At 64.3% G+C, this 55875-nt stretch carries 56 protein-coding genes and 1 tRNA gene (2 of these 57 running past the window's edge); 22 read left to right on the forward strand and 35 right to left on the reverse strand.

The features are described from left to right. Window positions 1–21, forward strand: the end of a protein-coding gene (locus tag ISM_RS04715) for a heme biosynthesis protein HemY (RefSeq protein WP_009812977.1). 1557 nt of this gene lie to the left of the window's left edge; only the last 21 of its 1578 coding nucleotides appear in the window; the start codon falls outside the window, past its left edge; the stop codon is at window positions 19–21. Window positions 22–60: 39 nt separating this feature from the next. Here ISM_RS04715 and ISM_RS04720 read toward each other — a convergent pair whose 3' ends face one another. The 6 genes from ISM_RS04720 to ISM_RS04745 all read right to left on the reverse strand — a co-directional run bounded on the left by ISM_RS04720 (window position 61) and on the right by ISM_RS04745 (window position 8077). After that, entirely contained in the window at window positions 61–498 is a 438-nt protein-coding gene (locus tag ISM_RS04720; RefSeq protein ID WP_254655647.1) for a response regulator, read from the reverse strand. Between the two features lie 127 nt (window positions 499–625). Continuing rightward, the gene (locus tag ISM_RS17680; RefSeq protein WP_217622864.1) at window positions 626–2212 is read right to left on the reverse strand and encodes a PAS domain-containing sensor histidine kinase; all 1587 of its coding nucleotides are present in this window, start codon (window positions 2210–2212) and stop codon (window positions 626–628) included. Between the two features lie 235 nt (window positions 2213–2447). Next, window positions 2448–5738 (reverse strand): PAS-domain containing protein, encoded by a 3291-nt coding sequence (locus ISM_RS04730; protein ID WP_156783314.1) that lies wholly within the window; start codon window positions 5736–5738, stop codon window positions 2448–2450. A 134-nt stretch (window positions 5739–5872) separates the two neighbouring features. Continuing rightward, the gene (locus ISM_RS18375; protein WP_009812981.1) at window positions 5873–6232 is read right to left on the reverse strand and encodes an Hpt domain-containing protein; all 360 of its coding nucleotides are present in this window, start codon (window positions 6230–6232) and stop codon (window positions 5873–5875) included. Continuing rightward, window positions 6222–7196 (reverse strand): response regulator, encoded by a 975-nt coding sequence (locus ISM_RS04740; protein ID WP_009812982.1) that lies wholly within the window; start codon window positions 7194–7196, stop codon window positions 6222–6224. The genes ISM_RS18375 and ISM_RS04740 overlap by 11 nt, the downstream gene beginning before the upstream one ends. A 242-nt stretch (window positions 7197–7438) precedes the next feature. Next, complete coding sequence (locus ISM_RS04745) at window positions 7439–8077, reverse strand: TetR family transcriptional regulator C-terminal domain-containing protein (RefSeq protein WP_040618325.1); 639 nt, start codon at window positions 8075–8077, stop codon at window positions 7439–7441. A gap of 147 nt (window positions 8078–8224) precedes the next feature. Between ISM_RS04745 and ISM_RS04750 the strand changes: the two genes are divergently transcribed. The 6 genes from ISM_RS04750 (at window position 8225) to ISM_RS04775 (ending at window position 15445) form a co-directional block, all read left to right on the forward strand. Continuing rightward, on the forward strand, window positions 8225–9085 hold the full coding sequence (locus ISM_RS04750; protein ID WP_009812984.1) for an ABC transporter permease: 861 nt from the start codon (window positions 8225–8227) through the stop codon (window positions 9083–9085). Beyond that, entirely contained in the window at window positions 9082–9867 is a 786-nt protein-coding gene (locus ISM_RS04755; RefSeq protein ID WP_009812985.1) for an ABC transporter permease, read from the forward strand. Before ISM_RS04750 ends, ISM_RS04755 begins: the two co-directional genes overlap by 4 nt. A gap of 7 nt (window positions 9868–9874) precedes the next feature. Then, window positions 9875–10972, forward strand: coding sequence for an ABC transporter ATP-binding protein (locus tag ISM_RS04760; RefSeq protein WP_009812986.1), 1098 nt, complete (start codon window positions 9875–9877; stop codon window positions 10970–10972). 40 nt (window positions 10973–11012) lie between these two features. Beyond that, a complete protein-coding gene (locus ISM_RS04765; protein ID WP_009812987.1) occupies window positions 11013–12071 on the forward strand; it encodes an ABC transporter substrate-binding protein in 1059 nt (352 codons plus the stop codon). Between the two features lie 78 nt (window positions 12072–12149). Next, window positions 12150–14225: an FAD-dependent oxidoreductase gene (locus tag ISM_RS04770; RefSeq protein WP_083780903.1), complete on the forward strand. Its 2076-nt coding sequence runs from the start codon at window positions 12150–12152 to the stop codon at window positions 14223–14225. Next, window positions 14222–15445 carry an aromatic ring-hydroxylating oxygenase subunit alpha gene (locus ISM_RS04775; protein WP_009812989.1) on the forward strand — a complete coding sequence of 408 codons (1224 nt, stop codon included), beginning with the start codon at window positions 14222–14224 and terminating at the stop codon, window positions 15443–15445. Before ISM_RS04770 ends, ISM_RS04775 begins: the two co-directional genes overlap by 4 nt. Here ISM_RS04775 and ISM_RS04780 read toward each other — a convergent pair whose 3' ends face one another. Together ISM_RS04780 and ISM_RS04785 are read right to left on the reverse strand one after the other, a co-directional pair. Further along, entirely contained in the window at window positions 15446–16516 is a 1071-nt protein-coding gene (locus ISM_RS04780) for an agmatine deiminase family protein (protein WP_009812990.1), read from the reverse strand. It lies immediately after the preceding gene. A gap of 126 nt (window positions 16517–16642) precedes the next feature. Further along, a tRNA-Leu gene (locus ISM_RS04785) sits at window positions 16643–16729 on the reverse strand. 134 nt (window positions 16730–16863) lie between these two features. Between ISM_RS04785 and lipB the strand changes: the two genes are divergently transcribed. Together lipB and ISM_RS04795 are read left to right on the forward strand one after the other, a co-directional pair. Next, window positions 16864–17592 carry a lipoyl(octanoyl) transferase LipB gene (gene lipB / locus ISM_RS04790; RefSeq protein ID WP_009812991.1) on the forward strand — a complete coding sequence of 243 codons (729 nt, stop codon included), beginning with the start codon at window positions 16864–16866 and terminating at the stop codon, window positions 17590–17592. Between the two features lie 57 nt (window positions 17593–17649). Continuing rightward, window positions 17650–18087, forward strand: a complete 438-nt coding sequence (locus tag ISM_RS04795; RefSeq protein ID WP_009812992.1) for a c-type cytochrome — start codon at window positions 17650–17652, stop codon at window positions 18085–18087. On the opposite strand, the gene ISM_RS04800 is transcribed toward ISM_RS04795, so the two are convergent. From ISM_RS04800 to ISM_RS04845, 11 genes are all read right to left on the reverse strand, one after another. Further along, on the reverse strand, window positions 18082–20049 hold the full coding sequence (locus ISM_RS04800) for a sensor histidine kinase (protein WP_009812993.1): 1968 nt from the start codon (window positions 20047–20049) through the stop codon (window positions 18082–18084). The genes ISM_RS04795 and ISM_RS04800 overlap by 6 nt on opposite strands. 67 nt (window positions 20050–20116) lie before the next feature. Then, window positions 20117–21475, reverse strand: coding sequence for a sigma-54-dependent transcriptional regulator (locus ISM_RS04805; protein ID WP_009812994.1), 1359 nt, complete (start codon window positions 21473–21475; stop codon window positions 20117–20119). Between the two features lie 9 nt (window positions 21476–21484). Then, entirely contained in the window at window positions 21485–21610 is a 126-nt protein-coding gene (locus ISM_RS18585) for a hypothetical protein (RefSeq protein WP_009812995.1), read from the reverse strand. Beyond that, complete coding sequence (locus ISM_RS04810; RefSeq protein ID WP_009812996.1) at window positions 21607–22893, reverse strand: c-type cytochrome; 1287 nt, start codon at window positions 22891–22893, stop codon at window positions 21607–21609. The genes ISM_RS18585 and ISM_RS04810 overlap by 4 nt, the downstream gene beginning before the upstream one ends. A gap of 4 nt (window positions 22894–22897) precedes the next feature. Further along, the gene (locus ISM_RS04815) at window positions 22898–24103 is read right to left on the reverse strand and encodes a formate dehydrogenase subunit gamma (RefSeq protein ID WP_009812997.1); all 1206 of its coding nucleotides are present in this window, start codon (window positions 24101–24103) and stop codon (window positions 22898–22900) included. A gap of 108 nt (window positions 24104–24211) precedes the next feature. Next, the gene (gene fdh3B, locus ISM_RS04820; protein ID WP_040617855.1) at window positions 24212–24805 is read right to left on the reverse strand and encodes a formate dehydrogenase FDH3 subunit beta; all 594 of its coding nucleotides are present in this window, start codon (window positions 24803–24805) and stop codon (window positions 24212–24214) included. Between the two features lie 12 nt (window positions 24806–24817). Next, window positions 24818–27871 carry a formate dehydrogenase subunit alpha gene (locus tag ISM_RS04825; protein ID WP_040617856.1) on the reverse strand — a complete coding sequence of 1018 codons (3054 nt, stop codon included), beginning with the start codon at window positions 27869–27871 and terminating at the stop codon, window positions 24818–24820. Between the two features lie 140 nt (window positions 27872–28011). Beyond that, window positions 28012–28197, reverse strand: coding sequence for a twin-arginine translocation signal domain-containing protein (locus ISM_RS04830; RefSeq protein WP_009813000.1), 186 nt, complete (start codon window positions 28195–28197; stop codon window positions 28012–28014). A gap of 69 nt (window positions 28198–28266) precedes the next feature. Further along, entirely contained in the window at window positions 28267–28890 is a 624-nt protein-coding gene (locus ISM_RS04835) for a TorD/DmsD family molecular chaperone (RefSeq protein WP_009813001.1), read from the reverse strand. Continuing rightward, window positions 28887–29555, reverse strand: a complete 669-nt coding sequence (locus ISM_RS04840; RefSeq protein WP_009813002.1) for a DUF3306 domain-containing protein — start codon at window positions 29553–29555, stop codon at window positions 28887–28889. The genes ISM_RS04835 and ISM_RS04840 overlap by 4 nt, the downstream gene beginning before the upstream one ends. Beyond that, window positions 29552–30085, reverse strand: coding sequence for a DUF3305 domain-containing protein (locus ISM_RS04845; RefSeq protein WP_040617857.1), 534 nt, complete (start codon window positions 30083–30085; stop codon window positions 29552–29554). Before ISM_RS04845 ends, ISM_RS04840 begins: the two co-directional genes overlap by 4 nt. Window positions 30086–30471: 386 nt before the next feature. On the opposite strand from ISM_RS04845, the gene ISM_RS04850 reads away from it, so the two are divergent. Next, on the forward strand, window positions 30472–32421 hold the full coding sequence (locus ISM_RS04850) for a 4Fe-4S binding protein (protein ID WP_040618328.1): 1950 nt from the start codon (window positions 30472–30474) through the stop codon (window positions 32419–32421). Here ISM_RS04850 and ISM_RS04855 read toward each other — a convergent pair. Then, the gene (locus ISM_RS04855) at window positions 32415–33146 is read right to left on the reverse strand and encodes a cytochrome c (RefSeq protein ID WP_254655648.1); all 732 of its coding nucleotides are present in this window, start codon (window positions 33144–33146) and stop codon (window positions 32415–32417) included. The genes ISM_RS04850 and ISM_RS04855 overlap by 7 nt on opposite strands. 69 nt (window positions 33147–33215) lie before the next feature. On the opposite strand from ISM_RS04855, the gene ISM_RS04860 reads away from it, so the two are divergent. Genes ISM_RS04860 through ISM_RS04875 form a run of 4 tightly spaced genes read left to right on the forward strand, consistent with a single transcriptional unit; the run spans window position 33216 to window position 35689 of the window. Beyond that, on the forward strand, window positions 33216–33407 hold the full coding sequence (locus ISM_RS04860) for a DUF6494 family protein (RefSeq protein WP_009813006.1): 192 nt from the start codon (window positions 33216–33218) through the stop codon (window positions 33405–33407). Continuing rightward, the gene (locus ISM_RS04865; protein ID WP_050754113.1) at window positions 33373–34491 is read left to right on the forward strand and encodes an Mrp/NBP35 family ATP-binding protein; all 1119 of its coding nucleotides are present in this window, start codon (window positions 33373–33375) and stop codon (window positions 34489–34491) included. Before ISM_RS04860 ends, ISM_RS04865 begins: the two co-directional genes overlap by 35 nt. Further along, a complete protein-coding gene (locus ISM_RS04870; RefSeq protein ID WP_009813008.1) occupies window positions 34488–35213 on the forward strand; it encodes a biotin/lipoate--protein ligase family protein in 726 nt (241 codons plus the stop codon). The genes ISM_RS04865 and ISM_RS04870 overlap by 4 nt, the downstream gene beginning before the upstream one ends. Further along, window positions 35210–35689, forward strand: coding sequence for a DUF6505 family protein (locus tag ISM_RS04875; RefSeq protein WP_009813009.1), 480 nt, complete (start codon window positions 35210–35212; stop codon window positions 35687–35689). The genes ISM_RS04870 and ISM_RS04875 overlap by 4 nt, the downstream gene beginning before the upstream one ends. A 704-nt stretch (window positions 35690–36393) precedes the next feature. Here the strand turns inward: ISM_RS04875 and ISM_RS04880 are convergent. From ISM_RS04880 to ISM_RS04890, 3 genes are read right to left on the reverse strand one after another with little or no spacing between them, the layout of a single operon-like run. After that, window positions 36394–37209, reverse strand: a complete 816-nt coding sequence (locus ISM_RS04880) for an ABC transporter substrate-binding protein (protein WP_009813010.1) — start codon at window positions 37207–37209, stop codon at window positions 36394–36396. Further along, window positions 37206–37919 carry an ATP-binding cassette domain-containing protein gene (locus ISM_RS04885; protein ID WP_040617858.1) on the reverse strand — a complete coding sequence of 238 codons (714 nt, stop codon included), beginning with the start codon at window positions 37917–37919 and terminating at the stop codon, window positions 37206–37208. Before ISM_RS04885 ends, ISM_RS04880 begins: the two co-directional genes overlap by 4 nt. Beyond that, window positions 37916–38620, reverse strand: a complete 705-nt coding sequence (locus tag ISM_RS04890; RefSeq protein ID WP_009813012.1) for an ABC transporter permease — start codon at window positions 38618–38620, stop codon at window positions 37916–37918. The genes ISM_RS04885 and ISM_RS04890 overlap by 4 nt, the downstream gene beginning before the upstream one ends. 391 nt (window positions 38621–39011) lie before the next feature. Between ISM_RS04890 and ISM_RS04895 the strand changes: the two genes are divergently transcribed. After that, window positions 39012–40685, forward strand: coding sequence for a cytochrome c oxidase subunit I (locus ISM_RS04895; protein WP_040618329.1), 1674 nt, complete (start codon window positions 39012–39014; stop codon window positions 40683–40685). Window positions 40686–40919: 234 nt separating this feature from the next. On the opposite strand, the gene ISM_RS17915 is transcribed toward ISM_RS04895, so the two are convergent. Together ISM_RS17915 and ISM_RS04900 are read right to left on the reverse strand one after the other, a co-directional pair. Then, window positions 40920–41339, reverse strand: a complete 420-nt coding sequence (locus tag ISM_RS17915; protein ID WP_083780904.1) for a type II toxin-antitoxin system PemK/MazF family toxin — start codon at window positions 41337–41339, stop codon at window positions 40920–40922. A 306-nt stretch (window positions 41340–41645) separates the two neighbouring features. Continuing rightward, window positions 41646–42491, reverse strand: coding sequence for an urea carboxylase-associated family protein (locus ISM_RS04900; protein WP_009813014.1), 846 nt, complete (start codon window positions 42489–42491; stop codon window positions 41646–41648). A 420-nt stretch (window positions 42492–42911) separates the two neighbouring features. On the opposite strand from ISM_RS04900, the gene ISM_RS04910 reads away from it, so the two are divergent. The 3 genes from ISM_RS04910 to ISM_RS04920 all read left to right on the forward strand — a co-directional run bounded on the left by ISM_RS04910 (window position 42912) and on the right by ISM_RS04920 (window position 45551). Continuing rightward, complete coding sequence (locus tag ISM_RS04910) at window positions 42912–43370, forward strand: thiol-disulfide oxidoreductase DCC family protein (RefSeq protein WP_009813016.1); 459 nt, start codon at window positions 42912–42914, stop codon at window positions 43368–43370. 115 nt (window positions 43371–43485) lie between these two features. Then, window positions 43486–44598: an alcohol dehydrogenase family protein gene (locus ISM_RS04915; RefSeq protein WP_009813017.1), complete on the forward strand. Its 1113-nt coding sequence runs from the start codon at window positions 43486–43488 to the stop codon at window positions 44596–44598. Window positions 44599–44666: 68 nt separating this feature from the next. After that, the gene (locus tag ISM_RS04920) at window positions 44667–45551 is read left to right on the forward strand and encodes a DMT family transporter (RefSeq protein WP_009813018.1); all 885 of its coding nucleotides are present in this window, start codon (window positions 44667–44669) and stop codon (window positions 45549–45551) included. 68 nt (window positions 45552–45619) lie between these two features. Here ISM_RS04920 and ISM_RS04925 read toward each other — a convergent pair whose 3' ends face one another. From ISM_RS04925 to ISM_RS04955, 7 genes are all read right to left on the reverse strand, one after another. Further along, on the reverse strand, window positions 45620–46399 hold the full coding sequence (locus ISM_RS04925) for a succinate dehydrogenase iron-sulfur subunit (protein ID WP_009813019.1): 780 nt from the start codon (window positions 46397–46399) through the stop codon (window positions 45620–45622). Window positions 46400–46414: 15 nt separating this feature from the next. After that, a complete protein-coding gene (locus tag ISM_RS04930) occupies window positions 46415–46735 on the reverse strand; it encodes a hypothetical protein (RefSeq protein WP_009813020.1) in 321 nt (106 codons plus the stop codon). After that, on the reverse strand, window positions 46732–46959 hold the full coding sequence (locus tag ISM_RS04935) for a hypothetical protein (protein WP_009813021.1): 228 nt from the start codon (window positions 46957–46959) through the stop codon (window positions 46732–46734). The genes ISM_RS04930 and ISM_RS04935 overlap by 4 nt, the downstream gene beginning before the upstream one ends. A gap of 62 nt (window positions 46960–47021) precedes the next feature. Beyond that, window positions 47022–48827: a succinate dehydrogenase flavoprotein subunit gene (gene sdhA / locus ISM_RS04940; protein WP_009813022.1), complete on the reverse strand. Its 1806-nt coding sequence runs from the start codon at window positions 48825–48827 to the stop codon at window positions 47022–47024. A gap of 17 nt (window positions 48828–48844) precedes the next feature. Further along, window positions 48845–49216 carry a succinate dehydrogenase, hydrophobic membrane anchor protein gene (sdhD, locus tag ISM_RS04945; protein WP_040617859.1) on the reverse strand — a complete coding sequence of 124 codons (372 nt, stop codon included), beginning with the start codon at window positions 49214–49216 and terminating at the stop codon, window positions 48845–48847. A gap of 10 nt (window positions 49217–49226) precedes the next feature. After that, window positions 49227–49610: a succinate dehydrogenase, cytochrome b556 subunit gene (gene sdhC / locus ISM_RS04950; protein ID WP_040617860.1), complete on the reverse strand. Its 384-nt coding sequence runs from the start codon at window positions 49608–49610 to the stop codon at window positions 49227–49229. 196 nt (window positions 49611–49806) lie between these two features. Further along, window positions 49807–50829: a LacI family DNA-binding transcriptional regulator gene (locus ISM_RS04955; RefSeq protein ID WP_009813025.1), complete on the reverse strand. Its 1023-nt coding sequence runs from the start codon at window positions 50827–50829 to the stop codon at window positions 49807–49809. 168 nt (window positions 50830–50997) lie between these two features. Between ISM_RS04955 and hisD the strand changes: the two genes are divergently transcribed. The 4 genes from hisD to ISM_RS04975 are packed head-to-tail and all read left to right on the forward strand — an operon-like array spanning window position 50998 to window position 54485. After that, window positions 50998–52305: a histidinol dehydrogenase gene (hisD, locus tag ISM_RS04960; protein WP_009813026.1), complete on the forward strand. Its 1308-nt coding sequence runs from the start codon at window positions 50998–51000 to the stop codon at window positions 52303–52305. Next, a complete protein-coding gene (locus ISM_RS04965; RefSeq protein WP_040617861.1) occupies window positions 52298–53071 on the forward strand; it encodes an SDR family NAD(P)-dependent oxidoreductase in 774 nt (257 codons plus the stop codon). The genes hisD and ISM_RS04965 overlap by 8 nt, the downstream gene beginning before the upstream one ends. Further along, complete coding sequence (locus ISM_RS04970; RefSeq protein WP_009813028.1) at window positions 53068–54048, forward strand: zinc-dependent alcohol dehydrogenase; 981 nt, start codon at window positions 53068–53070, stop codon at window positions 54046–54048. The genes ISM_RS04965 and ISM_RS04970 overlap by 4 nt, the downstream gene beginning before the upstream one ends. Before the next feature lie 32 nt (window positions 54049–54080). Then, complete coding sequence (locus ISM_RS04975; RefSeq protein ID WP_040617862.1) at window positions 54081–54485, forward strand: universal stress protein; 405 nt, start codon at window positions 54081–54083, stop codon at window positions 54483–54485. A 91-nt stretch (window positions 54486–54576) separates the two neighbouring features. Here the strand turns inward: ISM_RS04975 and ISM_RS04980 are convergent, their stop codons facing one another. The 3 genes in view from ISM_RS04980 to ISM_RS04990 are tightly spaced (at most 12 nt apart) and all read right to left on the reverse strand, a layout consistent with a single transcriptional unit that may run on beyond the window. Next, window positions 54577–55614: a MaoC family dehydratase gene (locus ISM_RS04980; RefSeq protein ID WP_040617863.1), complete on the reverse strand. Its 1038-nt coding sequence runs from the start codon at window positions 55612–55614 to the stop codon at window positions 54577–54579. Between the two features lie 2 nt (window positions 55615–55616). Continuing rightward, on the reverse strand, window positions 55617–55820 hold the full coding sequence (locus tag ISM_RS04985) for a DUF1737 domain-containing protein (protein WP_009813031.1): 204 nt from the start codon (window positions 55818–55820) through the stop codon (window positions 55617–55619). A gap of 12 nt (window positions 55821–55832) precedes the next feature. After that, a protein-coding gene (locus ISM_RS04990) for an HpcH/HpaI aldolase/citrate lyase family protein (protein WP_009813032.1) crosses the window boundary here: on the reverse strand, window positions 55833–55875 show its 3' end. 818 nt of this gene lie beyond the right edge of the window; 43 of the gene's 861 nt are visible here — the last part of the coding sequence; its start codon lies off the right edge, out of view — the gene reads right to left on this strand; it ends in the stop codon at window positions 55833–55835.

Consider the following 55875-nt stretch of genomic DNA (forward strand, 5'->3'; position numbering starts at 1 on the left):
CAAAAAGAAACCCGCGCCTGATCGGGCGCGGGGTCTATCAATCTCACCTGTCAGCCTAGATCAGCTGCCAGCAGGTTCCGGCGTCATCCGGCTCCAGATTTCCTTGAGCTGGTCGGGCAAGGTGATCGGATCGAAGGGCTTGGTGATCACCGCCGCTTCAAACTCTTCCTTGAGCTGATCCACATCCACATTCGACGCTTTGGCGGTAACGAACACCACCGGCGTCTCTGCGAAATTCGCACTCTGCCGCAGCTGGCGTACAGATTCCCGCCCGTCCATCCCCGGCATCATCACATCCATGAGAAACATATCCGGCGCGAAATCATTCGCCGCTTTCAACACCTCTTCGCCCGAAGCGCATTGAAGAATTTCAAACCCACCGATCATCTCGAGAGACATCCGCGCAATCTCGCGAATATCCGGATCATCTTCGGCGTGAAGAATTTTTTTAAACCGCTGTGCCGTCATGTGAACCTTAAAGTCTACGACTTCGCCCATAGTAGCATATCCTTAGATAACTCAAAGAATATTCATGACCCCTATACAGGGAAATCACGTCGAAATTCAGGCCGAGCTGCCACTGCGGGCCCATATTCCAGTCAAATTGTGGTTCACACTTACAGGATTACGCCGCGTGGTCCAGCGCGCTTTGACGGGTTTTCGTGGATTGCGCGCATTGGGGAAGGTCGAAGTAAAACGTCGTCCCCTTGCCAAGCTCGCTGACGAAATCCACCCGCCCATCGTGATGTTCGACAATCGCCTTCACGATGGTGAGCCCCAGACCCGTGCCCTTGATGCGGCCCTTGTCCTGGGCACCCGCCTGTTTGAACGGCTCAAAGAGACCCGCGCGCGCCGCCTCTGGAATGCCCGGACCACGGTCGCTGATCGCCACCCGGATCATGTCGCCATTCGGGCGGGCACTGATCTCGACCTGGCTGCCGGTCTCGGAAAACTTGGCGGCGTTGGACATGAGATTGGTCAGAACCTGCAACAGCCGTCCCTTGTCGCCCGTCACCCAAAGCGGCGTCTCGGGCGATTTGCAGCGCAGCGTGACCCCCAGCCCCGTGGCATAGCCCGCATCCGATTCGATGGCCTCATCGATCAGCGCCCGCAGATCCATCCGGCCCATGGTAAATTCCATCTTGCCCGCCTCGAGCTTGCTCAGGTCGAGAATGTCATTCACCAGCCCCAGCAGACGCTCGCCATTGTTCTCGGCAATCCGCAACAGCGACATCACCCCCGGCTCGAGCGGCCCCGCCGTCCCCGCGGTCAGCAATTGCACCGCGCCCTTGATCGAGGTGAGCGGCGTGCGCAGCTCATGGGTCATCATCGACATGAAGTTCCGGCGCGTGGCCTCGGCCTCCATCCTCTGTGAAATATCGCGCAGCACCGCCACAAAACGCTTTTGCCCATCGACGGTCTCGATGATCTGGACATTGGCCTCCATCGCCACGCCATGGCATTCGGTCAGGAATTGCAGCGTCTCGGAGGCATCCGTCGGCGCCTCCTGCGCACAAAGATCGCGAATTGCGGCCCCAAACGGGTCTGGCAGCCGGTCGGCCCCATAGGTCCGGTACTCGCCCTCCGGCCAGCGCATCCGACGCAGCGCCGCATCGTTCATGAACAAGATTTTGCCCGAGTCCATATCGACGAGATAGACATCCTCGGGCAGCAGCTGCAGGCAGCGGGTCAATTGCCGCTCTTGCTCGCCGCTCCGCTGCTTGGTCACGTCATTGCAGAAATACATGGTCTTGAGATGGCCCATCCCGGTGCTGAACAGCGGCACCGCCGTGGTCCGCAGGATGCGCAGCTTGCCGCTCGCGCTCAGCACCTCGAGATCGCCGCTCCAGACATCGCCGCCATTGGTCTGACGGGCAATCGCCTCATAGGGGGCGCTGTCCGCCGCGCCCAGAAAGTGGCGCAGCTCCGAGCCCCGCAACCCATTCGCGCGAAAGCCGAGGGCATTGGTGAAATTCTCATTCACGCTGAGGATCTTACCCTCGGAATCGGTGGTCAGGATCATCGCATGTTCATTGATGGCTTTTTCGCGAAACGCCAGCTCTGCCTGCTGGCTTTTCAACAGGTGCTCCCGCAGGCGCATCGTCTCGCTGCCGCGCCGAAACGCCACCACCAGAAGCCCGATGATCAGCGCCCAATGGGCCGCGTAGATCATCCAGAGCGAGCCGGAATGATCCGCCGGAACCAGATTCAAGAAGGTGAAGATGGACATGGCGGCGGTGACGAACAAGGCACCACTCAAGACCCAGAATACTCGTAAAGAACTTTTCATTTGCCAACCTGTGCTTCCAAGCACTCGCACCCCAACAGTCGAGTGGTCGGTTCAATCTCTTTTGATTAAAATGCCGGGGGAAGACGGTCCCAGTTTGATCAAAGAACGGCGAAAATAAGGCAGTTTCTCACGAAACCGGCGCGCGCGCCCCGCCGGCTCAGGCGACCTTGGTCGGCACCGCGCCGCTGTCGCCGCTGGGCTTTCGCTCTTCCATCGGCAGGGTAAAGGTAAAGACGCTGCCCTTGCCCTCTTCGCTCGTCACCGAAATCCGCCCGCCCTGAAGCTCGACCAACCGTCGCGAAATCGTCAGGCCGAGCCCGGTGCCGCCCTTGGCCCGGCTCGCCGAGGAATCGATCTGATTGAACTGGTCAAAGATCAGCGCCTGCTCCTTGGCCGGGATGCCACAGCCGCTGTCGCGCACATGGATCGCCACATCCGCGCCCTTCACTTCGGCCTCGATCCGGATCTGCCCCTTGTCGGTGAACTTGAGCGCATTGCCCACAAGGTTGATCAGGATCTGACGCAGGCGCATTTCATCGGCAAACACGCTCAGCTCGCCGATCGCCCCGACGAGATCGACCGATTTCTCATGCGCCGCATTGCTGAACTGATCGAGCACCGACCGCACCACCCGCTCGAGCTCAAGATCGACCGGATCGATCTTGAGCTTGCCGGCATCGATCTTGGCCAGATCCAGCATTTCATTGATCAGCTTGAGCAGATGCTTGCCGGAATCTTCCATCTTGCCCGCGTATTTCCCGACCTCGCGCTGCACCGCCTCCAGATGTTCGATGGCGCCGGTGGCAGTCAAATCCCCGGCACTGGCCGCCTCGCGCAGCTCCTTGACCGAGGTCAAGAGCTCCGGCTTGGCCAGGAAGGAGTTATAGCCCAGGATAACCGTCAGCGGCGTGCGCAGCTCATGGCTCATCACATTGAGGAAATCGGTCTTGGCCACATTCGCGGCCTCCGCCTCCTGCAGCGCATTATAAAGCACGGTGATATCGGTGCCGACGCCGCGATAACCGGCAAAATTGCCATTGTCGTCGTAGAAGGGCACGCCGCTGATCTGGATCCATTTCGGCTGCCGGTCCGAGCTCAGCGCCGGATAGACAAGATTGCGGAAGGTCTCCCGCCGGTCCTGCGCGGCAAAGAGCAGCTCCCAATCCGCCACCTCTTTCAACCCGCTGAGCGCCTCGACGATCTCCGAGATTTTCATCCCGATGCTCTTGCGCGTATCGCCGCCAAACAGCCGCTCGAACCCTTCGGAAATATAGGTGAATCGCAGATCGGCATCCTGTTCCCAGAACCAGTCGTTGCTGATCTCCGCCACATCCGAGAACCGTTTCTCGGCAGCGTCACGTTCGCTCAGCGCGGTGCGCAGTTTCTCGTTCGACGACAGAAGCTGCGTTTCCTGCTTCTTCAACTCGGTGATGTCGACCCGGATGCCGACCCGCCCGCCATCCGAGGTCGGATGCGAATAGGACCGCACCCAGCGGCCGTTCTGCAGCGGATATTCCCACTGATATTCGCCGCCATCCATCCGCTTGTGATGCGCCGCGAGCCATTCCTCCTCGCGCCCGACCGCCTCCGGATATTCGCCCCGCTCGAGCCCATAGGCGACCACATCCTCCTCCGAGACGCCGATCTTGATCGCCGGCGCGCTCTTCTCATAGAGGGACAGATAATAATCGTTGAACATGGTCAGGCGACGATCGCCATCCGTCAGCCAGAACCCCGCCGGCATCGCGTTGATCGCGTCGCGCAGCCGCCGCTCGGCCTGTTCCGCCCGCGCCCGGCTCTGCACCAGCTCGGTCACATCCATCCGCAGGCTCACCCGCCCGCCATCCGGCGTCGGCCGCTCGAGGATGCGCAAACAGCGCCCATCGTCGAGCTGCTGTTCGATGATGTCATCCGCCGCCCGGTGGCTCGCCATCCGGTCCGCCAGCCATTCCTCTTCCCGGCCAAGCGCCTCCGGGTATTGCCCATGCCGCAGCCCAAAGCGCAGGATATCGACAAACCGCGCGCCCGGCACCATGGCCTCGGCGCTTTTCTTGTAGAATTCCTTGTATTTGCGGTTGCAAACCACCAGCCGATCCTCGGCATCATAGAGCACGAAGGCATCGGGCAGCGTCTCGATCGCCGTCATCAGAAGATCCTTGGACTTCTGCGCCAGCTGTTCCGCCACTTCGGCCCGATACCGGGTTTCCACCTGCCGCGTGATATCGCTGCGCAGACCGACCAGACCGCCATTCGGCGTGCCCTTCTCATAGATCCGCACCCAGCGCCCGCCGCTGAAGGCCACTTCGAAATCATTGCCGTCTTCGCCCGGCGGTTTGAGCTGCTCGGCGAGCCATTCCTCCTCGCGCCCGACCGCATCGGGGAACTGGCCACGCTCGATCCCGAGCGCCAGAATATCCTTGAAATAGACCCCGGGTTTGATCGCATCGGCAATCTTGTCATGCAGATCGAGATAGGGCTGGTTGAACAGCACCATACGATACTCTTCATCGAGCAGGATGAACCCGTCCGACAGGCTGTCCACCGCCAGTTTGAGCTGCACCTGCGCCCGACGGCGTTCGAGATTTTGCTGCCGCAGCCCCAGCGCCGCGCCCCAGATCATCGCCGCCATGATGAACAGGCTCACATAGGTTTCCCAATGCGGCTCGTATTTGCTGCCCCAACCGGCCATCGGCGCCGCGTAAATATCGAGCGCCATCCCCTTCATCGCCGAGGTTTGCGACAGCGGCTCGGCCTCGAGCGTGGCGGCATCGCCGATCACCACCTCGCGGCTGCCATTGCCCGCCTCGTCGGACCGGATCGCGACCCGGTAGCCTTCCCACTCGGCGTTTTCCATGACCGTCATCGCCAGCGCCGCCTCGAGCAGCGCCTCAGCATCAAGCACCAGCGACACCACCCGGGTGACCGGCGTGCCCTCGCCGTCGGCCTGAATGGGCGACACCGGCATCCGGACCAACACACCCGGCTGCCCCTGCAACAGAATGAGCGGCCCCTGATATTCCGTCATCCCGGTCCGCTGCACCCGTTCGATCGCCGCATATTGCAGCGGCCTTTCACGCAGATCGATCCCCACAACCTGCTTGTTGCTCTCATAGGGATGCACCAGCTCGATCCGCCCATCCATCAGATAGGCGAGGTTCAGGATCGCCGGTTCGTTTTCGGTAAACCGGCTCGAAATATGGGTGAATCGGGTCTGATCAATGCTTTCATCAAGCTCGAGCGCCGTCGCCACACCACGCGCGCGCAACTCCTGATCATGGAGGTAGAGATCAAACTTGTCGCCCAACCGTTCGAGGAACCGGGCGGCATTCTGCTGCTCTTCCTTGAGAGACGCCGTCGCCCGCCGATCCTCGGCCAGATAGATCGCCACGCCGAGAAACAGCGCGATCAAAAGCCCGCCAGCAATCGCTGCTGGCGTTATGAACGGCACGCGTCCGGTATTTGACCTCGCTCTTGTCACTCAAAGACCTTGTGATTCACTCGCGCTGAACGAGCATTGGGACTTCGTCAGGTATTCTTGCGAAGATACACTAATACCCGGTTAAACCTCCTCATGACGGAGCGTCACTCCGGCAATTCGGCCTCGAGACGGTCCATCAGGGCTTCGACCGCATCCAATGCGGCCTGCAGCGCCGGGTCGCTGTCACGCTCTTCGAGCGCCTTGGACCAGGCCACTTCCGATGTCACCGCCGCCGCGCCTATGTCGGCAAAACCGAGGCTGGGCGCAAGCCCCGCGAGGCTATGCGACGCCATTTCGATCTTGCGCGCCGCCTCAATCGGGTCATTGCCGCTGCGCAGATCGGCCAGCGCGGCTTCGAGATGCAGGATTTTCTCTTCGATCGTGTCGATAAATCTGAGCCGCATCCCGGCGATGGCCTGGCTGAGCGCGGCAGGCATATCCGTCATCTTGCGATCATCCCGCATGGCGATACTCCTCGGTCTCATACCGCGCTGCCTTGGCCGTCTCGTCCTGCCCGCGCGCCGAAGAGATGGCCCGCGCGACCATTTCCGCCGGATCGACCCGCGCGAAGACACCGCTCGATTGCGCCGCCCCGATCTGCACCCGTGGCATCGGCAGGGCGCAGGTCTCCAGCACCGCGAGCCGCTGTGCGATCCGGTCATTGACCATGACTTCGGCCTCTTCGGGCTCACTCACGAGCCGACCGGATTTTGTCTGCACCACGCAAAAATCCCCGGCCCCGGCATAGGCCAGCATCGCCCGGCTGTCGCCAAGGCTCTCGGCAATGGCGCAAGACACTTCGCGCAGGATATCGACGAATTCCGATTGCGAAGATTGCAAAAAGATCTGCGAGGCATTGCTGACATGCAGCCCGACCACCGCCTGCGTCACAAAGCGCAGAGGCCCGAGCCGCAGCAGATAGTTTTCAAACCCCGCGAAAGGCAGCGTGTTATGCCCCTCGTCCAGGGTGATCTGATCGCCAAAGCCGAGCGTGTTCTCGGCCCGCTCCACCTGATCCATCTGATCGCGCAACCGCAGCGCCGACTGGCGCTCTTCGATGAGCGCCCGCGCCATACGGATCCGCGCGCCGAGCTCGATACTGTCGAGCGGCTTGGTCAGGTAATCATTAGCCCCATTGCGGAACGCCTGATCCACATGCGCCTTATCCGACAGCGCCGTCACCATGAGAATGGGCGTGGTGTCATAGCCCGCCTCGGCCCGAATGGCCCGGCAGAGCGTGATCCCATCCATTCCCGGCATCCGAATATCGAGCAGACAGCAGTCAAACGGCACCTCCGACTTTCGAATCTCACGCAGCGCTTCTTCGCCAGACGTGCAAGGGTGCGTGTCGAAATACCCCAGATTTCCCAGATACTTCGTCATCAGCTCCAGAAAGAGCGGCTGATCGTCAACGATCAGAATTTTCATTTTGTGCCTCGGCTTTTTTTATTGTTTTAAGCACTCACACAAGATTCACCCATTAGTTGTGCGATCATGTCTATGCGAATGTGGCGACAAAATGGCACCTGTCAAAATTTAAGCGATATTTTGGGAAAGGTGTGCGCGCGCCACAGCCCGCCGCCTCCGGCCTCGGCTCCCCGGCAAAACACCCCCATGCGGATCATCCCGGCCCACGCGCCGCCCGAACATCCGCACCGACGCGATACCGACTAGAAACTGTCGGGAAACAGCCCCGTCAAAAACCGCCGCACGATACGCTCGGCCTCGGTGCGATCGAACGCGTCCATATGGGTGAGAAAGTCGGTCCACATCCCCTCCATCATCACCAGCGTGCCATAGGTCGCATCCCGCGCCAGCCGGCTGTCCGCCGCATGGCCCTCGCCATCAGCGATCCGGTCGAACACCTGCCGCAGGGTCTGACGCAGCCGGAAATCGCGGGTGTCGCTGAACCGGGCGATCTCGGGGTTGGCGCTCGCCACCCCCCGGAACGCATGCCAGATCTTGGCCGAGCGTTCATTGAGCAGCTCGGCGCTCAGATCCGCCCGCACAATCGCCATTACGGTCTCGGCCGGCGCGTCGGGCAGCCCGGTCATCTGCCGCTCCATCTCGTCGTAATAGGCCTCGTTGAACGCCTGCGCCGCCGCCACGAGAAGATTGTCCTTACCGCCGAAATGCAGGTGGATCATCCCGCGCGACAGCGCGGCGCGCTCGATGATCCGGCTGACGGTGGTTTCGGTGATTCCGTGGATCGCAATCGTGTCGAGCGTGGCATCGATCAACAGCTGCCGGTTCTTCTCAGGCTGCCGTCCGCCGCTGCGCCCGCGAGATGGGGCGTCTGACTTTTCCATATCTTTCATGAGCTTGGGCATCGGCCTCACTGAAAATGTATCGGCACTGTAACAGGAAGATTGACACAAGGCACCCCGCTGCGCAATGGTTAATGGACGAGCGTCCATTTAGGGGATTTCCCCGGCGACAGACGGATCGGGGAACAAATGTTCAAACTGCGAAGCGACACCTCCAGGGGCCTGACCCTTGCTGCACCGGCCACGCTCTATGTGGGGCTGCTGGTTGCGGCGCCACTGGTCATCCTCGTGGCCTATTCCATGTGGACCCAGACCTATGTGAGCATCGATCGCACCCCCACTTGGGCCAATTACCGCGAGGCGCTGACCGATCCGCTGGTCCGGCATCTGATGATCCGCTCGATCCTGATTGCCGGCGCGGTGACCGTGGCCACCGTGCTCACCGCCTATCCGATCGCCTATTTCATCGCCTTCCGCGCCCGCAAGAAAACGCTCTGGCTGTTGCTCATCACCATCCCCTTCTGGTCGAGCTACCTGCTCCGCGTCTTCGCATGGAAGCTCATCCTCGGCTTTAACGGGGTGATGAATTCGGCCCTCATGGTCACCGGCATGATCGACGAGCCGCTGACCTTCCTGCTCTATAATGAATTCGCCGTGGTCCTGACCCTCGCCCATGCCTGGGCCCCTTTCGCGATCCTGCCGATCTATGTCTCGCTGCAGAAAATCGACCCGAGCCTGCTCGAAGCCGCCACCGATCTCGGCAATGGCGCGGTCGCCCGGTTCCTGCGCGTCACCCTGCCGCTGACCATTCCCGGCATCATCGCCGCCAGCCTGATCATCTTCATCCCCACCGTGGGCGATTATGTGACCCCCTCGCTGGTCGGCGGCTCGGATGGCAAGATGATCGCCAATCTCATTCAGGTGCAGTTCGGCGCCGCCAACAACTGGCCGCTCGGCGCGACCCTGTCGCTGCTGGCGATGCTGGCGGTGGGCTTTGTCGCCCTCGTCTTCGCGCTGGGCCTCACCGCAGCAGGGAGACGCATCCGATGAAACGCGCCAATGGCCTGCTGATCTACACCACGCTCTACTTGGCCTTCCTCTACCTGCCGGTGCTGCTGCTGCCGCTATTTTCCTTCAACGATGGCACCATCGTGGCCTTTCCGATCAAGGGTTGGACGCTCGACTGGTATCGCCAGCTCGGCGCGCAGGACACGCTGCTGAACGCGCTCGGCAACAGCCTGATCGTCGGCATCACCACTGCGCTTCTGGCCACCTCCATGGGGCTTTTTGCGGCCCGCGCCTATGTGCGCAACCGCTTCCCCGGCAAAGAGGCCTCCGAAGGGCTCGTCATGCTGCCGCTGGTGATCCCCGGCATCATCGTCGCCTCGTCGATGCTGGTGCTCTTCATCTCCATCGGGCTTAAACCCTCGCTCACCGCGGTGATCCTCGGCCATAGTTTCCTCGCCCTGCCGTTCTCGGTCTCGATCATGAAATCCGCCTTTGACGATTTCGACGCCTCGCTCGAAGAGGCGGCCTATGATCTCGGTTCGACCGTGCTCGAAACCTTCCGCCGGGTGACGCTGCCGGTGGTCGCCCCCGGCATCGTGTCGAGCTTTCTTGTGACCTTCACGGTGAGCTTTGACGAGTTCGTGCTCGCCTTCTTCCTCTCCGGGAACGAGCCGACCCTGCCGGTCTATATCTGGAGCCAGATCCGCTTCCCGGCCAAGCTGCCCAACACACTGGCCCTCGGCTCTGTGCTGCTGCTGGCCTCGGTGCTGCTGCTTGTCGTTGCCGAATATTTCCGCCGCCGTTCCTCCTCCAAATCAGCCTGAGGTTTTCATGTCCGACACCCCGATCATCGACCTCCAGAACCTGGAAAAGCGGTTCGGCAAATTCACTGCCGTGTCGAATGTCTCGCTGTCGCTGCGGCAGGGCGAATTCTTCTCGCTGCTCGGCCCCTCGGGCTGTGGCAAGACCACGGTGCTGCGGATGATCGCCGGGTTTCAGGAGCCGAGCTCGGGACAGGTGCTGATCGACGGGCAGGACATGTCCGACATCCCCGCCAACAAACGTCCGACCAATATGGTCTTTCAGAGCTACGCCATCTTCCCGCATCTCAATGTCGGCGACAACGTGGCCTACGGGCTGCGCGGCCGTGGCATCGCCCGCACCGAGATCGATCAGCGCGTCTCCGAGGCGCTCGACATGGTCGAGCTGGGCGGGCTGCAATCGCGCCGCGCCACCGAGCTTTCGGGCGGCCAGCGTCAACGCGTGGCCCTCGCCCGCGCCCTCGTGATGCGCCCCAAGGTGCTCTTGCTGGACGAACCGCTCTCGGCGCTGGACAAGAACCTGCGCGAACAGATGCAGTTCGAGATGCGCCATCTGCAGCAAAGCCTCGGCATCACCTTCGTCATGGTCACCCATGACCAATATGAGGCGATGACCATGTCCGACCGGATCGGCGTCATGTTCAATGGCGAGCTGGTGCAGGTCGACGCTCCCAACGTGCTCTATGCCCGGCCCCGCAACCGGGCGGTGGCGAATTTCATCGGCGGCATGAACTTCCTGCCCGCCGATGCCAAAGAGGACGCGAGCGGCGCGCTTGACGTGACGATGCCCGGCTTTGGCCGGATGCGGATCGACCAGAACCCGAATGTCACCGCCCGCAGCGCCCAGGCGCTGGTCGGCATCCGGCCCGAACAGCTCGAAATCGCCGCCGACCGGCCCGCCGATTACGATGCCGTCGCCAAGGGCACCGTGCGCGACGTCGCCTTCTATGGCGAGAACATCCATTACCGCGTGCTGCTCGACGGGGTCGAAACACCCATCGCCGCCTCCGTGCCAAATTACTTTCACAGTATCGATTTCAAACCCGGCGATGCCGTCTGGCTCGGGGTCCAGAGCGCTTCGGTGATCGACCTCGGACGGGACAGCTAGAATACCGTCGCAATACAGACCAAAAACAGGGAGATAAAAAATGAAGAAAATGACACTCGGCGCCTTGGCGCTTTCCGTGGCCTCGGCACCGCTCACAGCCACCGCCGGCGGCGCGGATCTGACCGTCTTCGACTGGTCCGGATATGAGGATACCGGCTTTTTCGGCAGCTACATGGAGGAGTATAACGAAGCCCCCTCCTACACGTTCTTCGGCAGCCAGGAAGAGGCCTTCACCAAGCTGCAATCCGGCTTTACCGCCGATCTCGCCCACCCCTGCTCGGACGCCGTGCGCAAATGGGTCGCCGCCGATCTGATCAAGCCGCTCGACCCCGCCAAGCTCGACCATTGGGACGCGCTTTTGCCGCAGATCAAAGAGGTCGACGGCATCATGATCGACGGCGAGGTCTATATGATGCCCTTCGAATGGGGCAACACCGGGCTCATCTACCGCACCGACAAGATCGCCGATGACGCGATTTCCCTGCAATTGCTGGCCGATCCGGCCTATCAGGGCAAGGTCGCCATCCCCGACGCCGCCTCCTCGGCCTATGCGCTCGCGGCGCTGGCGACGGGCAATGCCGCCGATTACACCAAGATGAGCGACGAACAGTTCCAAGAGGCCTCGGACTATCTCCGCAAGGTCCATCCCAACGTGCGTTTCTACTGGTCGGACGCCGGTCAGATGGATCAGGCCATGGCCAGCGGCGAATTGGAGATGGGCTGGGCCTGGAACCAGTCAGAGCTCAACCTGATCTGGAACGACACACCCGCCAAGATGATGCGCGACGTGGACAAGGGCATCGCGACCTGGGTCTGTGGCTATGTGCATCTCAAATCCTCCACCGCCTCCGACGACCAGGTCTATGACCTGCTCAACGCCCTCTCGGCCAAGGAAAGCGGCAAATACATCATCGAAAGCTGGGGCTACCCGCATGGCAACGCCGAGGCTTTCGAGATCGCCGATCAAGAGCTGATCGCCACCTATGGCTTTGACGACGTTGATCAATTCTTTGAAGGCAGCCTCTTCTTCGACGCGGTCGATCCCGCGCTTGAGGCCCGGATGCTGAAGGAGTTCGAGCGCATCAAATCCGGCTTCTAAGCCCCTCTCTCCCACGCGCCGGGGCTGCCTCTTCTGGCCCCGGCGCGCCCAATACCACCTCTTGTTGCAGGATCGCGGATGACCCAGGCGAGCCCCTATTCCCTTTTGTTCGACCCTGTAAAGATTGGCCCTGTTACGGCCCGGAACCGCTTCTACCAAGTGCCCCATTGCAACGGCATGGGCCATGTGCGCCCCCGCGCCGAGGCCGCCAATCGCGCCATGAAGGCCGAAGGCGGCTGGGCCGTCGTGTCCACCCAGGAGGCGGAAATTCACCCGACCTCGGACCTGTCGCCCTTTGCCGAGAACCGCATCTGGGACGCCCGCGACATCCCCGCCCTGCGCCTCATCACCGATGCCGTGCATGACAAGGGCTCGCTCGCCGCGATCGAGCTTGTCCACAATGGCAACCACGCGCAGAACCTGCTCACCCGCGGGCCGATCTTCGCTCCCTCCGATATGTCGCTGAGCTATGCGCTGCCGAAACAGGCCCGCGCCATGGACAAATCCGACATCCGCGATTTCCGCCGCTGGCACCGCGACGCCGCCCTGCGCGCCCGCGATGCAGGCTTTGACATCATCTATGTCTATGCCGGTCACAATATGACCCTCGCCCAGCATTTCATGCTGCCCCATATGAACCAGCGCAGCGACGAATATGGCGGCTCGCTCGAAAACCGCGTGCGGCTCACCCGCGAATTGCTCGAAGACACCCGCGAGGCGGTGGGCGATGATTGCGCCGTGGCCTTCCGTTTTGCCGTGGACGAAATGCTTGGTGCCGATGGCATGCAGGCCGCCGAAGAAGGCCGCGCCGTGGTCGAGATGCTCAAGGATCTGCCCGATCTCTGGGACGTGAATGTCTGCGAATGGGCCAATGATTCCATGACCACCCGGTTTCAGCCCCAGGACGGCTATCAGAACGACTATATCTCCTTCGTCAAAAAGGTGGTGGGCGACAAACCGGTGGTCGGCGTTGGCCGTCTGACCTCGCCCGATCTGATGGTCTCGATGGTCCGCAAGGGGATCGTCGATCTGATCGGCGCCGCCCGCCCCTCCATCGCCGATCCCTTCCTGCCCAAGAAGATCGAAGAGGGCCGCATCGACGAAATCCGCGAATGTATCGGCTGCAACATCTGCGTGAGCGCCGACACCCAGGGCGTGCCGATCCGCTGCACCCAGAACCCGACCATGGGCGAGGAATGGCGGCGCGGCTGGCATCCGGAAAAGATCGCCCCCAAGGGCCGCGAAGAGGCGGCACTCGTCGTCGGCGGCGGGCCGGCAGGCCTCGAATGCGCGCTGCAACTGGCGCGGCGCGGCTATGCGGTGACGCTGGCCGAGGCGGGTCCTGAGCTGGGCGGTCGCGTGACCCGCGAAAGCGCCCTGCCCGGGCTCGGCGCCTGGAAACGCGTGGCCGATTACCGCCTCAACGAACTGCGCCAGCGCGGCAATGTCGATCTCTTCACCGACAGCCCGCTCGACGCCGACGCGGTGGCCGAGCTTGGCATTCCCAATGTCTTCATCGCCACCGGGGCCAAGTGGCGGCGCGACGGGATCGGCCGCACCACCCTGCGCAGCCCGCCCCGCATCGCCCCTGACGCCTCCATCTATACCCCCGATGACATCATGGCAGGCCACCTGCCGCCCAAGGGTCGCATCGCGATCTATGATGACGACCAGATCTATATCGCGGGCGTTCTGGCGGAAAAGCTCGTGCAGGAGGGCTATGAGGTCAGCCTCATCACCCCCGGCCTCATGGTCTCGACCTGGACCGATCTCACCCTCGAACAGCACCGCGTGCAATCGCGCCTGATCGAGATGGGCGTCAGCCTGCATGTGACCCGGCAACTGACCGCGGTCGACGCCGGATCGATGCGCGTCGCCTGCACCTATTCGGGCCGCGAAGAGGACATCCCCTGCGACGCCGCCCTCCTGGTCACCGAACGCCACCGCGAGACCGCGCTCTATGAGGCGCTCAAGGCGCGCGGCGATCTGACCACGCTCGACCTCATCGGCGACGCGGCGATGCCCGCGCTCATCGCCGATGCGGTCTATCACGGCCATCTGGCCGCCCGCAGTTTTGAAGCCGACCCGGCAGAAGTGGATCGCAACCTCTTCCGCCGTGAAATCACCGACCTTAGCGAAGAGACACAGCCATGAACCGTCCCTCCGATCTCGACACGCTCATCGCCCGCCACCAAGACGGGCTCGCCCTGCCCCGCGAGTTCTACACGCGGCAGGACATCTATGATTACGACATCGCCGCCTATTGGAACCAGAGCTGGATCTGGGTCGGCCATGAAAGCCAGCTGCCCAATCCCGGCGATTACATCACCTTCGATTACGGGCAGGAATCGATCATCGTGGTGCGCGACAAAGAGGGCGCGCTGCATGCCCATCTCAACGTCTGCCGCCATCGCGGCTCGCGCGTTTGCACCGAGAGTTCCGGCAATGCCCGCGTTCTCGTCTGCCCCTATCACGCCTGGACCTTCGAGCTGTCGGGTCAGCTCCGCTCGGGCCGCGCCATGGGCCCCGATTTCGACCCCGGCAAATGGGGGCTCTTCCCGGCCCAGCTCCGGGTCTTCCAAGGGCTGATCTTCGTCTGTGCCAGCGCCGACGCCCCGCCCATCGACGCCGGTCTGGCCGATCTCGCGCCGCTCACCGCGCCCTTCGGGCTCGACCGGCTCAAGATCGCCCATAGCGCCAGCTACCCGGTGCCCGCCAACTGGAAGCTCGCGGTTGAAAACTACATGGAATGCTACCACTGCGCGCCGTCTCACAAGGAATACGCACGCTCGCACACGCTCAAGGCGCCGCATGAGATGGAAGGGCTGATGGAGCCTCTACAGGCCCGCTCTGCCGCCATCGGCCTGCCCACCGACATCTATCACACGAGCGGCGCGGCCGCGGGCGGTGCCGGGGCCGACACCTACTATCGGCGCTACCCGCTCTATGACGGGTTCGAAACCGGCTCGCGCGACGGCACCGCGCTCGCCCCGCTGCTCGGCGATCTGACCGGCCTTGACGGCGGCGCGACCGACCTGCAGATCGGCCCGCTCAACAATTTCCTGATCTATGCCGATCACGTGGTGGGCTACCGCTTTGTGCCGCGCGGGCTGCAAGAGACGGATATTCAGATCGTCTGGCTCGTCCATGAAGACGCCGAAGAGGGCCGCGACTATGACGTCGACGCGCTCACTTGGCTCTGGCATGTGACCTCGCTGGATGATGAACGGATCATCCGCCACAATCAGGAAGGCGTGAATTCGCAATTCTTCCAACCCGGCCCGCTCAACCCGATGGAATGGGGCATCCAGAGCTTTTACGAGGGCTATCTCGGCCTCATCGCCAAGCCCCCCGCCCGCCACGCGGCGGAATGATCAGACGGCTGGCATCTGTTGCGTCGCGCAATGGATGCCACCGCCCATCTCGCCGAGCGGATCGACATTGAGCGTCACGATCTCGCGCCCGGGATAATGCCGGGCCAGGGCCGCGCGCGCGATCTCATCAGCCTCGCGATCCCCGAATTCCGCCGCAATGACCGCCCCGTTGCACACATAGTAATTCGCATAGGACGCCACGAAATCGAGGCTCTTGATCCGCCGCCGATGCGGCTCGGGGATCACCTCGACGGTTAGGCCCTCGGCCAGCAGACGGTCATAGGTGCCAAGCGCCGCCAGATGGAACGGATCGCCCATATCCGGATCATCCGGCAGGTTGATCAACACCCGCCCCGGCCCGGTGAACCGCGCCAGACTGTCGATGTGGTAATCAGTGATGTCCTCGCCCCAGACCCCGTCCGACCAGATCATCCTCTCCGCGCCATAGGCCGCCAAAAGCCGCGCCTCGATCTCGTCACGCGAGAGGCCCGGGTTGCGATTGTCATTCACCCAGCTGCTTTCATGCGCCAGCAAAAGCCCGTGCCCGTCCTGTTCGACACCGCCCGCCTCGCCGCGCAGCCCGCTTGGCAAGAGCCGCAGACCAAGCCGCTCGGCCACACGCGCCGCAATCTGCGCATCGTGCGCGTGGACCTGTTTCTCGCCCCAGCCATTGAACTGAATATGGCTGACCGCCAGATCGCCCGCGCCATTGACGACGAAAATCGGCCCGGCGTCGCGGCACCACAGATCCTCGGTGGGAATGTCCCACAGCTCGACCCGCGCCGAGAGCTTTTTGCGCGCACGCGCATGGTCGGCCTTGTCCGCCAGCAGGATCACCGGCTCGAACTCTGCGATACTATTGGCAATATCCGCGATGGTCTGTTGCGCCATATCGAGGAAAACGGGATCGGGATGGACCTTCCGGTTTACCGGCCATTGCATGAAACTGCGCGCATGGGGCGCCTCTTCCGGCGGCACAGCGTAGCCCTCGGCCCCCGCCGCAAATCCGCGCCCGGCCATTGCCGCAAGCCCGGCCGCCCCGCCCGCCGCCAACAGATTTCGCCTGTTCATATCGCGCCCCCTCCACATCCTGCCCAGAGCATAGCAAATCGCCGCCACCGCTCAAACCGGCATGCCGCCCAAAGGCAAAAGGCCCACCAATGGCGGGCCTCATCAGGATATACATCCAGAGAAAAATGGTGCGGTCGAGAAGACTCGAACTTCCACGGGTGTTACCCCACAGCGACCTCAACGCTGCGCGTCTACCAATTCCGCCACGACCGCACGTGGATTGGTTCCCGGCGTATAGGACAGGTGCGCGGCATTGAAAAGGGGTAAAATGCACCTTTTTCGCGGTGCTGTAATTCCCCGCGCCATGCGCTATGACAGGCATGGTTTCTCACCCCGGATTGCCTGCCATGTCACAGCCCCTCAAGTCCCCTGCCCAATCTGACCCTGCCCAGCCCGCCTCCCCGGAATGGATCACCACCCCGGGCCTCACCGGCTATGACGAGGCGGTACGTTTCATGGAGGACCGGGCCGAGGCCATCGCCCGGGGCGAGGCCCGCGAATGTATCTGGCTGGTCGAACACCCGCCGCTCTACACCGCTGGCACATCGGCCCGGCCCGAGGATCTCACCGATCCCGACCGATTCCCCGTGCATACGTCGAAACGCGGCGGACAATACACCTATCACGGCCCCGGCCAGCGCGTCGTCTATGTCATGCTCGACGTCGGTGCCCGTGGCCGCGACGTGCGCTGTTTCGTCCGTCAGCTCGAGGCCTGGGTGATCGCCACGCTCGATGAATTCAACATTCGCGGCGAAATCCGCGACGGGCGCGTCGGCGTCTGGGTCACCCGCAGTGACAAGCCGCTGACCGCCACCGGCGCACCGCAAGAGGACAAGATCGCCGCCATCGGCATCCGCCTGCGCAAATGGGTGAGCTTTCACGGCATCTCGATCAATGTCGAACCCGATCTCGATCATTTCACCGGCATCGTGCCCTGCGGCATCACCGACCATGGCGTCACGAGCCTCGTCGATCTCGGTCTGCCGGTGGTGATGGAGGATGTCGATCTCGCCCTGCGCCGCACCTTCGACGCCGTCTTTGCCGCCGATCCCACATGCGACAAACCTGCTGGTTGATCCAACCGCCCGAATGGCCCACCCTCAACGCCACACGCCAGCCCGGAGGAGACACCCATGACCGTTCGCCTGAGCTTTGCCAGCCTGATCGCCCTTGCCCTGACCACCCTGCCCCTTCATGCCGAAGGGGATCCGGAGGCGGGCGAAAAGGCCTTCAAGAAATGCCGCGCCTGCCACACGGTTGCCGATGGGGACCGGGTGATCTTCAAGGGCGGCAAGGCCGGCCCCAATCTCTACGGGCTGATCGGCCGCCCCGCCGCGGGCACCGATTTCCGCTATAGCTCTGCCATGCAGGCGCTGGGCGAAACCGGCTTTGTTTGGGACGCGGAGAATTTCACCGAATTCATGCAAGACCCGGTGGGCTTTGTAAAAACCACGCTCGACGACAATGGCGCGCGCACCCGGATGACCCAAAAGCTCAAGGCAGAGGATGCCGCCGATGTCGCCGCCTGGCTCGCCTCCGTTGGCCCTGCCCCGACCGAGAGCGGCTCATAACGGCGGGCTCTCCTCCTCCACGGCGGGCAGCCAGACCCGGAACTCGGCCCCGCCGTCGGGATGGTTGCGCACCGAGATAAGCCCACCGGCATTCTGCACCAGCGTCTGCGAAATCGACAGGCCGAGCCCCGTCCCCTCGGCCTGTTTCGTCGAAAAGAACGGGTCGAACACCGCCGCGATCTTGTCCTCGGGAATGCCCGGCCCGCTGTCGCGCACCACGATCTGCGCGCCGCGACGCCCCTCGCGCGCCGCCTCCGACAGCGCGAGCCAGAGCGTCCCCGCCCCGCCCATCGCCTGCACCGCGTTCATGATCAGGTTGATGATCACCTGCTGCAGCTCACCGGGATAAATCCGCACCCAAGGCGCCGGGCCAAACTCGGTCTCGACCGTGATCCGCCCCTTGGCGATCACATGCCCGACAAGCACCAGACTGTCCTCCACCACTGGACGCAGATCGACCATCTCGGCACAGTCGGAAAACTCGTTCGGCCGCGCGAATTGCAAGAGCTTGCCGACAATCGCCTGAATGCGCCCGACCTGCCGGTCGACGAGATCGATCTCGGTCGCCACCGGCCGCGCCGCCTCGCCCAGCACTTCGCGCACCACGTCCATATTGCCTTGGATCACCGCCACCGGGTTGTTGATCTCATGCGCCACCCCGGCGGTGATCTCGCCGATCGAGGCGAGCTTTTCGCTCATCACCAGCTGCTGAAACGTCTCTTCGAGCTTTGCATTCGCCGCCCGCAGCTCGGCGGTGCGCTGATCGACCCGCGTGTTAAGCTCTTCGTTCCACGCCCTGAGCCGCCGGTCGCGGTCCTGCACCTGATCGAGCAGATCGTCGAGATGCCCGGCCACCTGCCCGATCTCGTCCCGCGCCCCCACATCGCCATTGCGCGCCGAGAGATTGCCGCGCCCGACATCGCGCATGGTCTGGGTCATCCGCTCGAGCGGCGCGAATATCCCCTTGGCCAGCCACAGGAAAATCGGCACGGACAAGAGCAGCACCGCAGCAAAGGCCGCCATCATCCAGACATAGGCCGCGCGCTTCGCCGCCGCAAAGGGCGCCTCGAGAAACCCGACATAGAGCATCCCCACCCGCGCCCCGAAACTGTCGGTGATCGGCATATAGGCCGAGACATACCAATCGTTGACCACAAACGCCCGGTCGAGCCAGGTCCGCCCCTCGTCGAGAACCGCCCCCCGCACCGCCGCCGACACCCGCGTGCCCAACGCACGCACATCCTCGAAGAGCCGCACATTGGTCGAGATCCGCACATCCTCGAGAAAGAGCGTCGCCGTCCCCTGCCGATCGCCACCAGTCACCGCGTTGAGATAAACCAGCGCATTGATCGTATCGATGAACTGCAGGTTCCGGTTGAGCAATATGCCCCCGACCAACACCCCTTCGCGCCCCGCGAGCATCACCGGGCTCGCCGCGTGCACGACCATCCCCCGATCTTCCACCTCGCGCGTGGTGGGCACAGCCGCCTCCGTCGCAATGAGCGGCACCCGCGCCCGCGCCGCCAGCCCCGGCTGCAACCCTTCCAAGAGCTCGGGCGGAAATATATCGATCTGGGTTTCCGGCTCTCCGGCCATGGCCGCCGCAACCACAGGCCAGCGCGCCGCATGCGGCCCGGCATCGGCACGGGGCAGGTAATAGAGAAAATCGAGCCCCAGCGCGTCACGTTTCTCACGGAAATAGCTGCGTCGTGCCGCCTCGCCCCCGGCCATGACTTGCGCAAACTCGACCGAATCCGTCACCGCCCGCAGATCATTGCCGGTCCCTGCCATCAGCCGCGCCAGATATTGCTCGGCGATGCGCAGATCGCTTTCCACATTGGCGATGAGCACCTTGTCGTAATCCGCGTTCCACCGCGTCATGCCCAGAAGCAACAGCAGCGGCATCAGGATCACAAGAGGGGCAAGCGCCAGAAACAAGAGGCGCAGGCGGACGGATTTCATCGCAGGCTCCGGCGTGGCGTCGCGGCCAGCCTAGCCAGCCCCGACCGCCCGCGCAAACTCCGGTGCTTCACTCCGACCATGCCGCCATCTTGCGGTCGATGGTCTTGCGCGACACCCCAAGCCGCCGCGCCGCCTCGGCCCGGTTGCCCTCGCAGAGGTCGAGCACATGCAAGATATGCCGCTGGGTCACCAGATCGAGCGTCTCGAGCGCCCGGCTCCCCGTGACCCGGCCCTGCCCGGCGAACTCTTCGGGAAACGCCCCGAGGATCACCGACCGCTCGATCATATTCTTGAGCTCGCGCACATTCCCCGGCCAGTCATAGCGCCGCAGCTTGAGCAGGGTTTCCTCATCAAGCTCGAGCGCCGGCATGCCCAGCGCCGTGGAAAACTGCCGCATGAAGAGCGCCGCCAGCTCGACAATATCCTCCGACCGCTCGCGCAGCGGCGGCATGGTGATTTCGACCACATTGATCCGGTGATAGAGATCGGCGCGGAAATGCCCGGCGCTGACCGCGGCCGGCAAATCGGCATTGGTGGCAAAGAGAAACCGCAGGTTGAGAGGGATCTCTCGCTCCGCCCCCACCGGCCGGATCCGCTGATCCTCCAGCACCCGCAAGAGCGCCGCCTGCATCGGCCCCGGCATCTGCGCCACCTCGTCGAGAAACAGCGTCCCGCCATCGGCCAAGAGCAACAGCCCGGGCTTGAGCCTCCCGGTCTCGGTGATCGTCCCAAAGAGCTCGGCCGCCATATGCTCGGGCGAAATGGCCGCGCAATTGACCGCCACAAAGGGCGCCTCGGCGCGGTCCGACAGATCATGCAGCTGCCGCGCCGCCAATTCCTTGCCGGTGCCGCTCTCGCCGGTAAACAGCAACGGCGTCGGCAGCGGTGCAAGCTTGGACAGCATGCCGCGCACCTCGCGCAGCGCCTCCGACTTGCCCAAAAGCGGCCCGCGCTCGGCCCCGCCATGCAGCTCGCGCCGCAAGAGCACATTGTCCCGCCGCAGATATTTGCGATCAAGCGTGCGCTCCACCGCGCTGAGTATCTGATTGGCTCGAAACGGTTTGAGAACGAAATCGCTGACCCCGGCACGCAGCGCGGTGATCGCGGTCTCGAGATCGGCATAGGCGGTGATCAGGATCGTATCGGCGAAAAACCCTTTGCGCCGCTGCTCGATCACCCAGTTGAGCCCGGTCACCTCGGGCATCACATTGTCCACGATCACCAGATCGAAATGCGCCTCGTCGAGCTTCTGCGTCGCCTCGCGCGGCGATGCTGCCTGCTCGACCCGCTTGACCCGTGGCCCGAGGATCTTGGTCAGGAAATTGCGCATCCCCGGCTCGTCATCGACGACAAGCACCGATGCCCCGGCGAGCTTGGTGCCGATGTCATCCGGGCTGTCACTGTCGGTGATCTTGGCGGTGTCCATGCCGCGCGCTCACTCCACCCGGACGCTGTCGCTGGAAAACTTGTCCTGCGAGGAATAGCCGACGCCGTTGAGCGCGTAATAGGCCGCCACCGAAATCAGGGCGATGGCGATAAATCCGGTTAGGATGGCTTTCATTCTTGTGTCTCTTTCCTGCTTGCCTGTTTGAGAAAGGCGATCAAATCGGCCCGGTCCTCGGGGTTCTGGATCACCTGCATGGGCATCTTGGAGCCCGGAATATAATGGTCGGGGCCGCTGTCGAACAGGGCATCGATGCTCGCGTCATCCCAGATGATATCCGACCCTTGCAGGATTGGCGAATAGCCATATCCCGGCACCGTGCCCGCGCGCCGCCCGAACACCCCCGCGAGCGTCGGCCCCGCCCTGCGCGACGGCCCCGGCTCGAGCGTGTGACAGATCGAACATTTGCGCATGAACTGCCGCTCGCCATTGGGCATGGTCTCGGGATCGCGCAGGAAACTGCGCCCGCCGTCCCCCGCCGGCTCGAACGTATCAAGAAGCGCCATGGGCCAGCCATAGATCACATCCTCGATGCCGCCCGCATAGATCATCTCGCCATCGCCTGAAAACGCCAGTGACCAGACCGGCCCCTCGCGCATCGCCCGGAAATCGCGGGAAATCTGCCAGCGCTCAGTGTCGAGGATCATGATATAGCCCTGCCCGTCGCCCACCGCCAATTGGCCGCTCTCGGCGTGATGGTCGAGCGACAAGATGGGCCGCCGATCAAGGGTGAAATCCGCGATTTCCGCCCCGTCATGGCCGATCACCCGCGTGCCGCCATCGACCGCCCCATAGGCGATCCAATCCCTTGTCACGACGAGCTGATTGATCCCGAACCCATGCTGCAACAGCGGCAGTGGCACCGCCTCGCCCGCCAGCTCATAGCGCATCAGCGCCCCCGCCTGCGTCGCCGCATAGAGCGTGCCGCCATCCTCCGAGAACCCAAGATCGTTTACCCCAGCGCCGGGCCGCGGCAATTCCCGCGCCACGCCTGCACCCAGCGGCCAAAGATGCACCGCCCCGTCCCAGCCGCCGCTGGCCACCCATTGCCCATCCGGGCTGATCGCCAACGCCGCCACCTTGCCCGCGTGCTGACCGAGCAGCCGCTCTTCGGGCACCCACTGGCGCACCGCGAAATCATCGCCGCCACTGACCAGAACACCGCCCGTCCCGAGCGCCAGCGCTGTCACCGCCGCGTCATGCCCCTCGAGCCATTCGGGCACGCGCCCCTGCCAGAGCCCCACGGAATTGTCGAAACTGGCGCTGGCGACACGGCCCGCGCCATCCACCGCCAGCCCCATGATCGGCCCGCCATGGCCCTTGAGCGTGGTGAACTCCTGCGCCGAGACCAGCCCGGCGCAGAGCGTTCCCGCCACTATCCCCATCAGCGGCGCCCGCATCGCTCTATTCCGCAGGCGTCGCCGTGCGCGAGGCACCCTCGGCCTCCTTGGCCTTCACCTCGTCGAGCCAGATGGAATGGTGCTGCTTGGCCCAGGCCTCGTCCACCTCGCCACTGGTCATCGCATCAAGCGCGCCTTCCATACCGAGCGTCCCGATATAGATATGCGCGATGATCACCGCCATCAGGACGAACGCCACGATGGCGTGCCAGAGCTGCGCATATTGCATCTCTTCTTGCGGCGCGAGATGGGTCGGCAGCGGCTCCTGCCCGATCCAGCCCATCACCCCGATATCGTTGAGAATGCCGAAACTCTTTGCAAAGAGCGGCATTTCGAAGGGAAAGAGCAGCGACAGCCCCGAAGCCGAGATCGACGCGCCGAGCAGGATCACCGACCAGAAAACGATCTTTTGCCCTGCGTTGAACTTCTTCGCCGGCGGGTGCTTCTTGCCGACAATACCGCCACCTTGGGCAAACCATGTCAGGTCGCTGCGGTTCGGAATATTGTGCCAGACCCAGAGGACAAAGACGAAGATCAGCCCCAGCATAAAGGCCCAGGCTACGTTGTTATGGATGAATTTCGACGCCACCAGCAGGTTGGCGTTGAACTCCTTGCCCATATAGGGCGCGATGAATTTCCGCCCCATCAGGGTCAACAGCCCGGTCAGCCCCAAGAGGATGAACGACCCGGCCAGGAGCCAATGGGAAAACCGCTCAAAGAACTGGAACCGCGTGATCGTGCGGCCGGTGGCCTCGGCATCGACCCGCACCCGGCCCCGCAGCAGGTAGAACAGCGCCAAGAGCGCCATCGTCCCCAATAAGAGCCACCCACCATATTTCAACAGCGGCCCTTCGCGGAAAAGAAGCCAGCGCATGCCGCCATCCTGCACCAGAACCTGGCCAAGCTCGCCGCCCGCCGAGGCGCGGGTATCGGCCTCGTTGTAACGAAGCGCCCGCCAGATCTCCGAATCCGACGCCCCGCCGAGCGGGCCGAGCCCCGGCGCGCTCTGGGCTTCGCCCCCGGTGGCATCGCGCCGGAAGGAATCGTCGATCTTCTCGCCACGCTGCCGGGCCAGAATATCCTCAAGGGTTTGCGCGCCGCCGGTGGCGGAACGGTCGGGGGCCGGGGCGGTGCCCTGCGCCGTCGCGGGCGCGGGCAGGCTCATCCCCAGCAGAACAAGCATCATCAATGCCGTCAGATGGCGGAACATGTCTGTCTCCTGAATTGCGGCGAAGGCACGCGCGCAGCCCCTGGCCACGCGCGCCCTTGGAAAAGACTGTGGACGGGCGGCACGCGGCCCCCCGTCCCTTGGACCGGCTTAGCCGCCCTTCTGGTCATAGGCTGTGCCCCAACCCCAGGCGCCCGAGCCAAAGCCGCGGGCGACCACGCGCTCGCGGTAGATGGCCGACACGACATCGCCATCCCCCGCCAGCAGGGCCTTGGTGGAACACATTTCCGCACAGATCGGCAATTTGCCCTCGGCGATCCGGTTGCGCCCGTATTTGTCGAACTCAGCCTGGCTGTTGTTCTCCTCGGGGCCCCCGGCACAGAAGGTGCATTTGTCCATCTTGCCACGGCTGCCGAAATTGCCCGCCTGCGGATATTGCGGCGCGCCAAAGGGGCACGCGTAGAAACAATAGCCGCAACCGATGCACAGATCCTTGGAGTGCAGAACAACGCCCTCCTCGGTCTGGTAAAAGCAATCGACCGGACAGACCGCCATACAGGGCGCGTCCGAACAATGCATGCAAGCGACCGAAATCGACCGCTCGCCCGGCTTGCCGTCCTGGATCGTCACCACCCGACGGCGGTTGATGCCCCAGGGCACTTCGTGTTCGTTCTTACAGGCGGTGACACAGGCGTTGCACTCGATGCAGCGTTCGGCGTCACACAGGAACTTTGCTCTAGCCATTGGATGTCCTCCTTACGCTGGCATGATCTTGCAGAGAGTCGCTTTGGTCTCCTGCATCTGGGTCACGCTGTCATAGCCATAGGTCTGGGCCGTGTTGGTCGATTCCCCCAGAACATAGGGGTCTGCCCCATCCGGGTATTTCGACCTGAGGTCCTCGCCCTGGAAATGGCCGCCAAAGTGGAAGGGCATGAAGGCCACGCCTTCGCCCACCCGTTCGGTCACCATCGCCATCACCTTGACCTTGCCGCCTTCCGGGCCTTCGACCCAGACCTGCGCGCCGTCCCGCACACCAAGGTTGTTGGCGTCACGCGGGTTGATCTCGACGAACATGTCCTGCTGCAATTCGGCCAGCCACGGGTTCGACCGGGTTTCATCCCCGCCGCCCTCGTATTCCACCAGACGCCCCGAGGTCAGAATGATCGGGTAGTCCTTGGAAAAGTCCTGCTTCTGGATCGACGCATAGAGCGTCGGAAGACGATAGAACTTGCGGTCCTCATAGGTGGGATAGTCTTCCACCAGGTCACGCCGGTTGGTGTAGAGCGGCTCACGGTGCTTCGGAACCGGGTCCGGGAAGGTCCAGACCACGGCCCGCGCCTTGGCATTGCCAAAGGGCGCACAGCCATGCTTGATCGCGACCCGCTGGATGCCGCCCGACAGGTCGGTCTTCCAGTTGATCGTCGAGGCCCGCTCGTTGAAGTCGGACGGGAAAGGCGACATCGACTGTTCGCCGACCTCTTCCGCCGCGCCTTGTTCACCACTGGGCTGGGTGAGCTGCGCGCCTTCGGTGGTCTTGTCCTCACCGTCGTCGCTCTGACCCACGTCACCGGCCACATCGACACCGGCCACCTTGGCAATCGACCGTTTCTCGGCATCCGTCAGGTCGCCGTCCCAACCGAGATCCACCAGCATCTGATAGGTGAACTCGGGGTAGCCGTCCTGAATTTCCGCCCCGGGGTTCGACACCCCTTCGGCCAACAGGTTGTCGCCATCGCGCTCCACGCCAAACCGGGCGCGGAAGCACAGACCGCCTTCGGCCACCGGCTTCGACATGTCATAGAGGTTGGGCGTGCCGGGATGCTTCATCTCGGGCGTGCCCCATGCCGGCCATGGCAGACCGTAGAAATCGCCATCCGCCGGCCCGCCATTGGCGCGCAGCGTGGTGCGATCGAACGTGTGCTGGTTCTCCATATGCAGCTTGAGCCGCTCCGGCGATTGCCCGGTATAGCCGATGGTCCACATGCCGCGATTGATCTCGCGCAGCGTGTCCTCGACATTCGGGGTCAGCCCGTCCTCTTCCAGCTCGATATTGCGGAAGAGCCGGTCGTGGAACCCGAACTTCTTGGCAAACAGCGCGATGATCTCGTGATCGGGCTTCGATTCGAACAGCGGATCAACCACCTGCTCGCGCCATTGCAGCGACCGGTTCGAAGCGGTGACAGAGCCACGGGTTTCGAACTGGGTGGCCGCCGGCAGCAGATAGACGCCATCGGTCCGGTCATGCAGCACCGCCGAGACGGTGGGATACGGGTCGATCACGACCAGCATGTCCAGCTTCTCCATCGCGGTCTTCATTTCCGTCATCCGGGTCTGCGAGTTGGGCGCATGCCCCCAGAGCACCATCGCCCGCACCTTGTCCGGGTTGTCGGTGTTCGCGGGATCTTCCAGCACCCCGTCGATCCAGCGCGACACCGGGATGCCGGTGAGGTTCTGAAGCGACTTCTCCTTGCCATCGGCGCCGGTGACCTTGGCAAACCGATTGGAGAGCCATTCGGAATCTTCTTCCCAGACCCGCGCCCAATGCGCCCAGGCCCCGGCCGACAGACCGTAATAGCCCGGCAGGGTGTGGCTCAGCACGCCGACATCGGTCGCGCCCTGCACGTTGTCATGGCCACGGAAGATGTTGGTCCCGCCGCCTTCGACACCCATGTTGCCCAGCGCCAGCTGCAGGATGCAGTAGGCACGGGTGTTGTTGTTGCCATTGGTGTGCTGCGTGCCACCCATGCACCAGATCACGGTGCCGGGACGGTTGTTGGCGAGCGTCATCGCCACCCGCTTGAGCTGGCTACCCGGCGTGCCGGTGACCCGCTCGACTTCCTCGGGCGTCCACTTGGCCACCTCTTCGCGGATCTGATCCATCCCCCAGACACGGGTGCGGATGAATTCCTTATCCTCCCAGCCGTTCTCGAAGATGTGGTAGAGAATACCCCAGATCAGCGCCACGTCCGATCCCGGACGGAACCGCACATATTCATCGGCATGGGCCGCCGTACGGGTGAACCGCGGATCACAGACGATCAGCGGCGCGTTGTTCTGCTCCTTGGCCTTCAGCACATGCAAGAGCGAGACGGGGTGCGCCTCCGCCGGGTTGCCGCCGATGATGAAAATGGCCTTGGAATTGTGGATGTCGTTGTAGCTGTTGGTCATGGCGCCGTAGCCCCATGTGTTCGCCACACCGGCCACGGTGGTCGAATGGCAGATCCGCGCCTGGTGGTCGACGTTGTTCGTCCCCCAATAGGCGGCGAATTTGCGGAACAGATAGGCCTGCTCGTTCGAATGCTTCGCCGAACCGAGCCAATAGACACTGTCCGGGCCGCTTTCCTCGCGGATGCCTTCCATCTGGTCGCCGATCTCGTTGATCGCCTGCTCCCAGCTGATGCGCTTCCACTCTCCACCCTCTTTCTTCATCGGGTATTTGAGACGGCGCTCGCCATGGGCGTGCTCGCGCACCGAGGCCCCTTTGGCGCAATGGCTGCCAAGGTTGAACGGGCTGTCCCAACCGGGCTCCTGCCCAACCCAGACACCGCCCGCCACTTCGGCCACGACCGTACAGCCGACCGAGCAATGGGTGCAGACGGATTTCTTCAGATCGACCTTACCGGTCACCGCGCCTGCGGCGCTGGCCTGGGTCACGGTGCCGCCTGTCGCGGCAATCGCCGTCAGACCCCCGATGGCCAGACCCGAACCGCGCAGAAACGCGCGGCGGTCCACCGAGGCATTGGCTGCCTCGGAAAGGATACTTGTCCGTTGGGGGCGTCGCGCAACCCCGTTGGTCTTTTTCCTCAACATGGTTTCATCTCCCTTGCCAACTCGGCCTGGGGCCGGGCTTGCTTGGTTAGGTTCATGGCCTTGGGCAGTCGGGCGTCACGCAACCAGTCGCCTATGGCCGGGTTCACAAGGTCCGGGCGTCGCCGGGCCTCACCTCGTGCTTAGAATCTCGCGGATGCGAGATAGGCGCGGGTATGGGCCGTATCCTGCATCTTGTTCGACGACAGGTCCGGCTCGGCGGCCTCGGCACTTGTGGTGCCACTGGCCACGGCCACGGCCGCCACAGGCGCCGCGGTGCCCGCCAGCTTCAGGAAATCGCGGCGTGTGGCCTCTTTTTCCTCGCTCATATCGGGTCCTCCTCCATGGTTCCGACGGTTGCCCGCCGCTCGTTTGCGGGTTGCCCCGCGGTTCACGTCCTATCCGGCGCTCATGCGAAAGGCTTCCGCCTCGATCGCCATGAAATGCCGCCCCACCGTGCCCACCGGCGCGTAGAAAACCGAATTCTTCGCGCCTTCGAGATCGGCATAGAAATGCCCGGCCCAAGGGCCGATATGGCGCCCGAAGAACGCCTTTTGCTGCGCCAGATCGGCGGGCGGGCCAAACCGGCCCACGATCATCGCGCCCATCATCTCCATCAGGCTCGCGATACTGTCCTCCGGCTCGAACACCGTCTCCGACCGCGCCAGCCCCCGCGCCGACATGTCCTGCCGCAAGAGCGCCAGCGGCTTCTCATTGAGAAACCCGGTCAGGTAATAGCTCGCAAACGGCAGCAACTCGCCCCGCCCGAGCCCGATGAACAGCCGGTTGAACTCGCTCTCCACCGCCTTGGGTTTGGACAGCTTCGCCATCTTGGCCAGCGCGCTGACCGCTTGGCCCAACTCGCTCTCATCACCCTGAAGCGCCGCCGTCTGGTCGAGCAGCATCTGATCCGGCGGCCCCGCCAAAAGCAGACCGATGAAATTATAGAGATCGGCCCGCAGCCGGTCCTCCGCCGCAATGGCGGGGTTGGCTTTGACCTCTGAGGTGCTCGCTGAACTCATGCTGTCCTTTCCACGCCGGCATCCTGCGCAAAGCTGAACCGCATCCGCCGCGACGGGGCGGGCATCGGCTCAGGCGCATCGGCAAAATTGTCTGTCTCTTGGGGTCTCTGGTCTGCGACATCTGGGGCGGTCCCCTCGCCGGGCACCGCGTCTTCCGCCGCCGCCCCGGCAAGCCCCTCGGCCAACTCCTCGGCCTCCTCGTCCAGCGCCGCCAACACCTCGGGCTCCGCCTCAGCCTCGGCCACCAAGGCCTCCGCCTCCGGCGCGTCCTCCTCGGGCAGATCAAGCGCCCGTTTCACCATGCCGCGCCCCACCTCATAGATGGTCTGCATATTGGCGACCACGGTGGCGCTGTCGGTGAAATCCTCGCCATAATCAACCAGCCCGTCGAGATTGGCCAAGGTCGGGTTCATCCCCCAGAGCTGCCGCAGCGCCCGGTTGCGCAGCCGCATCGGCAGCGCCGATTTGAGGAAATTGCGCACCGCTTCCGGCGTCTCCAACGTCTCGGGCGCGGGCAGCTCCAGCTCGGCGAGGATCTCGTCATCCTCCCGCGCCTCGAGCGCCGCCTCCTGCGCCGCCAGCTCGGCCTCGCTCAGTGCCTGCGCCTGCGCCTGGCTCTCGGCCTCGACAGCGGCCCGACGTCGGCTCCAGAAATCACGGCTCATTGCAACCGCCTCCGCTTGAGGCTCGGCGAGGCATAGATATCCGCCGCCTTGTCGATGCGCGGATCGCCGACCCCGTCCTCGACAATGTCGATGCGTTTCTTGTCGCGCTTGCGCTTCACGAAAATCTCGTCCTGATGAAACTCTTCGACGAAATCCCGCACCCAGGCCACCAGCCCATGCGGCATCGGCACCTTTTCGACGATCTCTTCGCCACTGTCGGTGTAATCCTGCGCCTCATAGGGCGAGGCGGTGATCTGCACGATCTCGAGAGGGCACTCCCCCGCCGTCTCGCGCATGATCACATAAAGGCTCGGGATCTCGGCGGTCAGCCCATGCAGATAGGCCTCCGTCTCCGCCCCATGCAGCTCGAGCATCTCGGTCGCGGCATGAAACTCGGCCGCCTCGCCATCACGGCGCAGCTCGCGCCAATCGGCAGGCCCGGCCCCCGGCAGAACCGCAGACGCCGTCCACACCCATTTCGCCCAGCGCGTAACACCCGGCGACCGTCTTAGGACGATGCCCACCGGCATCACCCTATAGCTGTTAGGATTGTGGATCACGTCCTAGTCTTCCTCCCTGACATCAAGACTGCGCCCGACCCCGCCTTGGCGCAAATCAAAATGTGTACCGCGGCGCACAATAGGCCCCCCGGCGGACAAAATGGCCCGCCACCGACCCCCGCCAAGACGACCACGGACCTTTTGTCTAACCCGACTGTTTTCCTTGGATTTTTTGCTGCACTGCAGGATGCGCGAATCACCCCACCGCGAATCACCTCGGCTGGCCCGGGACCGCCCCCACCGCCAGCGCCGCGACACCGAAAACCGGTTGTAGGACGGTCGGAAACATGGCTTTCTTTCCGCTGGAACGGCGCGAAAAACGGGCAAAAACCGGCGCGCCGGAATGGGAGAAAATCTTGGCCAACTCATTGATAACATGCTCTTGTCTGGGCACGCAGCAGATCGATTCCGAGGCGCTTTCCGAGGCCACCGGCCACAACGTGCGCGCGCCCTGTTCGGCGCTCTGCACCACCCAGCTCGACCGCGCCGCGGCCGCCTTGGCCGAGGGCGATGCAATTTTTTGCTGCACCCAAGAGACCCGCGTTTTCGAGGCGCTCGCCGACGAGTTGGGCCACCCCGCCCCCGCCACGCTCGACCTGCGCGACCGCGCCGGTTGGAGCGAGGACAACGCCTCCAAACTGCCCAAAATGTCCGCCCTGATTGCCGAGGCCGCCCTGCCCGCCGCCCCGGAAAAGACGCTCGACGTGATCTCCGAAGGTCTCTGCCTGATCCTTGGAGCAACCGATGCGGCACTCGCCGCCGCCGAACAGCTCAAGGACCATCTCGGCGTCACCGTGCTCCTGCCCCCAGGCAGCGACATCCCCGACAGCCGCGCCTATGACGTGATCTCCGGCAACCTGCGCCGCGCCTCGGGTGCGCTGGGCCAGTTCGACGTGGTCATCGACGCCTTCCAACAGATCGAACCCGGCGGTCGCGGCCCCCTCACCCTCACCGATCCCCGCGATGGCGCGATCTCGCAATGCGACATCCTGCTCGATCTGCGTGGCGACACGCCGCTCTTTCCCGCGCCCGAGAAACGCGAAGGCTATCTGCGCGCCGATCCCAACCATCCGCCCGCCATGGCCGCCGCCGTGCTCGCCGCCTCGCATCTCGTCGGCACCTTTGAAAAACCGCTCTACGTGCGGACCGAGCCGCTGCTCTGCGCCCATAGCCGCGCCGAACAGACCGGCTGCACCCGCTGTCTCGATCTCTGCCCGACCGGGGCCATCACCCCCGATGGCGATCATGTCACCATCGACCCGATGGTCTGCGCGGGCTGCGGTGCCTGTTCCGCCGCCTGCCCCTCCGGCGCGATCAGCTATGACGCGCCCCCCGTCGATCTCATCATGCGCCGGGTGCAAACGCTGGCCCGCGCCTATCTCGCCGCTGGCGGCACCGCGCCCCGGCTTCTCGCCCATGACAGCCACGGGGCCGAGATGATCCGCCTCGCCGCCCGCCACGGGCGCGGCCTGCCCGCCGATGTGATCCCGCTCGAGATTTCCGCGCTCGGCGCTTTCGGCCATGCCGAAACCGTCGCCGCCCTCGCCGCGGGCTTTGCCAGCGTCACGTTGCTGCCCGGCCCCCATGCCGACCGCGACGCGCTCGCGGCTCAGGTGGCGCTGGCCCGCGCCATCGGCGGGCCGGACAGTGTGCATCTCATGGACACGCCCGATCCCGACGCCATGGCCGACGCGCTCTATGCCGAAACCGCGCCCGCACCGGTCGCCACGCCACAGCGCCCCCTCGGCACCCGCCGCCAGATCGCCCGACAGGCCGCCCGCGCGCTGCATCCCGGCACCGATCACCTGCCGCTGCCCGAGGGCGCGCCCTATGGCGCGGTGCTCGTCGACACCGACGCCTGCACGCTTTGCCTGTCCTGCGTCTCGCTCTGCCCCTCCGGCGCGCTCGGCGACAATCCCGACCTGCCACAGCTCCGCTTCCAAGAGGACGCCTGCCTGCAATGCGGCCTTTGCGCCAATATCTGCCCCGAGGACGCGATCACCTATGAGCCCCGGCTCGACCTCACCGATGCCGCGCTGTCCCAGACCGTGCTCAACGAGGAAGAACCCTTTGCCTGTATCGACTGCGGCGCGCTCTTCGGCGTGAAATCCACCATCGAGGCGATCACCGCAAAGCTCGAAGGTCACAGCATGTTCGCCGATCCCGAACGGCTCAAGCTGATCCAGATGTGCGACGATTGCCGCATCGGCGCGCAATACCACGCCGAGAACAACCCTTTCGCCGGCAAGGACCGCCCGCGCCCCCGCACCACCGAAGATTACTTCACCAAGCGGCGCGATCACTGATGGGTGAGAGGTGCTCCAAGGTCCGCGGCCTCCATCGCCGCGACATAGGCCAACATCGCATCGAGCTCTTCGAGGCTGAGCCGGATCGGCACGATGGGCGACGGACGCTCTTCGGGAAAGGGCTCGGTGACCTCGTCGATGATGGTGAACGCCGGATGCGGGTTGAGCGTGTAGAACCCCGCGAAGCGCAGCTCCCAATCCGGCATGCCGCGCAGCACCGCGAAACTCGGCGTCGATCCGATGCCCGCCCCGCGCGTTGCCCGATCAACGCCATGACATCGCGCGCATTGCGCCCGCGACACCTCATGTCCGAGCCGCGCATCGCCCTCATAGACCGGCGCGGCTTCGGCCTGCTCTGCGATCTCGGGCAGGCGGAACAGCGCCACACCCTCGGGCGCATAGGCGGTCACCGTGCGCCCGCCCACCTCGCCACCAAGCCACGCGGCAAACCGCGCCGCGTTCTCGCGGGGCGTGCCTTGCGCCTCAACATGCCAGACCTGCCCCAGCCCCTCGAACACCGGCTGCCCCTCGGGGCCGAGCTGCACTTCCGCGTCGCCCGCCCCCACCAAATCGACAGGAATACGGGTCTTGAGCGTAAAGCGCGGCAGGATATAGGTGAAAATCCCTGTTTCGACCAAGGCCTCAGGCGCGTAGAGTCGCACCGGCGCCTCCTCGGCCCGCCCCGCAAGGGGCAGCAGGGCGGCGGCAAAGGCCAGGATCAACATGCGCAGGGCCATGGGCCAGACTAGGCCCGCCCCCCGCGCCCCGTCAACTTTGGACAAACGGAGACGACCATGAGCGATGATTTCAACATGTCGATGCGCAAATTCCTCAAACAGGTGGGCGTCACTTCGCAACAGGCCATCGAAGAGGCCATGCGCGGCGCCGACACGGCCGGCAAAAGCTTTGCCGTCAAGGCCACCATCACCATCGAAGAGCTGGACATGACCCATGAGGTCACCGGCACGATCAAAGGGCAGGACTGACCCCGTGACCACCAAGACCGCCGACCGCGAGAGCGTGATTGCCACGCTCAAGACGATCTCCGACCCCATCAGCGGCGATGACATCATGGCCAGCGGCGTCGTCCGCGCCCTCAACATCGAGCCCACCGGCGCGGTGCGCTTCGTGATGGAAATCAACCCGGCCCACGCCAAAGCCTATGAGGCGGTCAAGGCCGCGGCCGAAACCGCGCTCGCCGGTCTCGACGGGGTCGCCTCCGTCTCTATCGTGCTCACCGGCCATAGCGACAAGGCCCCGCCGCCCGATCTCAAACCCTCGCGCGCGGCCCAGCCCTCGGGCCCGCAGAAGATCCCCGGCGTGAACCACATCATCGCCATTGCCTCGGGCAAGGGCGGGGTCGGCAAATCCACCGTCTCGGCCAATCTCGCCTGCGCGCTGGCGCAACAGGGCCGTCGCGTCGGACTGCTCGATGCCGATGTCTACGGGCCGAGCCAGCCGCGCATGCTCGGCGTCTCGGGCCGCCCGGCCAGCCCCGATGGCAAGACCATCCTGCCGATGCGCAACCATGGCGTGACGATGATGTCGATCGGCCTGATGACCAACGAAGATCAGGCGGTGGTCTGGCGCGGCCCGATGCTCATGGGCGCGCTGCAACAGATGATGATGCAGGTGCAATGGGGCGCGCTCGACGTGCTGCTCGTGGACCTGCCGCCCGGCACCGGCGACGTCCAGATGACCCTCGCGCAAAAGGCCCATGTCGACGGCGCGATCATTGTTTCGACACCTCAGGACGTGGCCCTGCTCGACGCCCGCAAAGGCATCGACATGTTCCAGCAACTCAAAGTGCCGATCCTCGGCATGGTCGAGAACATGAGCACCCATATCTGCTCGTCCTGCGGCCATGAAGAACATGTCTTCGGCCATGGCGGGGTCGCTGCGGAGGCCGAAAAACTCGGCGTGCCGCTCCTCGCCGAAGTGCCGCTCGACCTGCAGATCCGCCTCGCCTCCGACGGCGGCGCACCGATCACGGTGAGCCAGCCGGACGGCCCACAGGCCCGCGCCTTCCACGCCATCGCCAGCCATCTGGTAACCGAGGGCGTCGCATGAGCCAGCAGCCCGAGCTCACCCTGCCGCCGCTGATGTGGGGCGAGGCGGTGCCGGGCGATGCCTTTGGCCATGCGGTGCGCCGCGCCGTGCTCGGCTGTGACGCCGGGCTCGTGGCCTATCACCTCGGGGCCGCCAGCATCGAAGCGGCGCTCGTCGTCGCCCCGGAACTGCCGCTCGCCCGCGCCATGACCATGCTGCCGCTCTGCGGCGTCGGGTTTCAGAACGCGCTCGGCGCGCTCGCCCCGCCCGAAGTGGCGGTGCATCTCGAATGGCCCGGCGCGATCCGCGTCAACGGCGCGCGCTGTGGCGGGCTGCGGGCGATGGCGGCCAGCGACGATCCCGAGGCCACGCCCGACTGGTTGGTGATCGGGCTCACCGTGCCGATCCTGCCGCCGAGCGAGGACACCGGCCACGCCCCCGACGACACCGCGCTCCTCTCCGAAGGCTGCGCCGAGGTCGACCCGCCCGCCCTGCTCGAGGCCTGGGCGCGCCACACGCTGAGCTGGCTCACCCGCTGGGAAGAGGACGGCCCCCGCGCGCTCCATGCCGAATGGCGCGGCCTCGCCCATGGCATCGGCGAAGAGATCACCGTGACGGATGCCCAGGGCAAGCCGCAGACCGGCACATTCCTCGGCACGGATGAGGCATTCGGCCTCCTCCTGCGTCAGGGCGAGACGACAAGCCTCATTCCGCTCACCACCCTTCTGGAGACAGCCCCATGAAACTCGCCCGTGCGATCCATTTCGACGAAAGCGACCAGCGCGTCTTCGCCAGCCCCGCCCGCACCGGCGAATGGTGCATTCCCGGCGGGTTCGAATTTTCCAACTGGACCGAGGCCGATCTCACCGGCAAGGCGCGCCAGGCCTTCGCCAATGGCTGGCTCGGTCTCGAAACCGGCGGCCGCGTGACCTTTGTCGCCGTGACCCAGGTCGAACCCGCCGAGGCCGAGGCGCTCACCGATCTGCTGGCCGAACATTTCGTGACCTACTACGGCGCCCCGAATGCCGCCACGGCCCGCCCCGTCGCCGCCGAGGAAATCGCCCAGATGGCCGAGCTCTGCGAAGATCACGAGCCCAACACGCTCTTGACGGTGGCCCGCGAGCTCACCGAGGCCGGCGTCCGCGAAGCCTTTCGCACCATCGCCCCGCAAGAGGCCGGTCTCGACCAATTCGCCATCCACGGATCGCTGGACGAGTGATGGGCAAGATCACACACCCCACTGAACGCTCTTAGGGTCTCACCCGGGGCCCCGCACTCCCCACTGACCACTTTTAGGGCGTCACACGCGAGCTCACACGCGAGCCCACACAGGGCCTCACCTGCGCGCCTTCCGTGACACGCAGCCTTGGCGTGTCGGGCCACTCAATGGCGCGCCAGGAAGGCGTATCGGGATGGCGTGCCGGGACACCCATTTTGACGCGTCGGGATCTGTGCTGGCCCGTCGGAAAATGTGCTGGCGTGCGCGTTAGCGGCCCAGCGCAATCAATTGGCGCAGCCTGATCGGCCCAGCGTGATCAATTGGCACAGCCTGATCGGCCCAGCGTGATCAATTGGCACAGCCTGATGTCGCCGCCGCCGCGCGATCACATCGGTACTGCCTGATCTCGAGAACTGCATGACCCCAGCACTGCATGACCCCAGCGCCACATGACACCTGCTCTACCTGACAGGGGCACTGCATGACATTGGTCCGGCACCACGTCCGAGCAGCACGACACCACGCGCGGCACAAGCCTCCGAGAAACCCTCCAAACACAGCTACATACGATCATCTCCTCCATGGCTCCGCCCTCATGGGACAGTCACATCGTAGAAGAGAGCCTCTAAAAAACCGTGAACAAAAAACCCGCCCTGCCGTCGCAGGGCGGGCATACCGCCTACCATACCTCTTGGGCGCTGGGCTTATTCCGCCGCCTTGGCCATCTGATCGGCGTTGAACACGAACAGCGTCTCGCCCCCGATCGTATAGCTGTCGATCAGCTCTTTCGCCCGGTCCGACACCAGCCAGTCTTCGAGCTGCGCCACCAGATCGCTTTTCACATGCCCATGTTTCTCCGGGTTCACCGGCAGATAGGCATATTGGTTAAAGAGCACCGGATCGCCTTCGAACACGATATCCAGCCCCGCCTTGTTGCCAAAGTTGAGCCAGCTCGCCCGGTCCGACATGATATAGGCGCCCATGCCCGCCGCCGTGTTGAGAGACGCGCCCATGCCGGCGCCGACCTCCTTGTACCACGCCCCCGCGGGGGTGATCCCGGCGGCGGCCCACAGGCTCAGCTCTTTCTTATGCGTGCCGCTGTCGTCGCCCCGGCTCACGAAATCCGCCTCGGCCCCGGCAATCGCGGCCAGCGCGCCCTTGGCATCCTCGGCCTTGCCCGCGCCCGCGGCATCATCCTCGGGGCCGACAAAGATGAAATCATTATACATGATCTCGCGCCGATGGGTGCCATGCCCCGCCGCGAGGAACGCCTCCTCGGCCTTGCGGCTATGGACGAGGATCGCATCCACATCCCCCGCCTCGCCGAGCTTGATCGCCTGCCCCGTGCCCACCACGAGCAGCTGCACATCGATGCCCGTGTCTTCCTTGATCGCGGGCAGCAGAATATCCGACAGCCCGGAATTATGGAACGACGTGGTCACCGCCATTTTCATCTCTTCGGCCTGCGCCGCACCGGTCGCGGCCAGCGCAAATACCGCCGCCATAATCGTCCGTTTCATTCCACGATATCTCCTCTTAAAAAGGCCCGTGCCTGTGGCGTTTCGGGCTGGTTGAAAAACTTGTCTGCCGGGGCGCGCTCATGCACCCGCCCCTTGAGCAGGAACACCACCTCATCGGCGAGCCGCCGCGCCTGCCCCATGTCATGGGTCGACAGGATGAGCCGCGTGCCATTGGCCCGCGCCGCGCCAAGGATCTCTTCGATCTCGCGCATCGCCCGCCCGTCGAGCGCCGCACAGGGCTCGTCGAGAAACACCAGTTCCGGCTCGGCAATCAGCGCCCGCGCAATCGCGAGCTTTTGCCGCTCGCCGCCCGACAGCACCGGCGCCGCCCGGTCGAGCATTTCGCCCAGACCCACCCGTTCACCCCAGACGCGCGCCTGCGCCCGCGCCGCCGCCCGCTTCGTGCCGCGCACGGTGAGCGGATAGGCGATATTGTCGAGAACCGAGCGCCGCATCATCACCGGCTGTTGGAACACAAAGGCCTGCCGCCGACGCGCCTCTTCGGTGCTGCACGCCCAGTCAAGCCGCCCACTGCTGAGCCGCGCCGCCCCGTGCAAGAGCCGCAACAGCGTCGTCTTGCCCGACCCGTTCGGCCCGATCACCACCGTGACGCCCTCCCCGCCAAGGGTGAGATCCACCGGCCCGACGAGCTGATGCCCGGCCCGCCGCGATGTGGCCCCAGCAACCGTGAGAGGGAACAAACCGCTCACCAGCGCCCCTCCCGTTCCGTCCGCCCGACCCAATGGATCGCCAGATTGACCGAGATCGCCAGCGCGATGAGGACAAAACCCAAGGCCAGCGCCAGCGCAAACTCGCCCTTGCCGGTCTCGAGCGCGATCGCCGTGGTCAGCACCCGCGTCGCATGGTCGATATTGCCGCCGACGATCATGATCGCGCCGACCTCGCCGATGGCCCGGCCAAACCCGGCCAGCGCCGCGGTCAACAGCGCCCGCCGCGCATCCCAGAGGAGCGTCGCCACCTTCTGGCGCTGCGTCACATTCATCGAGATGAGCAGATCATGATACTCATGCCACAGATCGCGCAGCGACTGATGCGCGATCGAGGCGATGAGCGGCACGATGATGATGACCTGCGCGATGATCATCGCCCAGGGCGTGAACAACAGGCCCAGCGCCCCAAGCGGCCCGGAGCGGCTGAGAATCACATAGACGATCAGCCCCACCACCACCGGCGGCAGCCCCATCAGCGCGTTGAGCACCGCCACCACCATGCGCCGCGCCCGAAACCGCCGCACCGCGAGCAGCGCCGCCAGGGGCAGCGCGATGACACAGGCAATGAGCAGGGCCGACAAGGTGACCTGCAAGGACCGCAGCGCGATCTCCAAAAGCTCTTTGTCAAATGTCACGACCAGCCAGAAAGCCTGCGCCAGCCCGCTCCACAGATCGACCATCCGCCGACCCCTCCGTCCCATAGTCCGCGGACCCTTACAGGTTGTTTCGCGGGATGCCAGCCCCTTCGCACCCCGTGACAGCCTCCCGGCCATCCTGACCAATCGCACCCCGCGCCGCACCTGCGGACTGGACATTTTGTCCAGACCCGACTCGGATCCGCGCCTGCAAGCCGCCCGCCGCCCCCGATGCGCCACACGCGCCCGAGCCCGACCCGAGCCTAACCCAACCGTGACCCAACCCCTATCCAAGCCCACCTCAGGCGCTAAAAACTTTGATCTGCGGCAATTTCGAACATTGCCCCGCCCCGCCCGGCGTTCTAAAACGGCGCATGATCCCGGGCCCCATGGCATATGCCGTTTTGCGCCCGCACACATGCAGCAGGAGGCGCAAATGGCAGACGCAGCCATTCATGGCCATGACCATCACGATGACCGCGGGTTCTTCACCCGCTGGTTCATGTCCACCAACCACAAGGATATCGGTATCCTTTACCTGATCGTGTCGGCATTCGTCGGCCTGATCTCGGTTATGTTCACCGTTTACATGCGGCTCGAACTCATGGAACCGGGTGTCCAGTACATGTGCCTCGAAGGCGCACGTTTCATCGCCGATGCGGCGGCGGACTGTACCCCCAACGGCCACCTCTGGAACGTCATGATCACCTATCACGGTGTCCTGATGATGTTCTTCGTGGTGATTCCCGCGCTCTTCGGCGGTTTCGGCAACTACTTCATGCCGCTGCAGATCGGCGCGCCGGACATGGCTTTCCCGCGCATGAACAACCTGAGCTTCTGGCTCTATGTCACCGGCACCTCGCTGGGCGTCGCCTCGCTTCTGGCACCGGGCGGCAATGGTCAGCTCGGCTCGGGCGTGGGCTGGGTGCTCTACGCGCCGCTCTCGACCTCCGAGGCCGGCATGTCGATGGATCTCGCGATCTTCGCCGTCCACGTCTCGGGTGCGAGCTCGATTCTCGGCGCGATCAACATGATCACCACCTTCCTGAACATGCGTGCCCCCGGCATGACCCTGTTCAAGGTGCCGCTCTTTGCCTGGTCGATCTTCGTCACCGCATGGCTGATCCTGCTCAGCCTGCCGGTTCTGGCCGGTGCCATCACCATGCTGCTCACCGACCGTAACTTCGGGACGACCTTCTTCGATCCCGCAGGCGGCGGCGACCCGATCCTCTACCAGCATATCCTGTGGTTCTTCGGCCACCCCGAGGTGTATATCATCATCCTTCCGGGCTTTGGCATCATCAGCCACGTGATCGCGACCTTCTCGCGCAAACCGATCTTCGGCTACCTGCCGATGGTCTGGGCGCTGATCGCCATCGGCGGTCTGGGCTTCGTGGTCTGGGCGCACCACATGTACACCGTTGGCATGTCGCTGACCCAGCAGAGCTACTTCATGCTGGCGACCATGGTCATCGCGGTGCCGACAGGGGTCAAGATCTTCTCCTGGATCGCGACCATGTGGGGCGGCTCGATCGAGTTCAAGACGCCGATGCTCTGGGCCTTCGGCTTCCTCTTCCTCTTCACCGTGGGCGGTGTCACCGGCATCGTGCTGAGCCAGGCCGGCGTCGACCGCGCCTATCACGACACCTATTATGTCGTGGCGCACTTCCACTATGTGATGAGCCTTGGCGCCATCTTCGCCATCTTCGCCGGGATCTACTTCTACTTCGGCAAGATGACCGGTCGCCAATATCCCGAATGGGCCGGCAAGCTGCACTTCTGGGTGATGTTCCTCGGGGCCAACCTGACCTTCTTCCCGCAGCACTTCCTCGGCCGTCAGGGCATGCCCCGCCGTTACATCGACTACCCCGAGGCGTTCAGCCTGTGGAACTGGTGGTCGTCGCTCGGCGCGTTCATCTCCTTCGCCAGCTTCGTGTTCTTCTTCGGCGTGGTGATCTACACCCTGCTGCGTGGCGCCCGCGTCACCGAGAACAACTACTGGAACGAATACGCCGACACGCTGGAATGGACCCTGCCCAGCCCGCCCCCCGAACACACGTTCGAAATCCTGCCCAAGCAGGAAGACTGGGACAAGGGCCACGCCCACTAAGGCACGGCACCCTCAAGACACAGAAAAGGCCCCGGATCGCTCCGGGGCCTTTTGCTTTGGCGGTCAGCCTTCAAACCACCTCTTTGACAAAGCAAAGCCCCCCAAGCTGGGCTTGAGGGGCCTCTCAGCACTGGCCTGATGCTTGGTGTCGCGTCGTCGGCCAGTGGCCCTTGGTAGGGTCTTAATGCGGATGCCGAAGCAGCGCCGCCACAATCTAAATATAGGAATGCCTGCCTATTCTGTCAAAGGCGGAAGTCCCAAACTCGCTAACACACAATTGTTGATGTTACGTAAATGCGTACGGGACAGTGTATTAAGCTGGTATTGCCGCGCCCCATTTTGGTCCTTACCCAATCGCAACAAATCCAACCTGTGGAACCCGACCGCACAGATCATATCGCACTTTGCCCATCGGGAAGCGTTCCCCCATCTTCGGGGAAGCTGAAACGGTATCTGAAACTTGTAATGATAGGCCTGTATCTCTTGCGGCTCAGATTTGCTCAAGGGGACGATGGTGCACAGGCCCGGCCTGGCTTGGATGGGTGGAGAGATGACGAGGCATAGGCGTCTTTTGACCATCTCTGGCACCTTAAAGCCCTGATCGAAATTCGCACAAACTATAGTCCCGCGTTTGGGATGATAATTGATGGCCAAAGATCGTCACTCAAAAATCGGTTTGTTTCATCCAAGACGTATCACGGTAAAGCTGTTGCTCGATCTCATTGCAGCCGCCTTACAAGACACCGCGTCAATGCCCTCCTGTCATCATTCTACCGCTTCAGCCTTAAGAAGACGTGAAGGCCATGACTGGGGCGCGACGGCCCTTGTTAGAGGGCACTCATTTCTCTTCTGAGACCGCAAGCGTCTCACCTCAGAGGGCTCAAAACCTCCACTGTCGCTTTACCGCCGTAATACCGACGTCCTGCCGACATGCCATTTTCGGGCAATTAGCGACCCCGCTCAGCCCATCCCGTGGCTGCGATCATAGCCATTGACCGGCGGCGATTGCCACGCCCCGAGGGCCCCTGCCTCCGGCTCGAACACCTCCACCAGAAGCGGATAACAGGCCGCCGTATCGCTCGAATGCTCCGACGAACAATCGCCCCCCGGACAGGCGCTCAGCGCCCCGAGCAGGTCGATTTCCGCAAAGAATTCAAGGTAATCCCCGGGCCGCACCGGGCTCGCCTTCATGAAATACTGCCCCGTGTCCCTTGTGAACCCGGTGCACATGAAAACATTGAGCACATCATGCACCAAAGGCTCCGCCTCTTTGAGGCTCAGCCCCTCCGCCTCCGCCAGCGCCCGGATCAGGTTGGAATGGCAACAATGATGATATTGCGAGCCCTGCAAAAGATTGCCCGTATAGGGATCACACCGCGTCCCGATCACATCATGCACCGACCCGCCAAACCCATCCATCCCGTACCATTCGAGCGTGTCCTCGATGATCGTGGCCATCGGCCGCAGATAGGGAAAGCTCGACCACATCCGCTCGCCCGTGGTCAGGTGGGTGCCGTGCAAAGCTCTTGATTTCCCGGAATAAAACCGTTCGTTCAGGTCATTGGCATTCCACAGGTTGAGATCTCCGACCTGCGGGCCTTCGACGCTCGAAATCCGAAAGAACTGCCCCGCCTTGACGCGAAAGGCACAGGCCTCGCGCGGCGCGGCCAGCGCCTCGTCGACCTTCCGTGCCCCTGCCCGGGCCCCCCGGTAGAGATCGAGCGGCACCGCCGGCAGCGTCTCGTTCGGATAGCAAATCACAGGGGCAATGGCGCGGCGCGCCTCGGCATCCTTGGGGCGGGTCATGGCCTCATCCTTTCTGCGGGGGGTCTTCTCTGGGACAGATCAAAGGCGGATTGCCATCCGATGTAAAGGCCTCCGCCCCGCAATACATACAGCGATAGAGGCTCTCCCCCGGCGCCGCGCCCGCCCCCTGTCGTCGCCACCGGCAAAGCCGCCCGCGCCGCTTGCCAAAGATCAAGAGCAGCACAAACGCCGCCAACAGCCCCGCAATGATCAGCATTCGCACCTCCTGTTCATCTCTTGGCAAGATTTCTCGGCCATCCTGCCCGGGGGTTGGCCTATCACGCCACGCTTTGCGACGGCAGGCCTGCGGGACAAAATCGGCACAAACCGGGGCAGACCAGAGCAAAGCGCGACAAACCAGGGCAAAGCGGGACAATTCGCGCAATTGCGCCGCGCATTACGGATCGCTAGCGTTAGAATATGGAGATCACCCGCCCGCCCTATTCCTACCTCGACGACCCCGAGGTGCCGACATTCGACGCGCTGCGTCATCTGGCGGTGATGGACGCGCAATGCGCACTTTGCGCCCGAGGGGCCCGCTGGATCGCCCGCCACGACCGGCGCGAGGAATTCCGCATCCTGCCCATTCAGACGCCCTTGGGCGCCGCTCTGCTGCGGCATTACGGTATGGACCCGGACGACCCGAACTCGTGGCTCTACCTGACCGAGGGCCGCGCCTATAGCTCGCTCGACGCAACAATCCGCGTGGCCCAGCATTTTGGCGGCCTCTGGCGCGCCCTGTCGGTGCTCCGCCTCCTGCCCCGCCCGGTGCAAGACTGGCTCTATGCCCGCGTCGCCCGCAACCGCTATCGCCTCCTGGGCCGCACCGACATGTGCGCCCTGCCCGATCCCGCCCTGCGCAAACGGCTGATGTCCTAAGCGACGGCCCCAGCGGCACGGCTGACGCAAACCCACGCCCTGCCGCCGCGTCCCCCCTGTTACAGGGGCCGCAACGCGCTAGACTATGGGCATGACTTTTCCGAAAGGTGCCGCCATGTCCAAAGCTCCCAGCCCGACCACCGCCCCCAAGGGCCAGATGATGGCCGTCGTCACCACCGGCAATGGCGGCTATGACAAGCTCGACTACCGCCCCATGCCGATCCCGCAGCCCGGCCCCGGTGAGGTCCTCCTGCAGGTGCTGGCGGCGGGAATGAACAACACCGAAATCAACACCCGCCTTGGCTGGTATTCCTCCTCCGTGACCACCGACACCAGCGGTCAGGCCGACGCCCAAGAGACCCGCGCCGAGGACAAGGACGATGGCGGCTGGAACGGGGCCACCCCCTTCCCGATCATCCAAGGCACCGATTGCTGTGGCCGCGTCGTGGCGCTCGGCCAAGGCGTCGACGCGGCGCTCATGGGCACCCGGGCGCTGGTCCGCGCCTGCATGCGGCCCAATGGCTATGAGGTGATGGACAACATCTGGATGGCCTCCGATTTCGACGGCGCCTTCGCGCAATTCGTCAAGGTCCCGGCCAGCGAGGTCTTTCCCGTCAGCTGCGACTGGTCCGATGCGGAACTGGCCACCATCCCCTGCGCCTATGGCACCGCCGAGAACATGCTGCATCGCGCGGGACTCGGCCCGGACGACACCGTGCTGGTCACCGGTGCCTCGGGCGGCGTCGGCTCGGCCACGGTCCAGCTCGCCCGCCGCCGTGGCGCCCGCGTCATCGCCATCACCAGCCCCTCCAAATCCGATCTGATCCGCGATCTCGGCGCCGATCAGGTCCTCTCACGCGACGCGGATCTGGTGGCGACCCTTGGCGAGATGTCCGTGAGCCTCGTGGTCGACAATGTCGCCGGGCCGGGCTTTCCCACCATGCTCAAACTGCTAAAACGCGGCGGCCGCTATGTCTCGTCCGGCGCGATTGCCGGCCCGATGGTGAGCCTCGACATGCGCGACATGTATCTCAAGGACATCCGCCTCATCGGCACCACCGCCTGGGACGCGCCGGTCTTTGCCAACCTCATCTCCTATATCGAGGCGGGCGAAATCAGACCGCTGCTGGCCAAGACCTTCCCCCTCTCCGAGATCGTCACGGCGCAGAAGGAGTTTCTGCAGAAATCCCATGTCGGCAATTTCGTCCTGATCCCGCCCGCGCCCTAGCCCGCCGAAAGCGACCCCCCTGTCGCAGACAGACGCGCAGGCCCGTCCCCCCCATGGTCGCTTGGGGCATGACCATGATCGCCCCGCCTCTCGGCCCCGCCACCAACCTGCGCCTCATCGACATGCTGATGGGCGTGGCGGTGGCGATGGCCTGGGGGATGGGCTTTGTCTTTGCCAAGGCGGCGATCGGCTACTTCCCCCCGATCCTCCTGATGTCCTTCCGGTTCTTCGTGACCGCCCTGGCGCTGGTGTGGTTCGTGCGCATCCCCCGGGCGCATCTGGGACGGCTGGCGCTCATCGCGCTGATCGCCTCGACGGTGCAATATTCGCTGACCTTCACCGGGCTCAAGGGGCTCGACGCTGGCGCGGCGGCGCTCATCGTACAGCTCGAAGTGCCCTTCCTCGTCCTCATCGGCGCGCTGTTCTTGGGCGAAGCCCCGGGCTGGCGCAAATGGGCAGGCATCGCGCTGGCCTTTGTGGGCGTCTGGCAGATCGCCGGCGCGCCACAGATCGCGGCGGCCTGGATCTCGGTGCTGCTGGTCATCTCAGGCGCCTTTATCTGGGCCGTGGGACAGGCGATGATCCGGCGGCTCGACGGGATCGACGGGCTCACCGTCACCGCCTGGATCGCCGTCATGGCCGCGCCACAGCTCTTGGTCTCCTCGCTCATCTTCGAGACCGGGCAATGGGCGGCGATCACCGGCGCGGGCTGGGTGGTCTGGGTCGCGGTGGCCTATCTCGGGCTGATCATGACGGCGCTCGGTTATGGGCTCTGGTACACGCTGATCCGCCGCAACCCGGTGAGCCAGGTCGCGCCCTTCCTGCTGCTCCTGCCGCTCTCTGCGGTGCTGGGCGGCGTGCTCTTCCTCGGAGAAAGCCTCAGCTCCCAGGTGCTCGTTGGTGGCGCGCTGGTGGTCGGCGGCGTGGGCTTTATCCTCATCGGCCGCGACTGAGCCACAACGCAAAAGGACGGCCCCAAGGCCGCCCTGTCGCAAACTCATCCAGTCCCGGTGAGCCCGGATCAGACCGCCCGTTCCACCATCAGCTTCTTGATATGCGCGATGGCCTTCGCCGGGTTGAGCCCCTTGGGGCAGGTCTTGGTGCAGTTCATGATCGTGTGGCAACGATAGAGCTTGAACGGATCTTCCAGATCGTCGAGCCGCTCGCCCGTCGCCTCGTCACGGCTGTCGATGATCCAGCGATAGGCATGCAAGAGCGCCGCCGGCCCGAGGTATTTGTCGCCATTCCACCAATAGCTCGGGCAGGAGGTCGAGCAGCTGGCGCACATCACGCATTCATAGAGCCCGTCGAGCTTTTCGCGGTCCTCGATCGACTGTTTCCATTCCTTCGCCGGACGGTTCGTCTTGGTCTCGAGCCAGGGCATGATGCTGGCATGCTGGGCGTAGAAATGGGTAAGATCGGGGATGAGGTCCCGGACCACCGGCATATGCGGCAGCGGATAGATCTTCACGTCGCCCTTGATCTCGTCCATGCCATAGATACAGGCCAGCGTGTTGATCCCGTCGATATTCATCGCGCAGGACCCACAGATCCCCTCGCGGCAGGACCGGCGGAAGGTGAGCGTCGGATCGATCTCGTTCTTGATCTTGATCAGCGCGTCGAGAACCATCGGGCCGCATTTGTCCATGTCGAGGAAATAGGTGTCGACACGCGGGTTCTGCCCGTCATCGGGGCTCCAGCGGTAAATCTGGAACTTGCGGATATTGGTCGCACCCTCCGGCTTGGGCCAGGTCTTGCCACGCGTGATGCGGGAGTTTTTGGGTAGGGTGAGTTGAACCATTTCCTAGTCTCCGTCTCAGCCGCCCAGCATCGTGATGCTGTTCTGGGCGATACATTTCACGGCCTCGGGGCGCTGGGCAATGACCAGAACCTCTTCGATCGTGGATTGGGTGATCCCCGCGACGGATGCCGCGGCGAAGTTCAGAATTTCCTTGGCCGAGGCCGCATCGATGATGCAATCGGTGACCGGCGCCGCGTTGACCCCGGGCAGCCGTTCGGACACCACGCGGTTGACCACGGTCTTGGCCCGGTCGCGCGCCAGATTGTCCGCCGCGTCATTGGTCGCCGCACAGCCCGTCAGCGCCAGAGCGCCCGCAAGAATAAGCCCGCGTATCATATGCGTCTCCTCTGCGCCGCGAGACAGGCATTGGCCTTGTCCGCCTGATCCGAGGACACGCCCCGCCCCGGTTGCACCGTGACGATGGCATAGCCCTGATCGTAGAACACTTCGGTGTCGAATTCGCCGTTGATCCCGGCCTTGACGGCGCAGCCCTCCACATGCTCGGTCGGCCCACCCGTCTTGGGCGGCTCGGCCACAGGATACACCTGCGGCCCGCCCATCTGGCACGCGGCCAGAGAGGACAGAACTGGGGCCAAACCCAACAAGGTGAGCGCTGCTCGCATCAGAAGGTCCGCTCTTTCGGGGCGATCTTCTTGAGGCTGATGCCGCCCGATTTCTCGTCGGTCAGCGGGTCTTCGACCACCGGGCGATAGCTCAGCGCAACCTCGGTGTCCTCGACCCGCGCCACCGAATGCACGCGCCAGTTTTCGTCGTCGCGGCTGGTGAAATCCTCATGCGCATGGGCGCCACGGCTTTCCTTGCGGGCCTCGGCCCCGTGGATCGTCGCCAGCGCATTGGGCATCAGGTTGGTCAGCTCAAGCGTCTCCATCAGGTCGCTGTTCCACACCAGCGTGCGGTCGGTGACCTTGAGATCGCCCATCTTGCCCGCGATGGCGGTCATCTTCTCGACCCCCTCGGCCAGCGTTTTCGAGGTCCGGAACACGGCTGCATCTTCCTGCATCGTCTTCTGCATCTCGAGCCGCAGCTCGGCGGTCGGGATCGCCCCATCGGCATGACGCAAGCCGTCGAAACGGGCAAAGGCCTTGTCCACCTGCGCCAGGTTGGTCGCAGGCACGGCCGTGTCGGGATCGACAACCTTGCCCGCCCGGATCGCGGCGGCGCGGCCAAAGACCACGAGATCGATGAGCGAGTTGGACCCGAGACGGTTCGCCCCATGCACGCTTGCACAGCCCGCCTCGCCCACGGCCATCAGCCCCGGCACGATGGCGTTCGGATCGTCCTTGGTCGGGTTCACCACCTCGCCCCAATAGTTGGTCGGAATACCACCCATGTTGTAATGCACGGTCGGCAGCACCGGGATCGGCTCTTTGGTGACATCGACACCGGCAAAGATGCGGGCGCTTTCCGAAATCCCCGGCAGCCGCAGCTGCAGCGCCTCGGGCGGCAGATGGCTCAGGTTGAGATGGATGTGATCGCCATGCTCGCCAACACCACGGCCCTCACGGATTTCCATGGTCATCGAGCGGCTCACATAATCGCGCGGCGCGAGGTCTTTGTACTGGGGCGCATAGCGCTCCATGAACCGTTCGCCTTCGGAGTTGGTGAGATAGCCGCCTTCGCCGCGCGCCCCTTCGGTGATGAGACAGCCCGACCCATAGATGCCGGTCGGGTGGAATTGCACGAATTCCATATCCTGAAGTGGCAGCCCCGCACGGGCCACCATACCGCCACCGTCGCCGGTGCAGGTATGGGCCGAGGTGGCGCTGAAATAGGCCCGGCCATAGCCGCCGGTGGCGAGCACCACCATCTTGGCGTTGAACACATGCATCGTGCCATCGTCGAGCTTCCAGCAGACGACACCGGTGCAGGCGCCATCGTCGGACATGATGAGATCAATGGCGAAATACTCGATATAGAACTCGGCCTTCTGCTTGAGGCTTTGCCCATAGAGCGTGTGCAGGATCGCGTGACCGGTCCGGTCGGCGGCGGCACAGGTGCGCTGCACCGGCGGGCCTTCCCCGAATTCGGTGGTGTGGCCGCCAAAGGGACGCTGATAGATCTTGCCCTCTTCGGTGCGCGAAAACGGCACGCCGTAATGTTCGAGCTCATACACCGCCTTGGGCGCTTCGCGGGCGAGATATTCCATCGCATCCGTATCGCCGAGCCAGTCCGAGCCCTTGACCGTGTCATACATATGCCACTGCCAATTGTCCGGCCCCATGTTGCCAAGGCTCGCGGCAATGCCGCCCTGCGCGGCCACGGTATGCGACCGGGTCGGGAAAACCTTGGTCACACAGGCCGTACGCAGACCTTGTTCCGCCATGCCCAGTGTCGCCCGCAAACCGGCGCCACCGGCCCCGACGACCACGACGTCATACTCATGCGTCTCGTATTCGTAAGCAGCCATTCGTTATGTCTCCGGTCTCAAAGGGCGATTTTGGCGATGGCGAAGAGGCCCGCGGCCATGGCACCATAGCTCAACAGGGTCAGCGCCATGATGCAGATCTTCTGCGCCGTGCCATGCACGTAATCCTCAAGCATGATCTGCGCGCCATCGCGGAAATGCTTGAACCCCACGATGATCGTGAGCGCGGCGACAAGCGCCGGGAAGGGCCGGGCGAAATAGGCGACCACCTCGGCATGCGGCGCGCCGAGCATCGGCCCAAAGGTAAAGATGAACAACGGCACCAGCACGAGAAGCCCCGCGCTCGACAGTTTCATCGCCCAGAAGTGATGCACACCGGACTTGGCAGAGCCAAGGCCGACAGCGCGCTTGCGGTCAGTCAGGTAACGCATGGCTGGCCCCTCAGATGATGATGATGGTGAGAATGGTCAGCACGACCGATCCCGCGATGACCGACCAGCCGAGCATCTCGGCCCGCTCCAGTTCGAGCATCAAGGCATTGTCCCAGATCAGGTGCCGCACGCCCGCCAGCAGGTGATACCACAGCGCCCAGAGCGATCCGACCATGATCAGATCCCCGAGGAAACTGGTGACGATCCCGTCAACGGTGGCGAAATACTCCGGCCCCGTCGCCGCCGCGAGAAACCACCAGACCATGAGCAGCGCCCCCAGCAACAGCGCGTTGCCGGTGATCCGCGTCAGGATCGATGTCATCGAGGTCAGTTGCGGCCGATAGATCGTCAGGTGGGGTGAAAGCGGGCGGTCGCCCCTGTTCACATCTGCCATGATGTCGCGTCCTCCAGGCTTGGTGATGCGAGGCAGGCCTCCTGCGCCGCGTCAGTTGCCCCTTTTTAACGTGGCAGAACGGATTGCACAGGGGAAATAAGCGGATTATGCGGCCAATTGCCGACAAATCCACATCTTGTGATCACACTTTCTTTCTCGTGATCACAAGATGTCATCACAAATGGCGAAATCCGCCTCAGACCACGGGCGGCGGCCCGAGCGAGTCGCGCAGCCGCAGCTCTGTGGCCAGCGGCGCCGGCCGTGGCCGCATGGATTGTTCAACCATTTCAACAAGACAGCGCGCCGCGAGCCGCCCCATCTCCTGATGCGGCACATGCACCGTGGTGAGCGCCGGCGTGACCAGCGTCGCCAGCTCGAGATCGTCAAACCCGGTGATCGAGACATCCTCCGGCACCCGCAGCCCGAGCGCCCGCGCCTGACGGATCGCCCCCGCCGCCAAAACATCATTGCCGCACAGAACCGCCGTCGGCGGCGTCTCGCCCTGCATCAATCGCGCAAGTGCCGCGCCGCCCTCGTCCAGCCCATAGCGCGTCTCGATGACCCGAAGCCCCGTTCCGAGCCCCGCCGCCCCCAGCGCATCGCGCAGCCCCTCAAGCCGCGCCCTTGCCCGGTCATTATGCGCCACCGGCGCGCTGATCATCGCCACCCGCCGATGCCCGAGGCGCAGCACCTCCTCCGCCAGCCCCCGCATCGCCGCGCGATTGTCGAACCCCACCGTCGGCAGCGCCGCCTCCGCCCCATAGGTCCAGGCCACCACCGCCGGCAGGCCGCGCTGCGCCAGAAACGCGGTGAGCGTCTCGGCCCGCTCCAACCCGATGAGCAACAGCCCATCCGCCCCCCGCGCCGCCAGCGCCCGCGCCTGCTCTTCCTCGAGATCGGCCCGATAGGATGAACTCGCCACCAAGAGCTGATAGCCCAGCCGCCGCGCCTCTTCCTGAAACGCCTGCAGACCGCGGGCAAAGATCGCATTGGCCATGGTCGGAATGATCGCGCCGATCGTGTTGGTGCGCCGCGCCACCATCGCCCGCGCCCCGAAATTCGGCAGATAGCCCAGCTCGCGCACCGCCTCCAGCACCCGCACCCGCGTGCGTTCCACCACCTTGTCCGGCGCGTTGAGACAGCGCGACACTGTGGCCGTCGACACCCCGGCCATCCGGGCGACATCTTCGAGCGTGGGGTTGGGCGGGACATCTGTCATGGGCGCACTCTAATCTGTCGCGGCAGCAGACGCCAGATCGGGCCCGCCGCGCATGGCACAAATGTAAGCGCTTGCAATAACGCCATGCAAGCGCTTACATTGCCTCTCAAGAGATTCTCCCGCGGCACCCCGCCCGGCCCCCGAAACCCCTTTGCGACAGGATCCCCCATGGCCCGTGACTATCTGAAAAAAGCTCATCTCACCTCGCGCTCCGATGCCTCGGACGTGCATGACACGGTCCGCAAGATCCTCGCCGACATCGAAGCGGGCGGCGATCAGGCCGCCCTCGACTATGCAGCGAAATTCGACAAATACGACGGCAACGTGATGCTCACCGCCGAGGAAATCGACGCCGCCTGCGCCCTCGTCCCGGAAAAGCTCAAGGCCGACATCCGCTTTGCCCATGACAATGTGAAACGCTTTGCCGAGCAGCAGAAATCGACCGTCGCCAATGTCGAATATGAGATCGTGCCGGGGGTGATTGCCGGGCAAAAGGCGATCCCCGTCGATGCGGCAGGCTGTTACGCGCCGGGCGGGCGCTATTCCCACGTCGCCAGCGCCATCATGACCGTGACCACCGCCAAGGTCGCAGGCTGCAAACATATCACCGCCTGCTCGCCGCCGCGCCCCGGCGTCGGCGTGAACCCGGCCATCGTCTATGCCGCCCATATCTGCGGTGCGGACAAAATCATGGCCATGGGCGGGGTGCAGGCCATCGCCGCGATGACCTTCGGCCTCTTCGGCCTGCCCAAGGCCAATATCCTCGTCGGCCCCGGCAATCAGTTCGTCGCCGAAGCCAAGCGCATCCTCTTTGGCCGCGTCGGCATCGACATGATCGCCGGCCCGACCGACAGTCTCATCCTCGCCGACAAGACCGCCGACCCCCATATCGTCGCCACCGATCTGGTGAGCCAGGCCGAACATGGCTACAACTCGCCGGTCTGGCTGGTCACCGATGACCGCGCCCTGGCCGAGGATGTCATGGCCCGCGTGCCCGCGCTGATCGACGACCTGCCCGAGGTCAACCGCGACAATGCCGCCGCCGCATGGCGCGACTATGCCGAGGTGATCCTCTGCGCCGACCGCGAGGAAATGGCCGCAACCTCCGACGATTACGCCCCCGAACATCTCACGGTGCAGGCCGAGGATCTCGACTGGTGGCTCGACCGGCTGACCTGCTACGGCTCGCTCTTCCTCGGCGAAGAGACCACCGTCTCCTATGGCGACAAGGCCACCGGCACCAACCACGTGCTGCCGACCTCCGGCGCGGCGAGCTATACCGGCGGGCTCTCGGTCCATAAATACATGAAGATCGTAACCTGGCAGCGCGCCACCCGCACGGGCTCCAAACCCATCGCCGAGGCCACCGCCCGCATCTCGCGCCTCGAAGGGATGGAGGGCCACGCCCGCGCCGCCGATGTGCGCCTCGCCAAGTATTTCCCCGACGAAACCTTCGATCTGACCGCCCATGGCTGAGCCGATGCACCCCTCCCAGCTCTTTGATCTCACGGGCCGCATCGCCTGTGTCACCGGGGCCAGCTCTGGCCTCGGCCAACATGCGGCAAGCCTGCTCGCCCGCGCCGGGGCGCGGGTGGTGGGCGTCGCCCGCCGGGCCGAGGCGCTCGGGGCCTGGCGCGACGATCTCGGGCCGGACCGCGCCGCCGCCATCGCCGCCGATCTCTCGGACCACGACGCGCTCGGCGATGTGGCCCGCGCCATCGCCGCACCCTTTGGCGCGCCCGATATCGTGGTTCATGCCGCCGGGCTCAACACCCGCCAGCCCGCCGACGAGGTCACGCAAGAGGGCTGGGATGCGACCCTCGCGATCAACCTCACCGCCCCGTTCTTTCTGAGCCAGGCCCTCGTGCCCGCCATGCGCGACCGGGGCTGGGGCCGCATCGTCAACTTCGCCTCCCTGCAAAGCAGCCGCGCCTTTCCCGGCGGGATCGCCTATGGCACCACCAAGGGCGGCGTGACCCAGCTCACCCGCGCCATGGCCGAGGCCTGGTCGCCGCATGGCATCACCGCCAACGCCATCGGGCCGGGCTTCTTCCCGACCGAGCTCACCCAAGCCGTGTTCAGCGACCCCGACCGCGCCGCCCGCAACGCCGCCCAGACCTGCCTTGGCCGCAACGGCACCTTGGCCGATCTCGACGGGCCGCTGCTCTTTCTCTGCTCCGAGGCCTCGTCCTATGTGACGGGACAGCTATTGATGGTCGACGGGGGGTTCACCGCGAAATGAAGGCTCTCATCTACGACGCCCCCGAACAGCTCGGCTATCGCGACACACGCCCCCCCGCCGCCGAGGGCGAGGACCTGCTCATCCGGATCGAGGCGGTGGGCATCTGCGGCTCGGACATGCACGCCTATCTCGGCCATGACGACCGCCGCCCCGCGCCGCTGATCCTCGGCCATGAGGGCGCCGGCGTGATCGAAGGCGGCCCCCGCGACGGCGAACGGGTGACCATCAACCCGCTGGTCACCTGCGGCACCTGCCCCGCCTGCCTGGCGGGCCGCGAAAACCTCTGCGCCACGCGGCAGATCATCTCGATGCCGCCCCGCGAAGGCGCTTTCGCGCAATATGTCACCATGCCCGCCCGCAATCTCGTCACCGTGCCGGAGGCCACGCCCCTCACCAAGGCGGCGCTGGCCGAACCGCTGGCGGTGAGCTGGCATGGCGTGCGCCTCGGCCTTGCCGCCCTGCCCGACGACATCACGCCCCGGGCGCTGGTCATCGGCGGCGGTGCCATCGGCCTTGCCGCCGTGCTCGCGCTCCGGGCCATGGGCGGCTATGACATCACCCTGGCCGAGCCCCAGCCCGCCCGCCGCGCCTTTCTGCGCGACCGCTGCGCCGTGCATGCCGTGGAAACCCCCGAAGGTCTCTTCGATCTGGTGGTCGATGCGGTAGGCTTCGCCGCCACCCGCGCCCGCGCCAGCGCCCTCACCCGCCCCGGCGGGGTGATCACCCATATCGGCCTCGGCGAGGATGCGGGCGGGCTCGACATCCGCCGCATGACCTTGCAAGAGATCACCTTTATCGGCACTTATACCTATACGGCGCAGGACTTTCGCGATACGGCCCAGGCCATCTTCGACAACCGCCTCGGCCCGCTCGACTGGACAGAGACACGCAACCTGTCCGACGGGGCAGAGGCCTTTGCCGATCTGCGCGCGGGCCGGGTGGCCAGCCCGAAAATCATCCTGCGGCCCTGGGGCTGATCCCAACGCGCCGCCCTCTGAGGAGACACACCATGTACAAACACATCCTCGTTCCCATGGCGCTCGATCACGGGATCTCGCCCGAAACGCTCGACGTCGCCAAGAAGCTTCTGGCCGAAGGCGGCAAGATCACCGCGCTGCATATCTATGAAATGCCGAGCGGCACGGTCGGCGTCTATCTCGACGAAGAGGTGGTCCGCGCCAGCTTTGAGGCCGCTCGCGAGAAAATGCATGAAAAACTCGCCGACCACCCCGAGGTCGAGCCGGTGATCAAGAAAGGCCACCCCGCCCGCAGCATCGTCGACTATGCCGCAGGCTCCGACATCGACTGTATCGTGATCGGCTCGCACAAACCGGGGCTGCGAGATTTCCTGCTCGGCTCGACCGCGGCCCGGGTCATGCGCTTCGCTTCCTGCTCGGTGCATGTGCGCCGCTGAGCGCGCAACCAGCGCCCCAAAACACCCCCTCAAACGACACCGGCCCCGCATCTCGGATACGGGGCCGGTCTGCAATTAATCCACCTCAGGATCACATCGGCATCAAGGCCCAGTAATCGAGGTCGAGCATCACATCGGGCAGGTATTTCCCATCCTCGCCCTTGAGCATGAAGGGCGCGCCGCCCTTCGTCGCGACAAGCCGCAGCCGGATCGCGCCCACGCCGGGCACCCCGGTCTCGGCCTTGTCGAGAACCTCGGACCAGGCCCGGATCGTATCGCCCGAGAAACAGGGGTTCGCATGCGCCCCACCATTGAGCCCCACGACCATCTGCGCATTGGCCAAACCGTTAAAGCTCAGCGTGCGCGCCATGGAAATCACATGCCCGCCATAGATGAGCCGCCGCCCATCGGGCCGCGACGAGACATCGAAATGCACCTTGGCCGTGTTCTGCCAGAGCCGCGTCGCCATCATATGCTCGGCCTCTTCGACGGTCACCCCATCGACATGGTCAATGGTCTCGCCGATCTCGTAATCGCCCCAGCGATGCGCCTCACCCGCCAGCGTGAAATCGTACTCGTCAAACCGCAGCCCCTCGGGCACCACCAGATCCTCTGCCGCCAGCGCGGGTTTGAGCTCGGGGATCACCACCTCGGGCGCCGGCGCGTCGAGATCGCGCTTGCGCACCATGGCCCAGCGCACATAGTCGATCACCACCTCGTCGCGCTGGTTATGGCCCTTGGTCCGCACCCAGACGACACCGGATTTCCCGTTCGAGTTCTGCTTGACCCCGATCACCTCGGACGTCGACCGGATCGTATCGCCGGCATAGACGGGTTTGAGCCACCGCCCCTCGGCATAGCCCAGATTGGCCAGCGCATTGAGCGACACATCCGGCACCGTCTTGCCGAACACCACATGAAAGGCGGCAATATCGTCCAGCGGGCTCTGCTTCAGGCCACAGGACCGGGCAAACTCATCGGAGGAATAGAGCGCATGCCGCGCCGGGTAGAGCGCATGATAGAGCGCCCGCTCTCCCGCGCCGACACTGCGCGGCACCGCGTGATGGATGGTCTCGCCGACGGTATAATCCTCGAAAAACCGCCCCGGATTGGTCTTGGCCGCCCCCATGATCACTGCGCCCCCAGCTTCATATCCGGGCTGTATTCGGCATCGACCTCCTTGGTCACCGCCTGACCACAGCGCATAACGCCGTTTGACGCATCGAACGCATAGGTCGGATTGCCATAGAGCTCCCACCCCTTGCTCAGCGCCTCGGTCACCTTGTGGCAGAATTTCGACGTGTCGTCTTCGGTCAGCAAACGGTAAATCTTCATGTCTCTACTCCCTTACCCTTCGGCCATCTCGGCCACGGCACGCGCCTTGGCGAGA

Source organism: Roseovarius nubinhibens ISM, assembly GCF_000152625.1.
Classification (GTDB): domain Bacteria; phylum Pseudomonadota; class Alphaproteobacteria; order Rhodobacterales; family Rhodobacteraceae; genus Roseovarius; species Roseovarius nubinhibens.

Excerpts from the sequence above, each read along its gene's own strand:
- ISM_RS04865 (WP_050754113.1), top strand. The coding sequence starts at position 33,373 with ATGAGGTCACCGGCACGATCAAAGGGCAGGACTGACCCCGTGACCACC.
- ISM_RS04870 (WP_009813008.1), top strand. The coding sequence starts at position 34,488 with ATGAGCCAGCAGCCCGAGCTCACCCTGCCGCCGCTGATGTGGGGCGAG.
- ISM_RS04855 (WP_254655648.1), bottom strand. The coding sequence starts at position 33,146 with ATGTTGATCCTGGCCTTTGCCGCCGCCCTGCTGCCCCTTGCGGGGCGG.
- ISM_RS04720 (WP_254655647.1), bottom strand. The coding sequence starts at position 498 with ATGGGCGAAGTCGTAGACTTTAAGGTTCACATGACGGCACAGCGGTTT.
- ISM_RS04970 (WP_009813028.1), top strand. The coding sequence starts at position 53,068 with ATGAAGGCTCTCATCTACGACGCCCCCGAACAGCTCGGCTATCGCGAC.
- ISM_RS04840 (WP_009813002.1), bottom strand. The coding sequence starts at position 29,555 with ATGAGCCGTGATTTCTGGAGCCGACGTCGGGCCGCTGTCGAGGCCGAG.
- ISM_RS18375 (WP_009812981.1), bottom strand. The coding sequence starts at position 6,232 with ATGCGGGATGATCGCAAGATGACGGATATGCCTGCCGCGCTCAGCCAG.
- fdh3B (WP_040617855.1), bottom strand. The coding sequence starts at position 24,805 with ATGGCTAGAGCAAAGTTCCTGTGTGACGCCGAACGCTGCATCGAGTGC.
- ISM_RS18585 (WP_009812995.1), bottom strand. The coding sequence starts at position 21,610 with ATGAAAGCCATCCTAACCGGATTTATCGCCATCGCCCTGATTTCGGTG.
- ISM_RS04930 (WP_009813020.1), bottom strand. The coding sequence starts at position 46,735 with ATGATACGCGGGCTTATTCTTGCGGGCGCTCTGGCGCTGACGGGCTGT.
- ISM_RS04835 (WP_009813001.1), bottom strand. The coding sequence starts at position 28,890 with ATGAGTTCAGCGAGCACCTCAGAGGTCAAAGCCAACCCCGCCATTGCG.
- ISM_RS04800 (WP_009812993.1), bottom strand. The coding sequence starts at position 20,049 with ATGAAATCCGTCCGCCTGCGCCTCTTGTTTCTGGCGCTTGCCCCTCTT.
- ISM_RS04925 (WP_009813019.1), bottom strand. The coding sequence starts at position 46,399 with ATGGTTCAACTCACCCTACCCAAAAACTCCCGCATCACGCGTGGCAAG.
- ISM_RS04745 (WP_040618325.1), bottom strand. The coding sequence starts at position 8,077 with ATGGAAAAGTCAGACGCCCCATCTCGCGGGCGCAGCGGCGGACGGCAG.
- ISM_RS04775 (WP_009812989.1), top strand. The coding sequence starts at position 14,222 with ATGAACCGTCCCTCCGATCTCGACACGCTCATCGCCCGCCACCAAGAC.
- ISM_RS04795 (WP_009812992.1), top strand. The coding sequence starts at position 17,650 with ATGACCGTTCGCCTGAGCTTTGCCAGCCTGATCGCCCTTGCCCTGACC.
- ISM_RS04825 (WP_040617856.1), bottom strand. The coding sequence starts at position 27,871 with ATGTTGAGGAAAAAGACCAACGGGGTTGCGCGACGCCCCCAACGGACA.
- ISM_RS04975 (WP_040617862.1), top strand. The coding sequence starts at position 54,081 with ATGTACAAACACATCCTCGTTCCCATGGCGCTCGATCACGGGATCTCG.
- ISM_RS04760 (WP_009812986.1), top strand. The coding sequence starts at position 9,875 with ATGTCCGACACCCCGATCATCGACCTCCAGAACCTGGAAAAGCGGTTC.
- ISM_RS04895 (WP_040618329.1), top strand. The coding sequence starts at position 39,012 with ATGGCAGACGCAGCCATTCATGGCCATGACCATCACGATGACCGCGGG.
- ISM_RS04845 (WP_040617857.1), bottom strand. The coding sequence starts at position 30,085 with ATGCCGGTGGGCATCGTCCTAAGACGGTCGCCGGGTGTTACGCGCTGG.
- ISM_RS04920 (WP_009813018.1), top strand. The coding sequence starts at position 44,667 with ATGACCATGATCGCCCCGCCTCTCGGCCCCGCCACCAACCTGCGCCTC.
- hisD (WP_009813026.1), top strand. The coding sequence starts at position 50,998 with ATGGCCCGTGACTATCTGAAAAAAGCTCATCTCACCTCGCGCTCCGAT.
- ISM_RS04740 (WP_009812982.1), bottom strand. The coding sequence starts at position 7,196 with ATGAAAATTCTGATCGTTGACGATCAGCCGCTCTTTCTGGAGCTGATG.
- ISM_RS04965 (WP_040617861.1), top strand. The coding sequence starts at position 52,298 with ATGGCTGAGCCGATGCACCCCTCCCAGCTCTTTGATCTCACGGGCCGC.
- ISM_RS04890 (WP_009813012.1), bottom strand. The coding sequence starts at position 38,620 with ATGGTCGATCTGTGGAGCGGGCTGGCGCAGGCTTTCTGGCTGGTCGTG.
- ISM_RS04860 (WP_009813006.1), top strand. The coding sequence starts at position 33,216 with ATGAGCGATGATTTCAACATGTCGATGCGCAAATTCCTCAAACAGGTG.
- sdhC (WP_040617860.1), bottom strand. The coding sequence starts at position 49,610 with ATGGCAGATGTGAACAGGGGCGACCGCCCGCTTTCACCCCACCTGACG.
- ISM_RS04880 (WP_009813010.1), bottom strand. The coding sequence starts at position 37,209 with ATGAAACGGACGATTATGGCGGCGGTATTTGCGCTGGCCGCGACCGGT.
- ISM_RS04810 (WP_009812996.1), bottom strand. The coding sequence starts at position 22,893 with ATGCGGGCGCCGCTGATGGGGATAGTGGCGGGAACGCTCTGCGCCGGG.
- sdhD (WP_040617859.1), bottom strand. The coding sequence starts at position 49,216 with ATGCGTTACCTGACTGACCGCAAGCGCGCTGTCGGCCTTGGCTCTGCC.
- ISM_RS04980 (WP_040617863.1), bottom strand. The coding sequence starts at position 55,614 with ATGGGGGCGGCCAAGACCAATCCGGGGCGGTTTTTCGAGGATTATACC.
- ISM_RS04765 (WP_009812987.1), top strand. The coding sequence starts at position 11,013 with ATGAAGAAAATGACACTCGGCGCCTTGGCGCTTTCCGTGGCCTCGGCA.
- ISM_RS04770 (WP_083780903.1), top strand. The coding sequence starts at position 12,150 with ATGACCCAGGCGAGCCCCTATTCCCTTTTGTTCGACCCTGTAAAGATT.
- ISM_RS04955 (WP_009813025.1), bottom strand. The coding sequence starts at position 50,829 with ATGACAGATGTCCCGCCCAACCCCACGCTCGAAGATGTCGCCCGGATG.
- ISM_RS04755 (WP_009812985.1), top strand. The coding sequence starts at position 9,082 with ATGAAACGCGCCAATGGCCTGCTGATCTACACCACGCTCTACTTGGCC.
- lipB (WP_009812991.1), top strand. The coding sequence starts at position 16,864 with ATGTCACAGCCCCTCAAGTCCCCTGCCCAATCTGACCCTGCCCAGCCC.
- ISM_RS04815 (WP_009812997.1), bottom strand. The coding sequence starts at position 24,103 with ATGTTCCGCCATCTGACGGCATTGATGATGCTTGTTCTGCTGGGGATG.
- ISM_RS04875 (WP_009813009.1), top strand. The coding sequence starts at position 35,210 with ATGAAACTCGCCCGTGCGATCCATTTCGACGAAAGCGACCAGCGCGTC.
- ISM_RS04915 (WP_009813017.1), top strand. The coding sequence starts at position 43,486 with ATGTCCAAAGCTCCCAGCCCGACCACCGCCCCCAAGGGCCAGATGATG.
- sdhA (WP_009813022.1), bottom strand. The coding sequence starts at position 48,827 with ATGGCTGCTTACGAATACGAGACGCATGAGTATGACGTCGTGGTCGTC.
- ISM_RS04935 (WP_009813021.1), bottom strand. The coding sequence starts at position 46,959 with ATGGGCGGGCCGCAGGTGTATCCTGTGGCCGAGCCGCCCAAGACGGGT.
- ISM_RS04780 (WP_009812990.1), bottom strand. The coding sequence starts at position 16,516 with ATGAACAGGCGAAATCTGTTGGCGGCGGGCGGGGCGGCCGGGCTTGCG.
- ISM_RS04750 (WP_009812984.1), top strand. The coding sequence starts at position 8,225 with ATGTTCAAACTGCGAAGCGACACCTCCAGGGGCCTGACCCTTGCTGCA.
- ISM_RS04910 (WP_009813016.1), top strand. The coding sequence starts at position 42,912 with ATGGAGATCACCCGCCCGCCCTATTCCTACCTCGACGACCCCGAGGTG.
- ISM_RS04900 (WP_009813014.1), bottom strand. The coding sequence starts at position 42,491 with ATGACCCGCCCCAAGGATGCCGAGGCGCGCCGCGCCATTGCCCCTGTG.
- ISM_RS04830 (WP_009813000.1), bottom strand. The coding sequence starts at position 28,197 with ATGAGCGAGGAAAAAGAGGCCACACGCCGCGATTTCCTGAAGCTGGCG.
- ISM_RS04985 (WP_009813031.1), bottom strand. The coding sequence starts at position 55,820 with ATGAAGATTTACCGTTTGCTGACCGAAGACGACACGTCGAAATTCTGC.
- ISM_RS04805 (WP_009812994.1), bottom strand. The coding sequence starts at position 21,475 with ATGGACACCGCCAAGATCACCGACAGTGACAGCCCGGATGACATCGGC.